Origin of the sequence: Aliiglaciecola sp. SL4 (genome assembly GCF_041538045.1) — a bacterium.
In the GTDB taxonomy this organism is placed as follows: domain Bacteria; phylum Pseudomonadota; class Gammaproteobacteria; order Enterobacterales; family Alteromonadaceae; genus Aliiglaciecola.
Genome location: NZ_JBGOSE010000006.1, coordinates 57,672 through 115,342, shown reverse-complemented (window position 1 = coordinate 115,342; position 57,671 = coordinate 57,672). Strand labels below are relative to the sequence as shown.

Sequence of the window (57,671 nt, the reverse complement as noted above, 5' to 3'; positions counted from 1 at the left end):
AAGAAAAAAGGACTAGATAAGCGTTATTTGGTGAGTAATATTAAAAACTTGCTGAACTTCATAATGATAGTGCTATTGCTCAGCTTTTGGATAGACGAAATTCAAAACTTTGCGCTTTCTATCGCTGCCTTTGCGGTGGCAATTGTGATTGCAACCAGGGAGTTTATTCAATGCATTATTGGCTTCTTTTATGTGATGTCTACTCGCCCGTTTAGAATTGGTGATTGGATTCAAGTGGATGGTTTTGCCGGTGAAGTATCGGCTATAGACTGGGTAAAAACGACTATGTTAGAAGTCGACATTGACCGCTACCAATATTCAGGTAAAACCCTCTATGTTCCGAATAACAGGTTGATCAGTAGCCCCATCAAAAATCTGAATTTTTTGAAACGCTATGTAACCCATCACTTCACTATTACTCGGGATGAAGATATCAATCCATATTTAATCATTGATAATTTGCGCGAAAAAGCTAAACATCAATGTGCAGACTTCTATGATGTCGCCACCCGTTACAATCAAATTATCGAACGACGCCTAGATGTCACCATTCCAGGTCCCGAACCTGTGATAGAAGTGTCTACAAATAATGTGGGACATACCGAAATCCGTTGTACTATTTTTTGTCCTACAGAAAGAGCCATAGAAATAGAACAAAAAATCATGCAAGAGTTTATGCAATTATGGTTTATTGAATTCGATAAACTTCAACATCCCAATAAATAACTGAGAATCTAAATTAACAGCTGGATTCTGGTTGTTCGATTATACTCAACACTTTACTTTGCTTTGCGCATGGGCTCACAATACATGTGGAACTTGGTTAGCACATTTGCAGGGCTATAACTTTTGCTTAACAGGGTAAAAACTGGTGACTAAGCGGGCAATATAGAGGTATAGAAGTAAGCCTCACAGAGCTTGAAAAGTGATATACCACTTATCTTAACCAAATTAATCTGATTATAAGAGCATAAGCAACGTTAACGTTTTCAGCCACGTACACAATAGCGCTAAAAACTAAGGTAGAGGCAGAATGTCAGAGCAAATTTCCGATTTAATCCACGAAGCAGTCAATCTCGATGATGAATCTGACAGCGAGTCGTTGCATAGTAAAATAGCCGTTCAGGACGAAGCCGATATAGCGCTGTTGTTAGAGTCTTTACCTCTAGAACAACGTTTAAGTGCATGGCATGCATTACCTCGCCATAAACAACTCGATGTTTTGGTAGAAATGCGTGGCGATCCACGAGAAACCTTGCTAGCAGCCACACCAGATGAAGAACTAGAAGCCCTATTTACGGATGTTGATGCGGAAAGCTTACTAGAATTATCAGACTCTTTACATAGCCGTTTGTTGGATCTTGCCCTAGCGGCCATGGATAAAAAACAACGGCAATTGTACGAAGGTGCAAATCAATATCCTGAGGAACAAATAGGCCACTGGCGCAATTCAGAAAACCTAATTTTACCTTTATCTGCCAAGGTCAGCGATGCAAAACGCTTTTTACGACGGGAAATTCCAGATTACGCAGACTGTATTTATTTAGTTAATAGAGCAGGACAATATTCTGAAGCCGTGAAGCTTTTCAAAATTTACTCGACGCCTGAACACACACATTTAGCAGATATTGCCGAGGATGACATTACCATTTTGAAAGCCAGTGATGATTGCAATAGTGCAGCATTAAACGTTCAACGTTCGGGTTACACGAGCTTACCATTAGTTGATGAAAACTTTCAGTTCTTAGGGCGTGTGGATATTGGTGCCGCTTGTGAATTACTGAATGAATCGTACGAGCGTCAACTGATGGCCAGTGCCGGTATGGATGAAGACGAGGATCTTTTTTCTTCGGTGCAAAAAAGTGCCAAGAACCGTGCGTTATGGTTAGGAATTAATTTACTTACCGCCTTTTTAGCGTCTTGGTTTATTGGTTTATTTGAAGCAACCTTGCAACAAGTTGTGGCCCTTGCGGTCTTAATGCCCGTAGTAGCCAGTATGGGGGGGATTGCTGGGAGTCAAACTTTAACCTTGATTATTCGTGGCTTGGCCCTTAAGCAGGTCAATGCGGCAAATTTAAAAGCGCTTTTAATCAAAGAACTCAAAGTTGGTGGACTAAACGGCATAATTTGGGCCATTGTTATAGCTTCAGTTGCCTCCTATTGGTTTGGCAGCGCTATGTTAGGGTTGGTTATCGGCAGTGCAATTTTAGTCAATATATGTGTGGCAGCTTTGGCTGGCGTGGGCGTTCCCGTGTTATTGGATAAGTTAAAATTAGATCCTGCGTTATCCGGCTCAGTCATTTTAACCACTGTCACTGACATTGTTGGTTTTGTGGCTTTTCTTGGTTTAGGTGCGCTCTTTTTACTCTGATAACTTAGACGTCTTTTATTTTGTCACGAATTTTGCTTATGCATAGTGTTGAGAATAGCTAAAACAATAGTTTAGTTATTAGGTCTGAATTAGTTGGATAATTTATTTAGTGTTTAAAGAATTAAAAAATCCTTGGTTATTGAGCTTGTTCCTTACTATTAGTAGTGGGCAGGCTTTAGGAATTGACGTGGCATTAGAGGGTGTCGATGATGGCGCTCTAGAAACTAATATTACTGCTCATCTTAGTACCCTCTCGGCTCCAGCCGATTGTAGTTTATCGATAGATGAAAAAATTACTATTGAGAATAAAGTCACCGAAGCTAGTCAGGCATTCGGTTACTATAACGTGTCAATTGACTCTATTGGTTTCGATTCCCCTGAGAAATGCAGCTCACTTGAACTTACCATCACATCAGGTCCACAAGTAAAAATTACTCAACTGGATGTCATAGTTACCGGCGAAGGTAAAGATGACGAAGGGTTTAAATCGATAATTAACTCACTTCCGCTTAAAAAAGGGGAGCCACTAATTCATAACAAATATAAATCCGCCAAATCCAAATTTAACTCTGCCGCTTTAAATCGAGGCTTTTTTGATAGTAAATTTACAACCAGTGAAATAAAGGTTGATGTGGAGTCTAGTACTGCCGAAATACGTCTCGAATATCAGACAGGTCCTCGTTATCAGTTTGGTAAGTTAAAAATTCCACAGGACCAAAGAGCTTCGGAACTCATTATGCAGGTTTTGCCATTTAAAGTAGGTGAACCTTATTTGGCATCTAAGTTAGGCGAATTTAATCAAAGTTTGGGACAAACTGATTACTTTAGGCAAGTAGTTGCCCGCCCGCTATTGGAAGAAGCGGAACAAAATCAGGTTCCCATCGAAGTGGTTGCGGTAAGTCGACCAAGAGATATTTTCGATGTGGGCTTAGGAGGAGCTACCGATACTGGACCTAGGGTTACCCTCGGCTGGGAACGACCTTGGGTGAATAGCCGTGGTCACAGTATGAGTGCTGATATCTATGTGTCAGAACCCAAACAAACCGCTAGTGTTAGATACAAAATTCCAATTGAAGATCCGTTGAACAACTACGTTACCGCACAGTTTGGCTTAAAATCCATATATGATAATGATACGAACAGTGACACCATCTCTTTAGCCTTGCAGCGACACTGGACCGGTGAAGATAACGAGTGGAACAAAATCGCTTTCGTTCGCTTAGAACAATCACGCTTCCAACAAGCTGAAACTCCAGAGCAAACCACTACCCTGCTGATTCCCGGATTTACACTTTCCCGTCATCGCAGTAGAGGAGGTTTAGATGTTAATTGGGGTGATATGCAGCAACTCACCATAGAAACGGCAAGTGATGCGGTTATTTCTGATATCAACTTAGCCAGAGTTACTTTCCAAACTAAGTGGTTACGCAGTATTGGAGATCATCGATTTTTGGCACGTGCAGAGGTGGGCGCTCTTTCTACCAGTGACTTTGCTCAAGTGCCATCCGATTTACGTTACTTTACTGGTGGCGACCAAAGCGTCAGAGGGTTTGCATACCAATCATTAGCGCCTAGCCAAATTGATGAAGATGGAGAAGAAGGTGAGCTTTTAGGGGCGCGATACTTGAATGTTGCAAGTTTAGAATACAGTTACCCTGTGGCAGATGATTGGCGAGCGTCAATATTCACTGATGTCGGTGGAGCGAGTAATGAACCTTTGCAAGAGTTAGCTTATAGCGTGGGGATTGGAGCGAGTTGGATGTCACCAGTTGGACCCATACGAGTGTACCTCGCCAGTGGTCATGGTGATTACGGCAATTCAGTACGATTGCATTTAGCAATGGGGCCAGCTTTATGATGTGGTTAAAACGCACAGGGAAATGGACAGCATTTATACTGTTGTTTTTATTGGCTTTGCTAGGTTTTCTTTTCACTCCATGGGGAACTTCAGCGATCATTGCCATCGCTAACAACTCAGTTGAGGGCCTTAGAATTGAGCATAAATCGGGTGGTTTATTGGGTACCCTTGAATTACCCAAAATCGAGTATAAATCAGAAACTATTGATGTTGACCTAGGCAATTTCAAAACCAACATTGATTGGTCTTGCAGTATGCTAATACAAGTCTGCCTAAGTGATATTTCCTTGGCTAACGCCACCGTTTTCGTGGCAGAAACTGAGTCTACCGACAATCAAGAAAGTGTTGAGAAAGTTACTTTACCGGTGGCCGTGATTGCGCCGAACATCCAACTCAACAACCTATTGGTAGAGATTGAAAACGTCGCCATCCTTTCTTGGCAGTCATTATTCGCCAACCTAAATATGCACGATGTCTTAACTATAGAATCATTAGAAATTAATCAACCGAAAATCCTTTTAGCAAATCCTGAACCGTCAGTTGCAAAACAACCAACCCCAATAGATATTGCACAAATATCTAGTTGGCAATATCACCCCATTGAATTGCCGCCATTGAAGATCCCCATTGATTTGGATGCTAAAAACATAAATATTAGCAACGCCCTTGTGCTGCAAAATGAGCAGGAACTCTTTGCATTTAAGCGTTTAGTAACAGCAATTCGTATCGACGATAGCAGCCTTGCAGTTAATAACTTTGAGTTGCAACACGAACTAGTCGACCTGCAAGTCGATCTAACCCTAAGTCAAGATTATGTTTTAGCCCTTTCAAGTATTCTTAAGACAACGACTAATCATCAAAATCAACTAACTGTGGAAGCCACAGCTGATGGAGACTTAAACGCGTTAGAGTTTTACACTCAGGCGACGGGCGATATCAATGGCACAGCCAAAGGTTCGGCCACATTAAATTCATCAAAATTACCCGTAGATGTAGAAATTGACTGGCAACCTTTAACTCTGCCGTTAGAACAGCCTATCCAAATATCGTCAGGCAATCTTAGCTTAAAGGGTGATTTAGAAAACTACCAATTTGACCTACTAACTAGCTTGTCGGCAAGCAATATTCCTGAAACTCAGGTACAAATTGAGGCAAATGGTAACAATCAAAAAATTCAACTTAACAAGGGACAAATTAAGACTCTTGGTGGAAATATAAATAGCACCGCAGAGATTATTCTAACCGACCAAGCTCGCTGGCAAGGCAATACACAAGTTGAACAAATCCAACCGTCATTGTTCTGGGCGGATTTAGAGGGAAATATTAACGCCACCTTAAAACACAATGGGGTGTATGGCCCAAAAACCCTGCAAGCAAATGTCCAACAACTGAGCGCCGATGGTGATTGGCTAGGTTACCCTCTTGAAGCCAACGGCCAGGCTTTTTATGATAAAAGTACGGGGCTCGAGATCCCAAACTTAGTGCTGTCTAATGGTGACAACAGACTATCCATCAACGGAAAGTTGGATACTCAGAATGCACTGGAAGCCGTCATAAGCCTTAACGGTCAAGAGTTAACTCAGCTCTATCCAGACTTACAAGGAAACACTGAACTAAACGCATTGGTTTCTGGAACTTTGACTGAGCCAGCGATTGATTATCAACTTTCAGCCTCTCAACTTAAGTTCCAAACAATCTCACTACGCAGCTTAGTTTCTAACGGACAGGTTAAGTGGGACAAGAACAAACAATTTGATATCCGCACAGACCTTGAGCAATTAGTGATTAATCAACAATTAATTAATAATATTCAAATAGAGCTCAGTGGTGATGGAAAGCGACATGAGTTGATAACGTTGGTGGATAGCCAAGCCTTTAAAATAAACTCCAGAATCGAAGGACAACTTGAACAAACTAAGTGGACAGGTTTATGGGTAGAAGGCAACTTCACCAGTCAATGGGGGGCTTATTCTATAGAGCAACAAAAGCCGCAACTAATAGCTGACTGGCAAAATCAACACTATCAGATAGATGCGCACTGCTGGAATGATCAGCAAGCTGAGTTATGTGTTAATCAAGCCAGCTTCAAAGAACAAGTCGCGCAATTCGACGTGCATGGTAATCAACTTGAGTTATTACAAGTGGTGAGTCAATTCGTACCCCAGTTACAGAATATATCCACCGATACCCAGTTTTATTTTACCGCTAAAGGTAAGTGGGTAGTTAATACCTTACCCGTTGCAACTATTGCAGGACACTTTTCACCAAGCAATATTACTATTAAGGGTCTAAAAAAACCCATAGAGATGCAAATGTTAGCCTTTGATATGTCTATAGATGGTGAACAACTGGTATCCCATTTCGATTTTCAAACCCAAGCCTCAGGTGCTATTGGTGTAGACTTAACCATGAACGAACTTGAACAGAAGCGTAGTTTGCAAGGGAAGGTAAAATTAACCCAAATTTTAGCTAAGCCATACCAAGAACTAATCCCACAATTGACTGAATTATCAGGCTCAGTTAACGGAGATTTAGCCCTTTCTGGTGATTTAGAAACACCACTTTTAAATGGTAAGTTGCAACTCAAAAACTTCAATTTCACGGGAGAACAAATTCCTGGACGAGTGTCAGACTGGAACCAAGATATAGAATTTGGCGGTCAAAGTGCCAAACTAAATGGAGATTTCAAATTTGGTAACGGCAAAGGAAGTAGTTCGGGGTCTCTGGATTGGTCAGAACAGCTTATTGGTGACTTTAACCTGAAGGGCGATACTTTTGAATTGGAATATCGCGATATAGTCAGAACCCGATTTTCACCAAACTTACAAATAGATATGACTCAGGATGCGATTAATGTATCTGGTAACGCCGATGTATTTTATGCTCGCATTAAAGTCAAAGATCTACCGGAAAATGCTCAATCCCCTTCTGAGGACACTGTAATCCTCAACGCGCCAATTGAGGAAAAAACCGCGACTCGTGACCTAAATATGGTGTTCAGTGTCAATATTGATCCGCAAAAAAGTGATGATGTAAAACTAGACGCATTTGGTTTAGAAACCGACCTTCGTGGCGCTATAGAATTAAAACAGTCAAACCAGAAACTGACAGGCAACGGCAGCCTCAGTTTAATCAATGGTACTTATCAAGCTTATGGGCAAGATTTAGTGATTCAGAAAGGCAATATTATTTTCTCTGGCCCCTTAGATAACCCTCGCTTGGACATAAGGGCTATTCGTGACGAAACTAAAACCGAGGATAACGTAATTGCAGGTATTAAGGTGACAGGTGCTGCCGAGCAACCTTCAGTAGAAATATTCTCCGAACCAACGCTGATACAAAGCGAAGCCTTATCTTATTTATTAATGGGTCGCAGTTTAGGCAGTGAAAGCCAAGCTTCTAATGACCAAGTGCTTGCCGCTGCTCTGCTTAGCCAAGGGCTTACAGGAAGTGAAAATAAAGTAGATCAATTAGGCCGGAAATTAGGTATCGAAGATTTAGCCTTAGGCGCAAATAGCGGTGATGATGGTACACAAATTTCTTTATCTGGAAATATAGCGCCTGGCGTGCAATTAAGGTACGGCGTGAATGTGTTTGATTCGTCAACGGAAGTTGCCTTGCGTTACCAGATATTACCAAAACTATTTCTAGAAGCGACTAGCGGTGTTGAACAAGCTTTGGACATATATTATCAGTTTAGTTTGGAGTCTAACTCCAGCTCTGATAACGATTAACGACAATTCCATAACAGAGATAAATTGTACTCAGAAATTGTTGAATTTCATCCACGATAGTTAGCGCTAAATTCATTTAAATGGCTATTTGAATCAATTTTATGCAAATCAATTAGAACACTAAACAATTTAAAACTAGCTAAACTTGGTATGAACTGGACACTCCTTATTCAGGGGCTTGAATTCCGCCGACTTGTAACAGGGGCGCGGCATCGATATCTTCAGCATTCATCATTAAAGCCATTCTCTCCATAGTCGCAAGCATTTGCGATTGTTCCCATTCTTCCATGGCTTCAAAACGGGCAATAAAATGTTGCTGCAACAAGGTAGGTGAGCCTTTAATTGCCTCTTTGCCTGCTTCTGTGAGATGAATTTCGACTTTACGTTTATCAATCGCAGACCTTTCACGGATCGCAAATCCCCGACTTTCCAACCGATCAAGAATACTGGTTACAGTCGCAGAACTTAAATTTATGCTGTTTGCTATGTCCTTCACCATAACCCCATCGCTGTAAGAAATGTGCTGTAAGACAATAAGTTGCGGTGCGGTTAAGCCAGTTTCTTTACTCAATTTCTTTGAATACAAGTCAATTGCGCGGATGACTTTACGCAGAGAAACTAAAAGGGATTCGTATTTTTTCATGATGCTATTTAATCAATAATTTGCATTGAACTCTACCAAATAAAGGAAATAGCGCAATAAAAAAGCGTTTTAATATAATTAATCATAATTATTTATAAGAGAAAAGATGAATAATAATTCAAGTTATCTGAATATAAATTCACATACCAGTGGTTAGGGTAAATAGCTATCCATCATGATCATTGTTTTAACAAATGCCACCACTTGCTTATACCCCCCGTCGTTGCTTATTTGAGCAAAAAAAGGGATAATATAGTTCGTACACTAATTAATTCAATACAATTAATTAGCTTGAATCAAATTTATTAAAAATAACTAAGCAGGAAAAATGAATACGTTTAATTGGAAACGAATCGTAATTAAAGTGGGAAGCGCACTTATTGCACCTAAAAATCAAGGATGCAGTTCACACTTTCTATTGGGAATCGCACAATTTATTGTTAAATGTCGTGCTAAAGGAATTGAAGTAGTTTTGGTTTCGTCTGGTTCAGTGGCTGCAGGACGCCACCTTTTTAAATGTGAAACTGAGAACATTGCTATCAAAAAAGCAATGGCTGCAGCGGGACAAACCGAAATGATGGCGACATGGGACCGTTTGTTCGACTTTCCGTCTGCACAGATCCTCTTGACCCATGGTGACCTAAGAGATAGGGAACGCTATGTGAGCATTCGTGAAACTATTTTCACCTTACTCGAAAATGGCATTATCCCTATCATTAATGAGAATGATACCGTAACAACCGACAACTTGCGTGTAGGTGATAATGACAACCTAGCGGCTATGGTAGCAGGAGCAGCTGACGCAGATTCGCTGATCATCTGTTCCGACATCGATGGTCTATACGACAAAAACCCGCATACCCACGATGATGCCAAGCTTTTATCTTGGGTTTCAGTGATTGATGAAAGCATTTATAAAATGGCTGGTGGAGCCACCAGCGCGACCGGTACAGGCGGAATGCGGACTAAGATTGAAGCGGCTGAAAAAGCGGTTTCCCATGGCATTGATACCTTTATCGTCAATGGGTTTACCGAAATAACCTTTAACATGCTGCTGGAAGGCAAAAACCCTGGCACTCACTTCCAACCTTATGAAACCCCCATGAAAGAACACGAGCATTGGATGAAACATACGTCCAAAGAGCAAGGTGTGGTAGTGGTAGACAATGATGTGGATATTTCAGCCTTAGATAACGAAGAGTCTTTGACAAGTGATGAAATTCTCGAAATCAAAGGCAGCTTTTCAGTTGGCGATACTGTGCTTGTACGTAAAGACGACGGCACTCGATTAGCAAAAGCACGCTCAAACTACAGCAGTTGTCTTTTGACATTTATTGCTGAGCAGACCGATCAAGATTTTGCCAACGAATTTCAGCGTCAGACTGGGCCGATAATATCGGAGAAAAATATAGCACTATTGGAGAAACAATGAGTTTAATTAGAGACCTATCTCTACAGGCTGCCAAAGCAGCCAGAACACTAGCGGTATTAGATACCGACAAGAAAGACCGTGTATTACGAGACATGGCTAAAGCCCTGAGAAATGGCGAGCAACATATATTGAAAGCAAATAAAGTGGATTTAGATAATGCTAAACAAGCACAATTATCTGATGCCATGATGGACCGACTCACTTTGAATACTCAGCGAGTAGAAGATATGGCTGTGGGAATTGAAACCATAGTCGATCTAGCCGACCCTGTGGGTATCCAACGTGAATTGGGACAACGCCCCAACGGATTAGAAATTAGTAAAATGCGGGTCCCTCTTGGGGTAGTTTGCATGATTTATGAAGCACGCCCTAATGTTACAGCTGACGCTGGGGCCTTATGCTTTAAATCAGGAAACGCGGTAATTTTACGTGGTGGTAAAGAAGCGCTTGCTTCGAGTAAAGCGATTTCAGAAATTCTACAAAATGTATTGATCGAGCATGGTTTACCCCCTGAGCTTATTACTGTTGTACCTAACCCTGATCGAAAGTTGATGCAGGAATTATTAGAGCAGCGTGACTTTATTGATGTAGTGATCCCTCGCGGCGGAGAAGGCTTAATCAATTATGTTACCGAAAATAGTAAGATACCTGTCATTCAGCATTTTAAAGGGGTGTGTCATCTCTATTTTGACGCCGATGCTGATTTTGAAACAGCAATTCAATTGTTGATTAACGGCAAAACTCAGCGCACTGGCGTATGTAATGCAATTGAAGGGCTGGTTATTCACAAAGACATAGCCGAACAAATATTGCCCATCGTCAGCGATGTGTTACTTCGTCACTCAGTGACAATCAACGCTTGTGAACGCTCTGCCAAGCACATTGCACGTTGCAATGTCATTCAAGATGAAGACTTCGGTGAAGAGTATTTAGATTTGGAAATTGCGATCAAAACAGTCGACAGCATGGACGAAGCTCTAGATCACATTGCAAAATTCGGTAGTAACCATACTGAGGTAATTTGTACTCAAAACGAAGTATCTGCTAAACGTTTCCAGCGCAGTGTTGATGCCTCTGTAGTAATGGTTAACGCCTCTTCGCGCTTCTCCGACGGCAGTCAATTAGGCTTAGGTGCCGAGATAGGTATAGCAACCACAAAATTACATGCCTATGGACCCATGGGGTTAGAGTCATTAACCACCGAAAAATACTTAGTGAATGGCAACGGCCAAATACGCGCTTAGGTAATATGCCCAGAAAGTGTTGTGCCCTTTGATCAGTGCGCAATATAATAAACACTTCAGTAGATGCGAAAGCGAGCAATCGCTTTCGCATTTTTTTGTGACCTTTCTCAGTTAGACACCTTGAGATCACATCCTTCAAAAACTGTCTTGATTAACATAAGACAACAACCACCAGCCAGATAAACAGCTTGTAGCAGTGACAAAGGTTCCCCATGCCCAATCCTTCAGGGTGATACCTAACGGCCATCCCTCCAAGATTGCGTAATTCGTTAAATTATAGGCACCATAAGCCGCTAAGCCTAAAACAGCGCCGTCTAAAAACACCTGCCACCACTGTGCATCTATATTTTTCAGCACCACCAAATACACTGCCGCAGCACAATACAACAAATAGAAGGTTACCCAAGGAGTCATAGGGTAAGACTCTCGCAACATCCCCTGCATGGCCTCAAGATAACTATTTTTAGCAACTACCCCCAGCCAGATACCATCCAAAATAAGGTAACAGACCGCAACTCCCCCATAAGCAATGAAAAATGACTTCACTTTTTACTCCCTGTGGTTGTTTAAATTTAAACATCAGGTATTTATACCCCTCAAGTCTGAAAAAGATACATTTGCGCTGTAATAATTTCCGTCACCAAGGCTGATGGCTTACCTTTTGAAAACCTCTAAGAAACAGTTAATCATTATTTTTCAATAACTTAAATTAACTGATACGTTATGGCATTAAGTTCGCAATACCCTACTTAGTAATGACCATTTTAATCAAATAACATTTGTTAGGGAGAATCCAATGGAAATTTTTGAAGCAATTCGTAGAGATCATGAAAAGCAACGTCTTCTGATGAAGATATTAGTCGAAACCTCAGGAGATACTGAGAGTCGTCGAGATTTTTATGCCGAACTAAAACAAGCGCTTATAGATCATGCTATCGCCGAAGAACGTTATTTTTACTCGCCGTTGATGAAGTCTGATCAAACTATTGAACAATCAAGACATGCTATTGCTGAGCACCATGAAATTGATGAGTTACTTGAAAAGCTGGATGAGACTGAAATGACATCACCTGCTTGGTTAGCAACCATGAAAAAGCTTAAACATTTAGTCGAACACCACTTAGCAGAGGAAGAACAAGAGTTTTTCCAACAAGCAGGCAAAGTATTATCGGCTTCTCAAAAAGATAACCTTGCTGACAAGTATCAAGGTGAAATGGAGAAAGCCCACTAAATTAATTGTTCCTCTCCCCTTACTTAGGGTCCTGTTGCTCTGATTGAATTCTAGAGCAAGCCATCGTTCTCATCACTACCGAGAGCGGTGGTTTTTTTTATTAGATAGATTGTTTACCCCCTTGCTACTAACCAAATTAAATTATCACTGGATGAAGATTTCAAAACCTAGAAAAGCTACAGCATAGATTCCACCGAAACTTTAAAGCCAGCTACGAGTAATGTTGATTATTTATGGAAAACTTTACTTTTATGCTTTTAAATGGCGGTAAATAATGAAAAGATCCCTCCACTTAATTCATCAGAGCAGCAACTTCTATGGCACGTTTAAATCAAAGGATAGTGAATTTTGTTTGTCTTATCAGTCTATTTAGTAGTCAACTCACTATGGCCCAAGTCATTAGTGATTCGGAGTTGGAAGTTAAACCGGCTGAGACCGAGGAAACCATCACTGAAAAGCGCGATGCCTCTGATGATCTAGCATTAAAAATCCCTTTCGCAATAACCCAGTACAAAACCAATTATATTTTGCCAATTTCTTATGTAAAAGACCCTAATACTATTGGTGTGACAGAACTGGATTCTGAGAACGTCGATAATCTAGAAGCAAAATATCAAATCAGTGTGAAACTGCCGATCCATATAAATGAAGATAACCTATCAGGGATATACGCGGGTTTCAGTGTCACCTCATTTTGGCAAGTATACAATGACGAAGCATCAAAGCCATTTCGAGAAACCAACTACGAACCAGAGATTTTCTATTTTTGGAAAACTCAGTATCGTTTTCTAGGTATAAAATTCGACCAAGTTCACTTAGGTTTAAATCATAATTCCAATGGACAAAGTGGTTTAAAATCTAGAAGTTGGAACCGCCTATATGCTTCTGCTTTGTTTAGCGATAAAGATTCAGTTTACTATTTAAAAGCTTGGTATCGAATTCCAGAAGATGAAAAGGAAACCATCAACAGCCCTGAAGGCGATGACAATCCAGATATTACTGATTATTTAGGCCACTTTGAAATAGGTTATGGTAAGAAAGTCGGCAATTTCAATTTTCTTACTTTATTAAGAAACAATTTAAAATCAGATAATAAAGGCAGTATTGAGTTGAATATCACCTATCCTTTAAATAAACGATACGATGTGGTTTTCCAATATTTTAACGGATACGGCGATTCTTTGATTGATTACAATCGTCACCAACAGCGATACGGAATAGGGATTCAGCTCAAATATTTATAATAAATATTCTTATTTCTAGGAAACACTTTAAAAATAAAATGTAAAAACTACGAAAGGGTCTGTATTTATTGCGCCGTCAATCGAAAACCGACAATTGTAAATAAAGTTTTTCATATAATTCAATAAGATAAAAGCCAGTAAGGTTGGCACGCAGTTCGCTTTACTTTGTCGAGTAGATTCAGTTTTCGATATAGGTGAAGTATGTTTATTATAAAATACTATGGGCTGGGTGGTTTACTTTCTTTAGCACTTGCTTTGCTAGTGGATAGTTTGTTGCTTAAAGCACTGTTTATCTGGGTTGGTTTTTCACTGGTCTTAGTTGCCTTTGCCTACGCTCTTCAATCACCTAAAATTTTCAGAAAAAAAATTGATGGGTCTATCCCCTTTTACGTGAAGTGGGTTTTTATCCCGTTCTTTTTTGGTGTGCAATTGTACAACGCTTGGGCGCGCAAAAAAGATAGTGTTCCACCCATCCAGAAAATTCGCGAAAACCTTTTTTTAGCTTGCCGTCTTTTCCCTTCAGACATGCCAGAGTTGAATCACTTAAATGTTAAAGCCGTACTCGATGTTACTGCAGAGTTTGACGGGCTAGATGTGTCAGCACAGGGTGAAAATATGGATTATTTAAATGTCCCGGTATTAGATCACCAAAGCCCCTCTAAAGAAGATCTTTTGCAAGCCATCAGTTGGTTAGACAACCATATAAAAGCCGGCAAAGGTGCGGTAGTGCATTGTGCATTAGGTAGGGGCCGCTCTGTATTAGTGATGGCTGCCTATTTACTAAGTAAAAACCCTGAGCTAAGGGTGGAAGAGGCTATTCAAGAGATTAACCAAACACGCTCTACTGCTCGTTTGAATAAACATCAACTCAAAAAATTAAAAGATCTGCACAGCCAAGGGGTATTCACACAAAAGAACCGACTTGCGATTGTGGCAAACCCTGTTGCTGGCGGCGGTAAATGGCAAGACAGCAAAGAAGAAATTATTCAACGCTTATCTCCTCACTACGATCTTGAAATATACCAAACCACACCAGATCAAGATGGCAAAGAAATGGCACAAAAAGCCATTAAACAAGGAGCTAAGTATATAGTGGCTTGTGGCGGTGATGGCACTTTGACAGAGGTGGCTTCGCAAATTGTTAATACAGATCTTACCTTAGGTATAATGCCGATGGGGACAGCGAATGCTCTTGGTCATGCCTTGTATGGGCCAGCATCTAAAGTATCCCCCGTGAGCGTCGCATGTAATGCTATTGTTGAGGGTAGTGAAAAGTTAATTGATACAGCTACATGTAACGATGAACTTGTTCTATTAGTCGTTGGTATCGGTTTCGAACAAAAGATGATTGAAAAAGCCGATCGTGATGAAAAGAACAATAGTGGTCAACTAGCCTATATTGGTGCTTTGTACGATGCCATAGAAGTCAACAATTCGGCTAACTTGAGCATTCAAATAGACGATAATGATCCCCAATCCATTCATACTGGTAGCTTAGTTATCGCCAATGCAGCACCAGCTACAACGGTGTTAGCTCAAGGTGGCGGTCTACCCGATTTTACTGATGGGTTATTAGATGTTACTTGGCTCACTAAGACTTCAACAGCCAGGGAAAATTACCTCAAACTTGCCCAACTGGCATTGCGAACCCTAATTGATAGTGACGATAACGACAATATCCATCATCTTACAGCCAAGAAAATAACGGTTAACGGCGAAGGAAAGCTGAAGTATGTTGTGGATGGGGAGAACCGTGAAGCAGATAGTATTCAGGTTACTCAACAACCCCAGTCATTAAAAGTTTTCACTCATCTGGATAATTAGAACTTATCAGCGAAGTAAGCACTACCACGTCACTTTTTTGTATCGATAACCGGTACGCAATGTTGCTGTAACATTGTTAAACCTACAAGTTGTTCTAGAATTACTATGTAAATTTTACTCTCCATTCAAGCTCGTCAAGTTTGAAAAATTCAAAAAAGCAATATTATTCAACACCTTACTCTATGGCACGAATGCTGAATGTTAAATATGGTTGCATAGTGTTTTACAAAAAATTGCTATATAGGGTGCTAGCAGCAAGGCACTTCGAAACCGAAACAAGCTCATTAAGGAGTTGAAAATGTCAGTTAATAGTAATGCTCAAGAAGATCAACAGGAAAGTAATCGCACACTCCTCAAAGCTGTCATCCAAATGTGTCGCTTAGGCGGCGATTTTTATAACCTTATAGGTCAAAATATTAAGCACTATGCTGTTAAGCAAGTATGCTTCGATACCGCTAAAAGTTACTTCAAGCAAATCCCTGAGCTTGTGAAAATTGGTGAAGAACACTACAACTTGCCTGAACAAGAAACCATGACCTCCACCTCCATCGAAGATTATTATCAGAATGTTTTAAGTAAACAGGTCGGTTTGAGTCCCTCAGATTTGGTTCAGCATCTCATTGAAGTTGAAGAACAACATTTAGGCCAATTAAATGATGCAGTTAGCGCCACCAGCGAACTCGAAGTAAAAGCAGCCATTGCCAATGTAGTCGCTCAAATCGTAGTGACCTATCAAAAGCTGACAGAATTAACATCTGCAATTTCAGATAAAGAAACATCGTAGACGTACAGGTAATCAACATGGAACTAATAGAGATTGATAAATTTTGGACCTTAATTCACGACAAATTAGAGGGATGGCTCGAATCAGGAGTTAAACATTTACCTAATTTTGTCGTCGCCATTCTTCTTGCCATTTTATTCGGCATTATTGCTAAATTCGTGGGAAGAGGTGTCCGTAATGTATTGCGCAGAACCTTAGAGTCGAAACAAATCGCAGACCTGCTGGCATCGATTATTAAAGCGATGGTGTTAGTAGCTGGGCTGTTTATAGCCCTAGACTTCCTGGGTTTGACTGGCACAGTCACCTCATTATTAGCAGGTGCAGGCATCGTCGGTTTAGCCTTAGGGTTTGCCTTTCAAGATATGGCAGAAAATCTTATTGCAGGGATTGCTATGGGTATTCGTAAACCGTTTCAAATTGGTGATGTAATCGAAGCAGACAAAGTATTCGGAACGGTACAAACCATCAATCTGAGAAATACCCTAGTAGAAACTTTCTTTGGTCAAATTGAAGTCATTCCAAACAAAATACTTTTCCGAAATATTCTAACTAACTATTCATCTACTGGACGACGACGGATAGAGGTACCTGTAGGGATATCCTATGGAGATGACCCTGAACAAGCCGCCGAAAAACTAGTAGAGGTAATTAATCAGTGTGAGTTTGTGATTAATAAGGAAGAAACTGCTGTCTTTGCAGAGGGCTTTGGCGCTAGCAGTGTAGATTTATTAGTTTGGTTTTGGATTAAATACCCCGGCCAAACGGGGTTTATGCAAGCCAGACACGAAGCCATTGTGAAGATTAAAAAAGCCTTAGAAGAAGCAGATATCCTGATCCCTTTCCCCATCAGAACACTCGATTTTGGTGCCAAAGGCGGTGAGAAACTGAATACAATGCTAAGCAGTAAGCATAACAATGATAAAGGTGAAAACTCTGCTAACGACTCGGAGTCAACTCCCCAATCGGAACAAGGTTCCAATAACGAGCCGAATTAATAACCTCGGTTCCTAAAGTTTCACGGACTCAAAAAGCATATTGAGTCCGTGCAACCTTTTGATAATAACCTACGGAAATCCAGCTAAGTAGTATGCTGGATTTCTAACTCTGCTGTACCTCATAAAAACCTTTTACAACACAATCCAACTAGCAGATACAATACCGTCTGATGCTCATCCAAAAATCCGTATTCTTTGCAGAAAAACCCTCTAAATTAACAATCTAACCCTTAAACTGAATATTTGAACGATGGTTATATGCTTCACTTTGAAGAATCAACATGACCATAAAACAGACTATAGATATCAGTTAGAAATGAAAAGTATTGAGAGTAGTAACTCATGAATAGGATGTTAGTTTCCCATGACAGTTAAAATGAAAAATCGCTCACTAGAAGAGATCATCCTTTTAGCGATTACCGGTTCAGCAACTTTAATATTATTTCCTTTTTTTATTTTAACCTTCTTAGGCGATGACAAAGCTCACATCCTAGTGGACTTTATTGCAGTCAGTGGAATTTTCATCACATTTCTTGGGGTTTGGTTTACCAGGAAGATTAAATTATTTAGTGGTTTATTTGCCATTGTTGCTCAAGTAACCATCATACTGGCCATTTATTTTAAAGGCGCCGCCTTAATTTACTGGGTTTTTCCTATCATCATAGCCAGTTTCTACTTGCTACCCACTGTAATTGCAGGCTTATTCAACGCTGTTTTAATTATTATTGTTTGCTTGATGACTTACGAGCAATTTGACAGTTTCACCCTACCTCGTATTATCGCTGCCTTTCTCGTCACCAATGCTTTTTCGTTAATATTTTCAGTTTTTATGCAAAATAAAAATCGACAGTTAATGGCAAAAGGTAAAATTAACCACTTGCACACTAAAATTCTCGAGTTAATCGTAAAGTCTAATGAACTCTCCAAGGTGCTACCTGCTATTACTCAAGCCATAGAAAACGAAATCCCAGAAGCCATGTGCGGAATTTTATTAATCGATAAAAAAGGCGAAAGCTTATCCTTAGGGGCAGCCCCAAAGCTTCCCGAATTTTATAATAAAGGTGTAGATGGCTCACCTATAGGCCCTGGAATGGGGCCCTGCAGCGAAGCCGCTTATACGGGAAAAAGAGTCATCGTGTCTGATATTGCGGCACAGGCTAATTCGATTGCATGGGCAAAATTGGCGCAGAAAGCGGGGTTAGCAACCTGTTGGTCCGAGCCAATCATTGGCAATCAAGGGAATGTACTTGGCACTTTTTGCATTTACTACAATAAAGTGACCACCCTAAAAAATTCCGAATTTAAGCTCATTAAACAATTTGTAAACCTTGCTCGTATCGCAATAGAACGACAAAGAGCAGATCAAATTATATGGCAACAAGCCCATTATGACAGTTTAACAAATCTACCAAATCGTAACCTATTGCATGAACACTTAGCTAACTCCATCGCTAATGCCCAACGAGATTCTAAACAACTTGCGATTGCAATGTTGGACCTAGATAACTTTAAGGGTGTAAACGACACTTTAGGTCATGAGGCTGGCGATACTGTGCTAGTTGAATGTGCCAAACGAATAACAAGCTGTATTCGAAATAACGACATTGCTGCGCGCTTAGGTGGAGACGAATTTATTGTGGTGTTTATCGGCACCACTTTGCCTGAAGATGTTAAACATGTCGCTAAAAAGCTCTCAGAGACACTAGCGCAACCATACAAACTCGCAGGCAAAGATGTTTTTTGTACTGCCAGTATCGGAATTGCCTTGTTTCCAAAGGATGCCCAAAGTATTGATGCTTTATTCAGAAATGCTGATCAAGCAATGTATACCGCGAAAACCAAAGGACGCAATGCAATTCACTACTTCGTTGATGAAAGTGATCTGAACAACGACTGAGTTTAAAGTCGTATTACCACTGAACAAGCCCTAAACTTTCCCGAAGTTTTAATATATGTTCAGGAGCACCTTCTCGATCGAAGCTGTCGTGCCAACGCCAATAGTTGGTATGGGTAAATAATCGCGGGTAACGATTAGGGTAAGCGGCTTCGACATCAATATCTAAAATAGGTGAATCAGGTTGTTCTTCAGACACCATATCTTTTGATATTTGAGGGTTTGCAAAAGCTCTACTTACTGGACCCGATATCAGGTCTCCAAAGAAAATATTAAAGGGTTTTGAGTAGATATTTGTCCATCGCACTAAACTAAAAACCGCACCATGATGCAAAAACTTATCATCTCCAGTTTGGTAATAGTAATGTTCATTCTCCTTCACAGGTGGCGATGTAGGATATTCACGGTCTAGTTTTCTATCTACAAAGTCCATTTTATTATCAAACAATAAAAAATCTGCATACGTTAGAGGACTACCTAAGGTAACTAGATCCGACACTAGCCATTGCGACGTTGCGCTATTTTCGCCGCGTGCTTCGCCATCACGCTTTAACTGTTCAAATAATTTAAGTTGAAGTTTACGATACTCATCAACGTTAGGAAGATGATCCATATTTTCCATTTCATGAATTAATTTTAACGCCCCCTCAGACAGGGGTAACGACTCCCCAGCGGCATTTTTGAACTTATTTTTACGAGCCCAATATTGAATTAACACATCATAGGCAATGATCGAACCTAAACTATGACCAACAAGAACAATGCGGTCATACTTCCCAGTTTGGGCGATACTTTCCAGTAATTTAACGCCGCCATCTCGAATCTCTTTTCTGACTTTGATATTAGATGGCGTAGCCGTGATGTACCTAGCCACATCACCGAGATAGCTGACGATTTTTGCAACTGCAATACTTAAAATAACAAGTAAAACAGGGCTAATATACAGTTCATAGATCTTATGTAGACTCGCACCTCCTTGGCCTTTATCTGTAGGTTCGAAAAAGTTAATAGAAACTAAAATTACTAATATGGTAAAGATTAACCCCCACAATAAATAAATCATCGGCTTTAAAGCGGAAGGATAATCACTAGGTTTACGTCTTAACATTGAGAAAACCCACCCCCGCAAATGCTCCAAAGTGGTACCAACAGTGTGATGCGCCCAGTAATATTCGTAAAAGTCGACTCGAGACGTGGTTTCTTTTGAGGAACTATTTTTAATAGTGGCGTAATCAGTAGTAAGACGACGGTGCTCAAAAGAACCGGATACTTCACTGGGCTTATTCCAAAAGCGAGTATTATCTAAATTGGTATCTTTTACCCAAACCGATTTAACAAACTCTCTTACCGTTTCCATTGGCCTCTGTTCACCAATACCGTGAACTAGGACCACCGCTTGTTTTTTTGTTTTCGCCATCAAGATTCCCTCCCTTTAATTAGATTAGTATAAACTTTAAGCTATTTTTCGCTAATGAATATTTCAAATGATTAACACAAACAGGTTGCTCAAGTTTAATGTAAATAACCGATGACACTAAATAGGCAAAGGGTAGCGTCTATAAACTAGTAATAAAAGGGCAAAATTGCTAACGCACCCCCTTTAGTTACATATTATGGTTTGCTATGGGATAATATTTATTGGTGGCTCCTGAACCTCATCTAATGTCGCTTAAATGATAGTGAACTCAAATTAAACCCAACAAAACTTTAGTGATTTTGACGCCTTTTTAAAAAGATAATCCATTGATAAATTCCAATTCTCAAATCAAAAAAATATGGCACTTGCATGGCCTCTCGCATTTAACGCCTTGCTAGTTCAGTCCATGTTGATGATTGATACATTGTTAGTTGCACCTTTAGGTGAACTGTCAGTCGCCGCCATGGGCATTGCCACCACTATTGTTGCTTTTGTATTGGGAATTGAAATTGCAATTGGCAACGGTATACAGCTTCTGGTTGGTCGCGCATTTGGTACAAAGAGCCAAGCTGAACTTGCTATCGCCTATTGGTCAGGATTAGTCATAAATATCTCTACTGCTTTAATTTTTATGCTCGTTTTAACCGTTTTTAGTTCGCAACTCGTTGCCGGTATCACCGATAACCCCGAACTCGCAAAATTAACCGAATCATATATTTCAATTATTAAGTACATCGTATTGCTCACCGCATACACCCAAGTAAGCACGGCATTTTGTAATGGCATAGGAAATACTACGGTGCCGTTTAAAGGGTTTATGATTGAACTGCCGGTGAATGCACTATTGAGTTACATCCTCATCAATGGTGTAGCTGACTACCCAGGAATGGGACTAGAAGGGGCTGCTTGGGGAAGTCTGATTTCAGTACTTTTAAGAGCTGTATTTTTATTCTTTGCCCTTAAATTAAATAAGAAAGTGGACATCACTTATCCGGTAAATAGACCACTAATCACAGAAATACGGCCGCAATTCGCGGAGATATTTCCCATCGCAGCTAACTTTTTTGTTCTTTTTGTTGGCGCAACCGTCTACCAATTATTATTTGCACAATTGGATCTATACGCGTTTGTAGCCATTACTTTAATCTTTCCTTGGGTACGTGCTGGCACCCAATTTCCAAACGCTTGGGCTCAAGCTTCTGCAATCAGCATCAGTCAGGCATTGGGGCAAATAGAGAAACAAGACCTGAAATTGTTTATCGCTAAATGCATTAAAATCGGCATGATCATATCAATTGTAATCGCCCTAATATTTTTGATATTGAGCCAGAATATTCAGTATATTTACCCAGATATCGAGAATGAAGTGCAAATGGCTTTATTGCTCATAGCTCCGTTGTACATGATTCTACCGATAATCAGAGCCTACAATACTGTGACAGGAAATATTCTACGAGCTTTAGGAAATAGTAATCTAGTATTAAAAATTCACCTTATCACCCAGTGGGCGATTTCGCTGCCAATATGCGCACTTTTAATTCTACATTTCGAGGTTTCAGTGTTTTGGGCATTTGCAATGATACCCATAGAAGAACTTCTTAAAGTGCTTCCGTTTTACCGTTACAAGCAATTTTATATAAAGCGTTTAATTGCCCAATAAAAAAAGCGCCAGAGGCGCTTTTTTTAGTAATACCCAATGATGTTATTTACCAATAGTAAGGTTAGAAACAACATTTTTCACATCATCAGTATTCTCAGCAATAGTAACTGCTAACTCACGCTCAGCGTTTGAATCAAGCTCTCCGGTGAGGGTTACAATACCGTCTTCAACTTCAACTTCGATATCGGTACCGCTAACTTCTGACTCAAACAATAGGCGTGTTTTCACTACCGATTCTACTTTAGAATCTTTTAAAGATTGCATAATTTGCGCTGTGTCAGAATCTTCTTCATCAGTGATAACTGTTAGCTGGTTATCAACGTCATCTACACCGTCAAGGGATAGCATAAGTTCTTCGGCTAGGGCTTTGTCTACGTCGGTATTAACTTTACCAGTTAAGACAATAACACCATCTTTAACGTCAGTATTAATGTCGAAAGAATCTAGATTGCCGTTGAACAGTAAAGTAGTTTCAGCTTTACCATCAATCCATGCATCTTTTGCTTTATCTGACCATTCGTTTTCTGCGTTAGCACTCATTGAAGCAGTTGTTAAAGCAGCAGCTATAATTAGTGAACAAGTAGTACGTTTCATATCAGTCTCTCCTTTTTGTTTAGACAATCCTATTAATGCCAATTCGATGCCAACGCGTAAACGTCTGATTATTATGGTTATTTTAAATAATTTAATATTAAACTCGATAAAAATCATGTAGTTTTGAAATACTCAAATGTAATTTCTACAGCATTAAAGAAAGTAAGTTTGAGAGTGTTAATAGCATTGGGAATTGCGGCGTTTAGTTTAAGGAACATTTTTTTTGGGATTGAATAACCTTGAAACCGTGCAGTCGGTAAGGGTTGAGGCATCTAACTATTGCCAGTCAATTTAAAGTGAATATCACTGAAGATGATTGGACTGTCGGTCTGAATGACTCAACAAACCAAGATTTCACTACTCAGTTTGGCTTAAGACTGAAATGATGTAGTTTTAAGTAAGTTCTTAACTTTGAGCACACTTTTAGTGAAATCTTCTGAGTCTTGCTCGGTATATTGAACATGTTCTTTTCCTTGCTCAATTGCCACTAATTGACGCAGGATAACCGAATGAATATCAGGCTTATCTGTTGCCGAAGCGATGCGGTATAAACTCTCGACTAATCGGATACTTACCGCCACAGAACTTACAGAATACTGGCGAATCTGATCAAACGCAGAATTAGCTACCCCCTCAAAATCGTAAGGATTGCGACGTAATCTCAAAATACCATCTTGACCGTAGTATTCCCCTGAATGCAATTCTTGTTTTGATATATTGCAAAGCACTACACATAACTTATCAACGCAAGTAATCGCCGTATAGGGATCATTAACTCCAGGAGACAGAGCACGCACGGCGATTTCTACCATTTGATGTATGGCATACTCGGGATCTTGAATCGGCGTTCGATTACTGCCGATGACACAACTTTGATTTACAAGGCTAGATAATTCATCTTGGATAGGTTTTAAACTTTTCAAAGTCGCTAGTTCAGCTCCTTCATTTATCAAATGACCAGGTCGCCATTTAAACTCAATAAAAAGATCATATTTGCTGGCAATTTCCAGCAATTTGTCATTACTCAACAGCTGTAAATAACCACTTTGGTCGGCGAATATTGGCAAAGTATAAGAAAAAGTTTTCCGCGCCTCTTTGCCTAATTTAGGTGTTGTCTCAGCACAGAATAAAGGTTCAAGGGAATGGTTAATTTCGTCACAAAGCTCGTTAATAACGTTATCAGCTTGAATTGAGCGTGAAACATGATGAATAAAATAAATAAGGACAAAAACACTAAATAATGTCGCCAACAAACACCAAATAATAGCCAAACCCATTATGATGTCCTGATTTGAATCTAAGCTCATGGAATAAATTAGCACCACACAGTAGGAAAATATCGATATAAAGGTTCCCAATACCACTTGAGTCCCTCTATCGTCCATAAAATTACGAATCAAGCGCGGACCGAATTGCGACGAGGCTAAGGTTAAGGTAACAATTGTTATAGAAAAGGCGATACTGGTAACCGTTATCATTGAAGCGGCGATGGTGTTGAGCAATGAAAGCAAGGTGCTTTGCTCAGTTTCATATAAAAAGGGAAGCCAATCTAACTTTCCCCAGGCTTGAGCATGATCAATCCAGACCATTAACCAAGCTGAAAAAATGGACGTTATAACCATCAATAGTGGAACGAACCAGAAACTAGTTTTTATTGAATCGAAAAGCTTGTCTAGACTGGCTAGATTTTTCATTAATAGTTCCTTTTATCAAACCTATTCCACTGAACTGTCAAAGCGTCAGCCTTGCCTTTAAACTGCAAGGAAGGCTCTTACGTCAGTTTACTTTTTCGAATTTTTTTTGGCAAAAAGCAGCATACTAATAACTAGTATAATCATAAATAAACCAAAAGAAGCTAAGAACGTATAAATTGGGCTTCCACCAGCAAGTCCAGTTGATGTTACAAAAAAACCAACACTAATTACTAAAGCGATAATTATTAATTTGAAGTCCATAAGTCACCTCGTTTAAAAATACAAAAGGGCTCTAAGAGCCCTTTTAGTTTGCTTGGATGTTATTAATCTTGACTAGATTAACAGTCTTGATCTTCAGCTTTTACGCCTTCTTTCACATCTTCACAAGCATCCTCAAGGGCGTTACCTGCATCGGTAACCATTTCATCAACACTTTCACCAGCGTCCTCAGCAGGACCTTGCTCACATGCAGCTAGAGCAAATACTGAACCAGCAACTAATAGTATTTGAAGGGTATGTTTAAAATTTTTCATGTGTTTCTCCGTTACTTTAATATTGTTATAAATCTAAAATAAGTGGTGTTAGCAAAGTTCGCTAGACTTTCGGACCTTTGCCACGTAGTGCATTCGCTATTAGTGAAATCACAAGTAAAACTACGAATACAAAAAAGATAATTTTCGCGATTCCGGCTGCGGTACCAGCTATTCCACCAAAACCAAATACAGCTGCGATAATTGCAATAACTAAAAATGTTAGTGCCCAGCTCAACATAATATTCTCCTTTTGTTTGTGTTCGATATTTGTAATGCGTTTTACATGCCAACAAAAAGAATAAACATAAGATATTGATATATATAAAAATATTATAGGTGCGGATGATTTAAGTAAATTCCCTTTCGGGGTTTATTTGCAAAAAGTACACTAGCGCTAGAAACTTTTTCACATTTGTTATGTGATGAATCGGTACTTAGTTGGGTTTAACTAAAATTGGTAAAGAGGAATGTCTGATAACGCTGAAATTTGGAAAAGAGGTGAGTAGATATAAACCAAGCACAATTAACTTTAACTATGCTTGGCCACGCATTTTTATTATTCGATGCCATTAATGTTCACTATAGGATAGTGAGCTAGGTAGGACATTAACGAATAGCTACCTTGCCAGTATTTGTGCTGCTTGTTTGGCAAAATAAGTTAAAATACCGTTTGCCCCTGCCCGTTTAAATGCCAGTAAGGATTCCATGATAACTGCTTCTTCATTTAGCCAACCGTTATCAAATGCCGCTTTATGCATGGCATACTCACCACTGACTTGATAGGCAAAGGTTGGTACTTGAAAGGTATCTTTGCAGCGTCGAACGATATCTAAGTAAGGCATACCAGGTTTAACCATAACCATATCTGCACCTTCTTTTAGATCAAGGCCAATCTCATGTAAAGCTTCGTCAGAATTAGCAGGATCCATTTGGTAACTATGCTTATTTCCGCCTTTTATATTACCGGCAGAACCGACGGCATCACGAAACGGACCATAGTAATTAGATGCATATTTTGCTGAATAAGCCATGATGCAGGTATTGATGTAGCCATGCTTCTCTAACGCTTGACGAATAATACCAATACGTCCATCCATCATATCAGAAGGAGCAACTATATCTGCTCCTGCTTCAGCGTGGGATAATGCTTGCTTAACCAGTACTTCACAGGTTTCATCATTGAGCACATACCCAGATTCATCAAGTAAACCGTCTTGCCCATGAGAAGTAAATGGGTCAAGTGCCACATCCGTCAACACTGCAATATCTGGGGCATTGTGCTTAATTGCTCTTACCGCTCGCTGCGCTAAGCCTTGTGGATTAAATGCTTCACTCGCACATTCCGACTTTATGTCTAGGGGCGTTACCGGAAAAATAGCAATGGCTGGTATGCCAAGCTCGACTAACTCTTTAGCTTCTTCTACCAATAAGTCTATTGATAAACGCTCAACACCAGGCATAGAAGGAACCGGCACTCGTTGCTGTGTTCCCTCGACAACAAACATAGGATAAATGAGATCCTTCACTGATAAGGTATTCTCTGCCATCAACTCACGGGTAAATTCGTGTTTGCGCATTCTTCTCATACGATTAGCAGGAAACTTTTGTTCGAACATAAAAATCTCTACCTCTTCAATTTTTCAACTTTGTAAATTTCAAACAATATCACGGGGGTGTAAATGTATACTTCTCACCCTATTTCGGCCATCACGCTTGGCTTGATATAAGGCTTTATCCGCACTTTCTAGTAGGCTTTTTTCATCATCTACTCCGCTTACAACAGTAGAAGCAACTCCAGCACTAATAGTCACTTTAAGTTGTAGACCATCAACTTCAGTGACCGCATTTTCAATGATTTCTCTGAGCTTCTCCCCTAAAGATCTAGCACCATCGAAATCGGTATTGGGCAGAATAAGGGCAAACTCTTCGCCACCGTAACGGCAAGCATCATCGGTGGTACGTTTTAAGTTCTGCTTTAGCATTTTTGCCACATGTTTAATGACTTCGTCACCAGCAACATGTCCATAAGTATCATTAATATTCTTAAAATGATCGATGTCTAACATAATTAAAGACAAATCTGAGCGTTCACGTCGGCATCGACGAGCTTCGGCCTGGAATTTTTTGTCAAAATGTTTGCGATTGCGGATCCCTGTAAGGCTATCAGTTCGTGTTTGCTGCTCTAATTCATTATTTGTTTCGGATAATTCTCGTAGAGCAATTTCCAACTCAAGAGTTCGCTCTTGCACGCTGTATTCTAAACTCTCTTGTGCTTCTTCTTTCAACTTGAGGGCTTTTTCTTGGGCTTCTCTAGCCATACGCTCTTCAAGTAAAGCAAGCTCTTGATTTTGATACTGGTCATCGCGCTGAATGGTATATGAGATGACTAAAACAAAGGCCAACATAAAAGTTTCAATAGCCGCGCCTAGCATCACAAAATATTGTGCGGGTATATTGATATCGAGTAAGTTCGAACTTTCTAGTCCAGCTAAAAAGCCCGCCACAATTAAAACTGACCATGCGAGTAGATATAAACGAGCAAGTTTGACACCACGCCACATTAGCAATAAAGACACAATAAAAACCAATAGGGATGAAAAACACAAGGCCAATAGGAAATACATAATGTAGTAGTAATAGGGAACAATCAGACTGGCAAGTACCGACAACGATAACCACCAAATGGCGTATTTTAATAATCTGTCTAGATTTTGACTATGTTTATACACTTCAAGTAATTGTCGGGTACAAACACACGCAAACAAAATAGTGAGAGTAGCAAAAATACCGACACTGCGGCTTTGTAACCATACCCAATCAGGCCAAAGGTATTTAAAACCAACACCATGCATAGTCGCTAAGGTTAAAGCCAAAAACACCACATAAAAACTATAACTTAAGAAGCTTGGGTTTCTGGTGGAAACGTAGAAGAATAAATTACTAAGGGCCATCGCAACCATAAAGCCAAAAAATAAGCCTAAAAGTAAATTTTGCTCACCAGAATAAATTAAATATTGTTTTTCATCCCACACTCGCAAGGGGACTTTCAGTGTGCCAGTGGTTTCTACTTTAACAATTACTGATATTCTTTGCTCTGATTCGGGAATTGGGAAGAGTAACTTTTCACTTTCTATCTGACGAGTGTTGAACGGGTAACTGTCCCCTTCATGGTATTCGGAAATTAACTTACCACTACTAAAAAACCAAATATCCACCTTATCGAGCATGACATAGTCAACTTCTAGAATTTTATGGGCATCACTTAAATTATTCGGCAAGAAAAATTTAAACCAATAAGGATTTTTACTCATGCCATAAGCTAAAACTTCTGACGTTTCTTCGCTCCATTGGGAGTTCTGATAATTGCGTAATTGTTCTATGCTGAGGGAGTTAGTGGTGTCTTCGAGATAAAGCGTACCTCTATTTATTTCTAACAAATAGTCGTTGGCAGAGCCAAGTTTTGCAATCGCAAAAATACTGATTAATCCCAGCAGAATAACTAATCCAATATACCAAGTCTTATGGATGCTCTGCTGGTTATTATTAGTTTTCAAAATTTGCGCCTACTGCAAATAAATTCATAGTATTTTGCCAACAGCTTTGCTGCAAGTCTTGAAGTTCTTGATTGCGCAAATTCGCAATATATTCAGCAATATGAGGAATATTTGCTGGTTGATTATTGCGGGACTTGGTTTTTAGGGTTTTGGGAAATAAATAAGGAGAATCCGTTTCTAGTAACATTCTATCTGATGGTAACTCCAATACGGCTTCTCTTAGGGATTCACCGCGCTTAGGATCACAAACCCAACCGGTCACGCCAATGTAAAAACCCAACTCCAAGTAGGCTTCCATTTCCTTTAGATTGCCCGTAAAACAATGAACCACCGCTCCAGCTAACTTAGAAGAATAGGTTTTTAATAGCGCGAATTGCTCAGAGAAAGCGTCTCGTTCATGCAAATAAACAGGTAACTGCAATTCACAAGCTAATTCTAGTTGCTGCTCAAATATCCGCAATTGAGTGGCTGGGGGGGAAAAGTTACGATTGAAATCAAGCCCACATTCACCTATAGCAACAACCTTTTGATTATTTGCCAAATGACTTAATTGCTGAATAAAATCAGGTGTAGCATCTTTTGCGTGATGGGGATGTATGCCTGCAGTGGAGAATAACGTTTGCGGAAATTGCTGCGCAATCGAAAGCGCATCCTGACTTTGTTGAACCTCAGTTCCAATAAGTAGCATACCCATTACATCTGCGTTTAGGGCATGCTCAATGACATCTGGCAAGAGCAAGCGCTTGTCAGGTAAATTTATCCCAATATCAAACCAATGTGCCAAACCACTATTCCTTACCCAGAATAAACATACCAATTTTTTATCGGTTTATTATACAGCTGTTAAATAGTAAGCAGTATTGAGGGAGCTGACTACAAGTTTAAATAGCCACCTACTTCATACTGAGATTAATTAATACGCTTCACTCGAATTCGGCGATTTTGGTCGTCTCTTCCTAAATGATAAGAACCTAATGCCCCTCGCTCTATGTAGATAACATCATTGGCTTTTACTTTAAAGTTAGTGGCCTCTTGTTCACGCCAGAGGTGACCATTGTCCAATTTGAAGATAGCGCGTTTCATACCATCTCGGGTGACACTAACCACAGTTGCATAAATTTTATCATCAGTGTTTTCCGGTAATTTCGCTTGTCTGCCAAATTCCGCATTACGCTGGGTTTGATTTGCATTGTCAGGGTTAGCATTCTGCGGTGCCGAAGGTCTGTTAGCGGGCAAAGGGGCGGGAACTTGCATCAAATCCTGCACTCCACCATAACTGTTCAATTGATTAACAATTTTGTCATAACAAACTAAACGTTTCAGACTATTTTGAACTTGCCCACAATTTTTAAGCGCGTCACCAATGGTTTCAGCTTGAACAGATATGCTGGTTGCGTAAACACTAATTGATAGCACTAAGGTGATTAATTTTTTCATGATACTTCCCGGTTATTTTTTTCTTCTTCTTTTTCAACTTCGTCGTCATCATCTGCATTTGGTGTGTACAAGGCTCCAATGATTATTCCAATTTCAAATAATATCCACATAGGAACGGCTAACAATGATTGAGAAATAATATCTGGGGGAGTCAATAACATACCCACCACAAACACACCAACGATCACATAAGGCCGTTTTGCTCTTAATGAGGCTGCATCAGTAATCCCGACCCAACACATTAAGATTACGGCAATAGGAATTTCAAACGCCAGACCAAATGCGAAAAACAGTTTTAAAACAAAAGTAAGATAGCTACTAATATCAGTGGTAAATGCGACACCGCTAATTTCAATGCCCGCAAAAAAGGCGAATATAACGGGAAAAACTACAAAATAGGCAAACGCTATCCCAGCGTAAAAAAGCAAGGTACTTGATAATAGTAAGGGGGCGATTAACTTTTTCTCATTGCGGTATAAACCTGGTGCGATAAAACCCCAAACTTGATAAAGCACAAAAGGTATAGCAAGAAAGAATGACAACACTAAGGTTAATTTAAAAGGCGCAAAAAATGGTGCGCCTACGTCAGTAGCAATCATTTGAGAATTGTTAGGCATTGCGTTTAACAATGGCGTTGCCAACAAATGATATAAATCTTGGGCAAAAAAGGCCAAAGGTACAAATATCACCAATATACTTAAAACCGCCTTTAATAAGCGGCTACGCAATTCGATTAAATGAGAAATAAAACTATTTGGATCAGACATTTAAGGTTTATCTTTATCATAAGGCTTATTGACAGATTCTGCGGATGCTTTTAATTCATCAACCGTTTTTTGCAGGTCAGGAGACAAATTTTCTAGCCCCTGCTGTTCTGCTTTTTTTAGGTTTTCATGCAACTCATGAACCCGCAGTTGCTCTTCCACTTCCTGCTTAAATCCCGACGCCATTGAGCGCACGCTGCGAAATGTTTTTGCCACACTCCGCATAGCGCCTGGTAGACGTTCAGGGCCAAGCACTAACAGCGCAAGGATACCCACGACCAGTATTTCTAAGAATCCGATATCAAACATAAGCTAGTTTTTCTTTTCAACTATTCAGTTTTCTGATGTTGCTTTTCAGCTTCATTCTGTTGCTGGACATTTTGCTCTTTGGATTCAATTTTCTCTTCAGTGTTTTTTGCCGAGTCATCTTCAAAGTCAGCATCTTTATCGGATACCGCTTTCTTAAACCCTTTTACTGCGGAGCCTAAATCACCACCTAAAGAACGTAACTTTTTGGTTCCGAACAACAGTAAAACGATAACCAAAACAATCAACAATTGCGCCCAACCAATATTACCCATTTGAAAACTCCTATAAATTTAGTAAGGCTATTATACGTAGCTAAATTGAAACGTCACTGGATTTGATACATAGATAAAAAAAGAGCATGATTTATAGACCCTATTTGGAGCAGTAAGTTTGCCTAATTTTAGAATTGTTGCATTATTTTTTCTAACTTTGCATTTTAGTAAAACCGTGTCAGCCCAAGAGGAACAAGCTGTGTGGCTTGACTCTATGCATAAAAATATTTCTGAGTCTGTTTTAGATACCGCTCAATGGTTTGACAACTTTTTTGCCAATGAAAACCTCCAAGAAGATCAAAAAGCACTTGGAGAAGTCCGCCTGCGCCTTGGAATTGAACCCAGATCAAGAAGTTTAGAAGAATTTGAAGCGCGTTTGAAGGTAAGAGTTAAGCTTCCAAATCTAAAAAACCGGGTCGATTTGATCCTGACCGACTTTGATGAAGACCAAGACGATAAAATTGGGAGTAGTAGAAACAGTCAATTTAGTCGGGAAGACAGTATCAATTTGGCATTACGTTATAAAGTATCCCCCGACAGTGGCCTATCTCATAGAATTGGCTTCGGTCGTAGGTTTCAATATTACGCCAAATCAAGATACCGAGATGCATTAAGCTTAAGCAACTCATTGGAGATGCGCTACGACGCTTCAGTTTACTATTATAACAGAGACAAATTTGGTACATCCCTAAGCCTGACCTTCGACTACGACTACTCTAAACACTTGTTACTGAGGTATCACAACCGCTTTGAATATAGAGACAGAAGCAACGATTGGTTATGGCAGCATAGTTGGCAAGGGTTTAAACAAATTGATGATACAAGTGCTGTCATCTATGGTTATTATATTGAAGGGATAACGCAACCAAACTACCGTCTTGAAGAACATTTAGTCAGTGTGAAATTACGTAAACAAACCAAAAGAAATTGGTTATTCTACGAAGTTGAACCTTTCATTTTATGGCGTCGCGATGAGCATTTTTCCGCATCCTATGGTCTTGCTTTGCGTATTGAAGGATATTTTGGCGAGCGCTGAACACAATTTATGCATCAATGTGGCTATTAGTGCTTTTCAGCCGTAGCAAATCTTAGCAGTCATATTGTCATCAATAAAAAAGGAGGATATATGGGATTGTTAGTAGATGGAAAATGGGTTGATAAGTGGTATGACACAGAATCAAGTGGAGGAAAGTTTGAAAGACAAGCCTCCAAGTTTAGAGCACAAATATCGACTCAACCCGACGCAAAATACACGCCTGAATCAGGACGTTACCATTTATACGTTGCTCTTGCGTGTCCTTGGGCACACCGAGCCCTTATTTTCAGGAAGTTAAAAGATTTAGAATCACATATCGATGTTTCCGTTGTCGCTCCGGATATGTTGGAAAATGGTTGGGAGTTTTCTGAGTTTCCAGATGCCACTGGAGACAAGCTATTCAATTTCGATTTTATGCATCAAGTCTATACGAAGGCTCAGAAGGATATTACTAGTCGTGTAACCATTCCTGTGCTGTGGGATAAAAAGACCAACTCCATTGTAAATAACGAATCTGCTGAAATCATACGAATTTTCAACTCTCAGTTTAATTCGCTTACCAATAATCATACAGATTACTACCCTCAGGATTTGCGCGAAGAGATTGATGAAATAAATGATCGTGTCTACAACAACATAAACAATGGGGTGTATAAAGCGGGTTTTGCAACGAATCAAATGGCCTACGAGGACGCAGTGATCCCTTTGTTTGAAACCCTAGATTGGCTGGAACAAAGACTCACTAAACAACGCTATTTGGTAGGTCAGCAAATTACCGAAGCAGATTGGCGGTTGTTTACTACCCTAATAAGATTCGATGCCGTTTACGTGGGGCATTTTAAATGCAATATCCGCCGTATAGCTGACTACCCGCATCTATCTGGTTATTTGCGAGAGCTATATCAGTACCCTAAAGTGGCTGACACCGTCAATTTTGTGCATATTAAACGACACTACTATTTTAGCCATACCCAATACAATCCGACGCAGATTATCCCCGCCGGACCAGTGATGGACTTATGGGAACCCCATAATCGCCATTTATTGCTTTAAATCCCGGTAATAATCCCCCAGTACAAGTAAATTAACTCGTACTGGGGATAAGGCTGAAAGTGCCGCGAATATGGCTCTAACAAACCATCATTGGCGCGCAGCAGTAATTACAATGCTAACAACTATAAAGTCACTACCACTCTTCCGCGAACATTGCCTTTAAGCAACTCCTCTGCGGTGGTTACCACCTCACTCAAGGTAATATTATTCGCAATATCATCTAGAGTTGAGGGTTCAAGCAGCTCGCCTAGACGTTGCCAAGCTTCAATACGATCTGCTAGAGGACGCATTACACTATCAATCCCCGCTAGAGTAATACCCCGAAGGATAAAAGGCGCTACTGAAGCTGGGAAGTCCATTCCTTGAGCTAAACCACAGGCTGCGACTGTTCCACCGTATTTAAGACCCGCGCAAATATTTGCCAATGTGTGGCTTCCCACTGAATCAACGGCTCCTGCCCACTGTTCTTTGCCAAGGGGACGACCGGCCTCAGATAGTGTTGCACGGTCAATGATCTCGCTGGCACCCAGCTTTTTCAAATATTCAGCTTGTTCTGGACGACCTGTTGATGCAACAACCTGATAACCTAATTTAGCTAATAGGCTAATGGAAAAACTTCCCACACCGCCGTTAGCACCGGTTACCAAGACTGCACCTTTGTCTGGTGTGACACCATTTTTTTCAAGAGCAATAACACACAGCATGGCAGTATAACCAGCAGTACCTATGGCCATAGCTTGGCTTTCGGTAAAGGCTTCAGGCAAAGGTATTAGCCACTCACTTTTGAGACGGGCTTTTTGCGCTAATCCTCCACAGTGAACTTCACCCACACCAAAACCATTGAGCAAGACTTTATCGCCCACTTTGAATTTGTCAGTTTCCGAATGCTCAACGATACCGGCTAAATCAATTCCTGGTACCATGGGAAATTTTCTAACAACTGGGCTCTTGCCAGTGATAGCTAAACCATCTTTGTAGTTTAAGGTGCTGTGAGTCACTTTAATAGTCACATCACCCTCTGGCAGAATGCTGTCATCCAACTCTTTTAATTCAACGTGATAGCCGTTGTCGTCTTTGTTAATTAATATACCTTGAAACATATTTCCTCCGAATATAGACCGGTCGTCTATAAATAGTTAAAATAAAACCAAACTACTATCTTGGTAATCCTTCGATAAATTGTGATAAAAAGTGGTCTAGGGGTTGAGCGTCTTGAACCAATCTAGCACGACTCACTGCACCTTCCCATCCTAGCCAAAAGAACTCAGCTAAAAGCGCACAGTTTGCACTTTGTGAAATTAACTTGTGCTGTTGCGCCTCACGTAAACAAGCTTCGATTCGAGCTTGCCAAGCCATAAAGATTTCGAGTAACAAGCCTCGATAACTTTCTGGTAGCACATCCACTTCTTGCCCTAGATTGCCAACCAAACAACCTCGCTTAAACTGATGTTTTTGCATGCCCGCTTTAGCATCTGCAACAAAATGACAAATTCGTTGAATAGGCTCGAAGTCAGTATTAAGCAGATGAGCGTCTAACTTGTTAGCAAAATAACTGGCGTAACTTTCTATTACTGCACGGCCAAACGCCTCTTTACTGGCAAAATAATGATAAAAAGAACCTTTAGGCACACCCACTTTTTTGAGTATTTTATCAATACCAGAAGCGAAGAATCCTTGTTCGGTTAAAAGTTCTAAACCACTGCGGATAAGCTCTGCCCGTGTATCCTGATTATCACGAGCGACTTTTGGTGGCCTACCCCGCCTAGGTTTTTGTAGTTTTATTGTGTTCATGGGGATATAATAGACCGATCGTCTAGTAAAATGCAAATTAAATATAACATGAACCCGAAATGACTAAAATTGTGGATTGATTTTATAACAAGCTTTATGGGCGTTTTGATGTTTTGTTTTGCGTTTGCGAATACCCTTAGGGCAAAGAGATATTAGTGTCTAAACCACGCATACAACCATGCTCCCACACCACCTCCGGTTAAAACAATACTGGGGATATAACTGCTAACGTAAAGAGGAAAAATAGCCGCCAGAATCAGTAAAGTGGAGCCAGTAAGAACATAGAACAGGTTTTTCTGCGCTCTACGTTGTTGCAATTGTTGCTGTTCAAAGTGCTTTTGTTGGAGCGCCGGCAACTGCTTGACTTGTTTCAAACTATCATAGATTAAGTCGGGAATTTCAGGCAGCTTTTCTGACCAGAAAGGTAAATTCGCATTGATTTTTTTCAGCATCGCCACAACGCCAATCTGCTCTTTCATCCACTGCTCCAAAAACGGCTTTGCGGTCTGCCATAGATCTAACTGGGGATAAAGCATGCGCCCAAGCCCCTCCACATAGAGTAAGGTTTTTTGCAACAGAACCAATTGAGGCTGCACCACCATATTAAAACGTCTGGCGGTATTAAATAGCTGCAATAACACATTGCTGAAGGAAATCTCCGCCAATGGCTTTTGGAAAATGGGCTCACAAACGGTACGAATAGAGACCTCAAAGGCTTCAATATCAGTATCAGCAGGTACCCAGCCAGAGTCCACGTGCAATTCCGCGACTTTGCGATAATCGCGATTGAAAAAAGCAATAAAGTTCTCTGCTAAATAACGCTTATCATCTCTATTTAAAGTGCCCACAATACCAAAATCTATGGCGATATATTGAGGGTTGTCTGGATGCATTTTTGACACAAAAATATTGCCTGGATGCATGTCGGCATGGAAAAAGCTATCCCGAAATACTTGGGTAAAGAAAACTTCTACGCCCCGTTCAGCGAGCAGTTTCATATTGGTATTTTGTGCTTCTAACGCTTGGATATTGGAAATTGGAATGCCATAGATACGCTCCATAACCATCACGTTGGTAGAGCAATAGTCACTGTATATTTCTGGAATATAAAGTGATTCAGCGCCTTCAAAGTTGCGTTTTAACTGGATCCCATTGGCCGCTTCTCTGGCTAAATCAAGTTCTTCAACAATGGTTTTTCGATACTCATCAACCACTTCAACAGGTCTAAGTCGTTTACCATCAGGTAATAACTTCTGCACTGCAAATGCCAAGGACTGCATCAATTCAATATCAGCATAAATTGTCCCAGCAATATCTGGGCGAATCACCTTAACAATAACTTCTTTTTGATTACTTTTTAATACGGCACTGTGAACCTGCGCAATAGACGCAGAGGCCAATGGCGTGATTTCAAATGTGGCAAACAGCTCGTCCAATTCAGTGATATTTAAGGCCTGCTTGATAATATCAACGGCTACTTCACTGTCGAAAGGCTCGACTTTATCCTGCAAGATTGCCAATTCATCGGCAATATCTGCAGGCAATAAATCTCTGCGAGTAGACAGCATTTGACCAAATTTAATAAAAACGGGGCCCAAAGTTTGTAAGGCTAGTCTGATTCTCTCCCCTACGGATTTATCAGGATGTTGATTGCGTAACCAAAACTGACAAGCCCGGCCCAATTTGGCATACCAGGGCAGCCAATGGTCAGGAATTAGCTCATCCAGGCCATGTTGCAATAACACTTTATTAATTTTGTATAGGCGAAGGGTACGCATTGATTTAACTGCTCTGCTTGTTGGATGAGGTGCGAGATTGACTTTCTAACCGACTTATCTTTGCATCAAGACGATCTGTGGCACTGCGCAGTTCATCTACCTGATCACAAAAATCGACGACTAAAATCGGCGGCGCGACAATACGTTTTTCTTCAATGGCCGCATCCGCTAAAGTGACAGCTAAACGATTCGCCTGTGTTTTCACATTATGGATGAGCTTTTTGCCTAACCTGAAAGTGTTATGGGCAAGCATATCCCCAGTGTATTTCGATAGCTGTTCTTCCCAATCAATATCTAATTCAGTGATTAGCTGACTAAACTGTTGAGCAATGGCTACATCACCTTCAAGCACAAGTTCACCACTTTGAATTAAACGGGTGATCTGGCTGGTGTCTTTTAGTTTCTGTAATGTAGACAAGGATAACGCCAAATGACAATCACTTTGCAGGGCTTCATCAGGCATCACCACCAACACATCTACTTGATCAGAAAAACTAAACTTTAAAGTCCAGGGTAACTCATGGATATCAACGCTGAGCTGTTTCCCCGCGAGCTTTTTCAGGGCCAAAGCTGAACTGGCATCAAGTTTTAGTAATTGATTAATAATACCTTCAATACCAGATGACACGAGTTGGGCTGCTGGCATTAAAATTTGAATCCTCTATGCAGCGCAACTATGCCCCCAGTCAAATTGTGATAGGTGGTTTGTTCAAAGCCCACAGACTCCATCATACCTTTCAAGGTTTCTTGATCTGGATGCATTCTGATTGACTCAGCCAAGTATTGATAACTCTCACTATCATTAGCCACCAATTTCCCCATTTTAGGCAGTAAATGGAAGGAATATAAATCATAGGCTTTACTTAACATGTCACTTTGTGGTTTAGAAAACTCTAACACTAATAGCCGACCACCAGGCTTTAGAACACGATACATTGACCCTAAGGCTTTATCTTTATCGGTGACATTACGCAGTCCAAAAGCAATGGTAATGACGTCAAAATAATTATCTGGAAAAGGCAACATTTCAGCATTGGCTTGAACATAGTCCAAATTGCCAACCACACCTTTGTTACGCAGCTTGTCGCGGCCGACTTTTAACATGGCATTGTTGATATCGGCTAATACGACCTGACCGTTTTGACCTACAATTTTAGAAAACTTAGCAGCTAAATCACCTGTGCCACCAGCTAAATCTAAGACCTTATGCCCAGCGCGTACTCCACTGCAATCAATAGTGAAGCGTTTCCATAAGCGATGGATCCCCATGGACATCATGTCGTTCATAATGTCATATTTTGCAGCGACCGAATGGAAAACATCCGCCACCATAGAGGCTTTGTCAGTCTTATCAACTTGTTTAAAACCAAAGTGAGTTTGGGAATCGTCTTCTTGAGTACCTATTGAATCCTGCGGAGAGGGAGATAGGTTCGAATTATCTGCGTCCTTGGTTTTAATTTCAGACTCGGGTACTTGGCTATTGCTCATGGTATTTCCTTTTAAACTAATCTCATCAGTTTACCGAAAATCTTCAAGCATGACTATTAAAGCTGACGTTAGAATCAGTATTCAACTTGAACGTGATTGTCCCCAACACTATACGAAATAATTTGACTGATTTCCTGCATTGACAGATTGCTTTGTTGATGAAAATCATTAAATGCTTGTTGTATGGCGGTTAAGCTGCGTTTAGATGTTGCTGAACCGCTTATTAGGTCTCGCTGAGTGAAATAAGCCACCACATCTTGGCTAAGGATAAAAGTATCTTTGCCTATAGCCCGTAATGCGTAGGGGCCCGTATTCCCACCTAAACGAGCACCATGCTTTTTGAGGTACGCCCACAAACCAATAATATCGTGATTTGGCCACTGGGCTACAAAGTCAGCAAAACTGCCCTTTTCTTGTTGAACGGCTTGGATCATCAATGCATTTTCGCGAATCGTTTTCACTTTGTTGTAGTTACGAATGATACTCGGATCTTGTGCTTTTTTTTCAAGCATTTCGTCTGGCATTAAAATCACTTTTTCAATTTCAAAATTGAAAAAAGCCTGCTCGAACTTAGGCCACTTATTACGTACCACTCGCCACACAAAACCCGATTGAAAAACCTTTTTACTGAACTCCGCTAAAAAACGATCATCACCAATCTCTTTAAGCTTGTTAGGAGGCAGTGGCTTTGACAACAAAAGGGCTAAATTTTTAGGACCACCTTTACGCTCACAAGCGCGCTGATACAAGTGCTCAAAGGTCTCTAAAGTTGCCAAAGTTATTTACCTTAATTTCAATTGGTTAAGCGGCAATGCCCGAGTGACGTAATAATGCATCAACCTCTGGTTCTCTTCCGCGAAACGCCACAAATAACGCCATAGGCTCTTTGCTTCCGCCCATTTCCAGTACATTATGCAAAAAGTCTGAGCCCACTTGAGGATTGAAAATGCCTTCTTCTTCAAAACGACTAAAGGCATCTGAACTGAGCACTTCAGCCCATTTGTAACTGTAATAACCAGCGGCGTATCCACCCGCGAAAATATGCCCAAAACTATTTTGAAAGCGATTGAACTCTGGCGCTTTGAGTACCGACACTTTTTCGCGGACTTTCTCAATAAAGCCTTGTACGTTAACCGGATTTTCTTGTTGATATTGCTCATGTAAGGTGAAGTCGAACAAACTAAATTCCAACTGACGCATCATCTGCATGGCGGATTGGAAATTACGGGCTGCTAACATTTTATCTAGCAAATCTTTAGGCAGAGCTTCGCCTGTTTCATAATGGCCAGAGATAAACGCTAACGCTTCAGGTTGCCAGCACCAATTTTCTAAAAATTGACTCGGTAATTCCACCGCGTCCCAAGGCACCCCATTGATACCGGAAACACCGGCCACATCCACCTTAGTCAACATATGGTGAATACCGTGACCAAATTCATGGAACAGGGTTATCACTTCATCATGGGTAAACAACGCAGGTTTGTCGCCCACAGGTCCATTAAAGTTACAGGTAAGATAGGCCACTGGATACTGTAATTGTCCGTCCACTTGGGTTCTGCGAACCTGACACTCATCCATCCAAGCGCCGCCGCGTTTGCGAGGTCGCGCATACAGATCTAAATAGAAACTGCCACGCAGTTCACCGTTACTATCAACAATATCGTAGTATTTTACGTCTTTGTGCCACACATCAACATTTTCACGCTGCACAATATCTAATTTGTATAAACGGTTAACCACTTCAAAAAGCCCAGAAAGCACCTGCTTTTCTGGAAAGTAAGGGCGCAACTGTTCATCTGAAATGGAATATTCTTGTTGTTTTAGTTTTTCACTGTAATAGGCCAAATCCCATGCCTTCAGTTCGCTCATTTGATGCTGAGATTTTGCGAACTCGGTGACGTCCTGCAAATCTTCTTGGGCTTGGGGTTTTGAGCGTTTTGCCAAGTCTTCTAAAAATCCAGTTACCTGCGCAGTAGACTCCGCCATTTTAGTAGCTAAGGAACGTTCAGCGTAGTTTTTGAAACCCATAAGGTTAGCCAGCTCATGACGTAGGGCTAAGGTTTCTTCAATTATCTTAGTATTATCGAACTCCCCTCCATTGGGACCTAATTCTGAGGCACGGGTGGTGTAGGTGCGATACATTTCTTCACGTAAAGAACGATTGTCTGCGTAAGTCATAACTGGTAAATAACTGGGAATATCTAAAGTAAACAACCAGCCATCTAATTCTTTGCTTTGGGCCAACTGCTGCGCCGCATCTAAGGCGGAGTCAGGCAACCCTGCTAACTCAGACTTGTCGGTAATATGCTTTTGCCATGCTAAGGTGGCATCCATTACGTTATTACTGAATGTAGAGGATAAATCCGAAAGTCGGCTTTTAATTTCACCGTATCGCTGCTTTTTACTGTCTTCCAAAGCAACACCTGACAAGGTGAAGTCACGGATACCGTTGTCGATGACTTTTTGCTGGGCTTCCGTCAGCGTTGCGAATTCTGCAGATTGTTTGATTTGAATATAAGCATCATAAAGGCCTTTATGTTGACCCACCCAAGTGCCATAAGCAGACAATAGTGGCAAACATGCATCATGGGCTTCACGCAGTTCATCATTGCTCACAACAGAGTTCATATGTGAAACTGGTGACCAAAGCTTACTTAAAAGATCATCGATTTCGTCAATTGGTTGAATGACATTCTGCCAACTAACGGTCTCTTGCTCTAACACCCTATTAATAGTGTTTTTACAGTTTGTAATCGCTTCTTCGATTGAGTCTTTAATTTCAGCCGTTTTAATTTGCGTAAATAGTGGCAAAGACGTTATATCTGATTGAGAATGATGAGCGGCGACTTGATTCATAACTGTATCCAATAATATTTTAAGGGCTGGAACTGTGTAGGTGAGGCCTCATAACGGCAATTACAAGAGATAGACAAAGTTTTTTATTCCCTTCATGAACTTTTTGTTTGAAATTTGTATCCACAGGCTTTGTACTTTTTGTTCATCTACAATAACCTTATGAAAACAATTAACTCCAGGATAAAACATGGCAGATTTTGATTATATATGTATCGGCGGAGGCAGTGGTGGTATTGCTTCAGCTAACCGCGCAGCAAGATATGGCAAGAAAGTAGCAATAATTGAAGCAACTGCCGTTGGCGGTACTTGCGTTAATGTGGGTTGTGTCCCTAAAAAAGTGATGTGGTTTGGTGCGCATGTGGCTGAGGCCATTAACTTATACGCACCAGATTACGGATTTGATGTCACCATCAATAAGTTTGATTGGAAAACCTTAGTCGCCAGTAGAGAAGCTTATATAAAACGCATCCACGGTAGTTATAGCAGCGGTTTTGAAAAAAATGGCGTGACCTTAATTTCAGGCTTTGCCACTTTTGTCGACAAAAATACCGTTGAAGTGAATGGCAAGCAATATACAGCAGACCACATTCTAATTGCTACCGGAGGTCGTCCAACCATACCTAACATTCCTGGAGCTGAATTTGGCATTGATTCGAACGGCTTTTTTGAATTAAACGAACAGCCTAAACGCGCGGTTGTGATTGGCGCAGGGTATATTGCCGTCGAACTTGCTGGAGTTATGCATGCTTTGGGGACAAAAACTGATTTAGCCGTGCGTAAACATGCTCCTTTGCGTAATTTTGATAGCATGTTATCAGAAACCTTAGTGGAGCTAATGGCCCAAGATGGCCCTACACTGCACACCCATGCAACCCCCACTCAAGTGCTCAAAAATGCCGATGGTTCATTAACCATTGAATTTGAAAACGGTACAAAAATTGATACCGATTGTGTTGTTTGGGCCATCGGGCGTGAACCTGCTAATGATAAAATTGGCGTTGAAAACACCGGTGTTCAACTTACCGACCGTGGCTACATTAAAGTCGACAAATTCCAAAACACCAACGTAGATGGCATTTATGCTGTAGGTGATAACATTGGTTATGTTGAACTCACTCCGGTTGCAGTGAAATCGGGACGTTTATTGTCTGAACGCTTATTCAATGGGCAAACCAATGCGCAGATGGATTACTCGTTGATCCCTACCGTGGTATTCAGTCACCCGCCAATTGGCACTATAGGTTTGAGTGAAGACGAAGCGAAAAAAGAATATGGCGAAGACAATATCAAGGTTTATACCTCTGGGTTTGCCGCAATGTACACCGCCGTCACTAAACATCGTCAAATGACACGCATGAAATTAGTCTGTGCAGGTGAGGAAGAAAAAGTCGTTGGCCTACATGGCATAGGGGCTGGCATGGATGAAATACTGCAAGGATTTGGCGTAGCCATGAAAATGGGGGCCACTAAAGCAGATTTTGATGCCTGTGTTGCTATTCACCCCACTTCTGGCGAAGAATACGTCACTATGTAATTCGTCCAGTTTAGCAGTTTAAGATCTTACTCAACTGCTAGCTTTGGCACACACTTTAACCAAAGTTAGCAGTTCTTTCTGAAACTATTACCCTAAATAGTAACAATCGAAACTAGCCACTCTCTTTTAAATGCGTTTTTATAGCATCAATGAGAATCTCATATTCCTGCTCCATCTTAGGCAACAAACTATCCATAGCCGTAAAATTTCCTTTTAGGGCTTCAAGCTCTATATTGCCGAATATTTGATGTAGCTTCATGGCTCCAAGATCACCGCTCACCCCTTTTAGGGAATGACTTAATTTAGTTGTTTCTTCTGCATTGCCATGTTCAACGCATTCTCGCAGGTTTTGAATTTTTGCAATTGAGCTTTCTAGGAAGATTTTGCATATTTTATTCAGCAAAGTTTGATTATTCATTAACCGAGTTAGTGCACCACCTTTATCCCAGGTTTCACAGTTAGAGGACGTTGATTCTACAAGGGATCTATTCTCTTCGCCGCTATCGATGACATTTACAATTGGTTTAAACACCGATAGCACCCAACTGGTAAGTTTACTTATTAACTTTTCAGCGGAAATAGGCTTAGTCACGTAATCATTCATACCTGCATCTAAACACTTTTGCCTTTCACCTAGCATGGCATTTGCTGTCATAGCGATAATCGGTATTTGTCGATACGCTTCTCCGGCTTCACCGTTTCGAATTTGAGCCGTTGCTTCGTAGCCATTCATGATAGGCATTTGACAATCCATTAGCACACAGTGAATGACTTTCCCATTGATACCTGAAGCTTGCAGTTTTTCTATTGCTTCTTGGCCATTAGCAGCACGGACAATTTCAACGGTAGTCGGCTTTAAAATACCGACAGCAACTTCGACATTTATTTCATTATCATCGACGACCAACACTCTAGCACCGGTCAATTTGCTATCTGAATAGACATCTAGATTTAACATCTTATTTCTTTGCTGCTCTCCACGGCCGCCTAATTGCTGGTGTTTCTTATCCATGTACTTTAATAAAAATTCAGAAACAGAAACGGGTTTGGATAGGTAAATAGGCTTCAAACGCTTAAACATCGTTTTGGCATCAGCGGTGTTAAACAACATAAGCACTTTTTCAGTATGATGACTTTGTTCTTTAATAGCTTCCCAACGATGTTCAAGTAATTGCGCTCTAGGATCAACTTGGTCAACAATTAAGATATCTGGTAACTCTTCGGGTAATTCAGCCTTAGATTCTAAGTAACTATTAAGTTCATTATCTGGTAGGACTGTTGCGCCTAATTTATCCACTAAGTTACACAAAGTTTGATGCAGTTGGGGGTTTTCTACCAATATTGAAACACGCTTACCACTGAGATGCTTTTCTGGCGCTTTATATGTCACTTTGGCATTAGGAATTTGCACTGTGAAGGAAAAAGTACTTCCTTTTCCCTTTTCTGATTCGAAAGTTACTTGCCCATTAAGCAAATGACTCAACTGTTTGCAGATTGATAACCCTAAGCCTGTTCCGCCATATTTTGAAGCTATTGCGCTATCTTCCTGAGAAAATGCGCTAAATAAGCGCTTCTTATTTTCTTCGGCAATGCCAATCCCGGTATCAGATACTGAACAATGTAGAATACAGAGAGCGCCTTCAACCTGTTCCGACTTAGCTTTTACGAGTATATGTCCTTGGGTAGTAAACTTAATTGCATTGTTTAAAATATTGGTAAGAATTTGAGCGTAACGATGGGGATCACTCACAATTGATTCGCACTCTATATCAATACTATCAAGTATAAACTCAAGCCCTTTCTCTTGGGCTTTAACAGCCATACTTCCGCATAAACTTTCAATTAATTTACTCGGATTAAACGCTTTAAAATCGAGGTCTAATTTTCCTGCCTCTATTTTTGATAAATCTAAAATATCGTTGATCAGCACCGCAAGAGAATTCACACTGACTTCTGTCATTTCAAGGTACTGCAATTGCTGCTCACTAAGGGGCTCTTTTTTGATAAGGTTTAATGTGCCAATAATGCCATTCAAAGGAGTCCGCATTTCATGACTTATATTAGAAATAAATGCGCTTTTAACATTGCTCGCTTTTTCCAATTGTTGAGTCCGCTGAGCAACTTTGATCTCTAGTTCAGCATGGGCTTTGCGAATTTTTTCGTCGACTTTTCGTAAGCTAGTAACATCCCGAATAATCACCGCAACACCACTAAACCCGAAACCCTCTTTTAGAATGACAGATAATGATACTAATAATTTAATATTGTCATCATGCCGCAAACTCGTTTCCAATGGTTTTTGAACCATACCTGAGGCTAACTTGTTTATGAGTTCAACAAAATTCAAATTTGAGAATAATGATAGCTGATCAATAGATTGACCTTGTACTCTTGCAAAATCTAACCCGAATAAGGTCTTCGCCGCGCGGTTCCAGCTCGATATTCGACCGTCCACCGTTAAGCCAAAAATAGCATCTTCTGAGCCATTAACAATTGCATCCGATTCCGCACGAGCTTCAGCTAACTCTTGACTCTTATTTAACCCGCGTTGGAAAGCAGCCAAAACAACAGCCAGAACAACAAGTACAATGAAGAGAATAGTGTAAACATTAGTGCGTCTATCCATCGCCAAAGCATTAACCACCGACTCTGGAGTCAAAATATGAGACACCAAAAAGCCGTCTTTAAAATCACCACTAACAATCACTTTTTTGGCAGAGGAGTAAAAGCTACCGTTGCTGAAATACTGTAAGGAAGAAACATCGGTTTCACTGTCTAAATCTAATTTTTCATTATAAAAACTATCCCAAGTTGCGTTTGGATTCAGATCTTTGCTGTACATCAACTCTTGGTCTGGGTGAGCCAGAAAAAAGCCGTTACTGTCGGTCAATGCTAGCTGGTTAGGTTGGTCAACAAGGGCCTGTATCGAATAGAGTAATTCACTAGCATTGATATTCAGAATTAAAAAACCCAAACGCTCCATTTGATTATTAAAAAGTGGTATTGATAACCTAAGCATTGGACGATAAGGAAATTCGATTCTGCCAAACTCCCGATTCAATGAGATTTCCGAGAGATAAATTTGCCCCGCGGATAACTTGATGCTCTGCTCATAATAGTCTCTATCGCCTTTTTGTTGTAAATAAGCATTGCTAACAACCTTTATCCCGCCGCCGGTCCGTTCAACTCGCACCAATTCTTTGCCCTCCTTATCGATACCGATAACACGCATTTGTTCGTACTCTGAGTTATTTTCAACAAAAGCGACAAATATTGTTTCTAATCTTTGTTTCCACTGTTCATACGTCGATTCATCAAACTGACTATCTTGGCCAATAGTATTCGCAACCCCCTTAATAGGTGGTGTACCAAACAAGAAGCGTAAGTCGTTGCGATATTTAGACAAAGATTGTTGAATTTGGGTATCAATTCGAATATTTGTTAGACGTTGGTTTTCTTCAACCGAACGTAAGACTTTGTTATTGATTTGACTTTCAAAAATAACAATAGCAATTGCGATAATTGCTATAAACAGAAAAAAAGTAGGTAAGAACAAGTTTTTCTTATCATGCCAAAGCTTTCGTTTGGACGCGCTGGATTTAGATGGCATCAATCACTCCATTGAAAAACTGCTATTCAATATCTAAATTATAGAATGAACAAAAATTAAGCGAATTTAAAATTTACAACTCAAAATATTCACTAACTTTTTAAACTTTAGTTGTTTAGCGAAAACTAAGCAATTTAATAGACGAATTGATTACGACCTTTTTGTTTGGCTAAATAAAGAGATTTATCGGCAATTCGGATAATTTCGTTGGCTTTAGAACATTCCTCGTAAGTGCTGGAGCTATATATACCTATACTTAAACTCACTACACCAAAGGGTGAAGATTCGTGTGGAATCTTCAAATCTGCGACTTTTTGCAAGATTGTTTCAGCTATATGTTGCGCGCCAAAGTTATCTGTATCAGGCAAAAGACACAAAAACTCCTCTCCGCCGTACCGGAATGTCATATCGATTGGTCTATGCAAAACATCTTTTAATACTTTGCTCACTGCTATCAGACATTGGTCTCCGTTGATATGTCCATAACTATCGTTAAAACGTTTAAACCAATCAATATCTAGCATAAGCAAGGACAATGGCGACTTAGTCCGGTTAGACTGGAGAATAGACTTAGTCAGCACTTCGTCAAGCAAATGTCTGTTATATAATCCAGTCAGACCATCAGTAAATGACAACGTTCTTAAAAAATCAGACTGCATCTTTAATGTTAAATGCGCTTTCACACGGTTTAAAAGAGTAATTCCATTGACTGGTTTGCTAACAAAGTCGACTCCCCCCGCTTCCCAACATTTATTTTCATCATTTTGACTTTTAACTGAAGTAATGAAAATCACCGGAACATGTTGAAGGTTCTGATTACGTTTAATTGCACGACATGTTTCCAGCCCCGATATACCGGGCATCATCACATCTAATAAAATTAAATCTGGCGTTTGCTCTCGACAAAACGCTAAAGCGTCCTCGCCAGAATGCACAACTTTTATTCGATATAGATTTGATAACAAGTCAGCGATAACCATTGCATTAATCGGTTCGTCATCGACAATTAAAACGAGTCCTTCTTGCAAGGTACCTTGCTGAACATAATGTTTCCCAATCAACTACTTTTACCTTTTGAGTTACTAAATTAATGCGATTTTTGTGTGTATTAACAGGTGAATTTTATAGCCCATAAAAATCAAAACAACACTTCTGAGAGTGTTTCCATACATCACCTCTGAGCGAATGAGTTAACGCACATCATCATGATTTTACTGTAAAGGATTTTGACCGCAAAAGAATATCAAAAATCAGCTAAGAATCCTTTGATTTTTGATAATTTATAAGCTGTTTTTTATCTTTTACCGGAAGCTTTTATTAACACTTGGTAAGATTACTCAAAATGGCAAATAAATTGTTCCTTCCAAAGGGAGCACTCACATCAGGCATTGTGGCGAAAATAGAACGATGAACCTGAATTTATATCACTAAAAAGCGAATCAAAGTCGTAGTTTTGTGATAAAAATTTTTAATGGGTAAAACAAAGGCGAAGTAGCACTGTTAACGGTTTTACTATTCTACCATCTTTAACAAAGGTTAAAAAACAGACCAACGTAAAATTAATGGGCAAATGAGTTACCCAAGCTTCGGTGATTGTTAATTAATCAAACTGGGGGAAACATAACAAAATTTGGTAAAAAATTTCTAATATCGTCTGTGAAGCGGTTGCATCGGGTTTAAAATTCCTCTAAGTTTTAGCATCCTGGTCTGCGCTCTCAATCAATCGATAGTAGATCAATAATTCGATTGTTCTGTCAGCAGTAGGAGTACATGTTTGAGATGATTACGTCTGAGTATCTGGTGGACAGAATTGCCTCTGGCGAAACTCGAGCAGAACAGCAATTGGTTGATAAATATTGGAAGAGTCTTTTTTTTATTTTGAAAAAGCAATCTGATGATGTTGAGTTGGCCAATGATATCTCCCAAGATACTTTTCTTATTGTTATCGATAACATTCGCAACGGTAAAATCGAAAATCGTTCGTCCATAGGCGCTTATATTCGTCAGACTGGAATTAACTTGTTGATTGCTCACTTCCGCAAAGAGTCTCGCCGGAAAACCGAAGCTTCTGACGTCATCGACGTTGAATACCCTGACACCTCACAATCCTTAGTCAATTCCCTACATTCTGAAAAACTAGTACAAATTGTGCGACAGGTAATTAAAGAATTACCCGCTCCACGAGACCGAGATATTTTGTATCGATATTTCGTATACGGGCAAACTAAAAAAGTAATTTGCGACGAGTTCGATTTGAGTCCCGAACACTTTGACAGGGTATTATTTAGAGCGCGCACTAGGTTGAAGCATGTTGTTCAACATAAATTAGATATCGATTTAGACAAAAACAATTTGATCTCATTATTAGCTCTTGGTCTAGCACTTCAGTTTTCAGTTTCTGAGCACACTCCTGCACTTGACACATCTGCACTTGAACCTTCATTCCTTAATCCACCTTCTATTAATAATTTATTTCTCACGAAGGTGAGAGAAATTGTAAGCCCACAACACTTAATCATTAAGACCAACAAGGAAGATTAATTCGGCCAGTTGGCAACTAAACAAATTTAAGTTGTTGGCTAGAGAAAATAAGAGGTGTTAATGAAACCAATGGATCGGGATTATATTGAAAGTAACGATATTACTAATCGTTATATGCAAGGCAAACTTTGTGCTGAAGAGTGTGAAGAATTTGAAGTTTATTTAATGGAGAACTCTGAAATTGTCGAGCAATTGGAGCTCGACTCAATATTGATTAAAGCACTACCTTTTATCCATGAAGCACCAATAGTAAAAACCACTTTTTGGCAATCTTTGTATCAAACTCCGGTGCGAGCAAGTTTAACAACCTTTTGTAGTTGTCTTTTTGTGTTTTCGCTAATGTTTAATTTTAACCTTTTTTCCTCGTCCGAAAATACACTTAGTTCGCCATCAATGATTTACGTATCTTCAGTAAGAGGCAACACGACGAGTGTTGATGCCAGCTTTTCTCTTGATGAGATATCCTCATCGGTTTCTTTAGTCCTGCAAGACGAGTTTGATATCAAGCAGGCATATCAAGTCGAGATATATGCAAATACAGACTCCGAACCTTTATACACCGGCACTTATACCCCCAATACCGAAAGAGAAGTGGTTATTTCTCTGTATAAAGAAATGTTGCAGCCTGGTTTGATGGAAATTAAATACACCCTTGATAAATCAAAAAGCGAAGATAAAAAAGTACTGGTAGTAGTAGTAAGAGATTAATTATGTTGGACTTTAGTTTCACCCACAAACTTAAAAAAATGTGGAACAACAATTATTTAAGTGACCCGGTTTTACTGCAAATTGCAGAAAAGCTAATGGAAAATAACAATACGGTACCTTCAAGTAATTTAGATGCAGGAATGACCTATTTTGGCCAAATGATCGCACATGACATTGCTCCTCATACCACAGCTCCTGAACACCCAGTGAGAACTATCAGTAATGAACTTTTGCTAGATAGCCTTTATGGGCACAATCATAGAATTGTAAACGACAGGTTTGAAATGCGTCCTATTCAGTGGCAAGGCGTCAAAGGTTTCGACGTTGCACGAGACGAAAATGGGAGAGCGTTAATTCCAGATCACCGTAATGATATAAACGATATTGTTTGCCAGTTGCACTGTTTTTGGCAGAATTTTCACAATCAACTCATTGAAGCACCTTATCATTTTGATTTTGAAAATGCGAAGTGCCACACCATTCTCAGCTTCCAATTCGTAACCATAGAATATTTTTTAAAAAACCTGTTAGAACCGCACATTTTCGATGTGTATTTCAATCAACAGCAAAAACCTAAGTTGCCATTCAAACCTGAACAGCGTTTAGACTACTTTCACAATAGTGCATTTCGTTTTGGTCACAGTATGGTAAGAAATAGTTACGCTTTGAGGCGCTTTCATCCTGAAGTGCCATTAACGTCACTATTTACGTCTTCGCAAAATATAAAAGACAAACATGTGATTCAATGGCACCGATTCTTCGGTGATAATCAAAAAGCCAATAAGATTGACCTATCTTTATCCGATGCAATGTCTAGAATTCGTTTTCCCTCAGACAATTCAGAAATGATTCGCATAATCTTTAAAAATCTATTGGCTGGGCTCAATAAGCAGATCCCCTCTGGGTATAACCTCGTCAAAAAAATCAATTCAGATACTAAACTCAATGAAGTATTTCAACTTAGTCCTGTTAGCCAACTTCCTAAGGAATTCGAAGGTATAGAAGAGCTAAATATTCAGAATTTGCCACTTTGGACATACGTACTGCATGAAGCCGCAACCACTCAAAATGGAGAAAGGCTAGGAAAACTAGGAAGTATTCTTATTGCGGATGTTCTTCATGACGCCATCAATACCGAAGCATTATCCATATTCAAAAATGGCACTTACGATAAAAGCCACGCCTTGAATGTATTAAGTGAAGTAAAAGATAAGTTGCTCGATGAACACAACAATGTAGACTTGCAAAAACTTTTTACTGTGAACTGAGGAAACTGTATGCCTGAACAAATCATACGAGAGATCAAAGCGTTAGGAATAGAGGCTGTTGATCAAACCGAGACTACTAAATCATTAGAACAAATGGTTTCGCAAATTAGTCCGTGGTTTTTTGTTCCTCAACGAAGATACTTTATTGAGATCAGTAAAAAGAAAATAGGTGATTTACTTTACGTGCAGGAAACCGCTGTAAATCAAGATGGTTCAACTGCAAACGAATGGCCTGAGCTATTCAGGCTTGCTTCAGATAATACTGTCTTTGTTCTCAATGAAGATAAAACGCAACTCGTCAATATCAATGATGGCATCTCAACTATTCTGTTCGACGATTTAGAGGGTTGGCATATAACAGAATGGACCAACTACCTACCTGCAGATAACAACCCTGATAGTGAAATTGTTGCTCATGTAACTTGGCAAGATAAACATGGAAATATGGCCAAATCTAAGCACAGTTGGATAGTATACATCCTCGATTAACTTCAAATTATCCTAGGCAGTGTCATTTGTTAAAGATGACGCTTGTTTTAAGTTTCTTATCGCAAACATAGTTTATAGGTTACAATGCTTCAATCATTGTTATTTTAAGACGTGTTTTGTTGAGTATGTTCCGTTATCTGCCGTACTGTCTAATGTTGTTCTGTGCCAGTTTTGTTTGCAGTGCAATGGAGTCAACAAGCTCAACCTCAATCCAAGTTGGTCCCTATACACTGCTCAAATTGAGCAATGCTAATCAATCCCTAGAAATCGAAATTTTCGCCAACAATCAATCCATTCAAAGCGAAAAATTAAATAGCCTAGATAGTCAGTATTTTTCCCTAATTCAGTTACCGCAAAACAATACTGAATCCTATTCACTCAGAGTGATTGTAAACTATGAAAAAGATACTCCAAGCATAGAGTTAATAACATTAGATAAGGAGCAGTTCTCTGCTCACCAAAACGCCATGGCGCTTATCAATAAGCCATTAGTTGGCGAAAATAGTAAACCCTATACATTGGTTTCTAGCATAACCAATTCGAGCTTGGAAGCCGACTTCTCTAATTGGGCTATGTATCGTCTTTTAAACAGCGCTAATAAAGCTAAACATGGCGAGCTTAGTTTTTTAGTTAATTTAAATTTAAATACGTTTAGAGCCGAAGATATTGTTGGACAGTGCAAGGCTTGGACTTCGTACACAAACCCAAACCAGAAATTAAGTACTCCCGTAGAAGCTCAGTTTGCTGCACAATTAGCAGCTACGCTTTATGTTTACTCGAAACACAAAGGTACAATTGTTGATGCCCCAAGTAGCCTTTTAAACAAAGCCAAATTTTTGCACAACTGTGGAAGCTTGTTTGCAGATATCCCCATCACTCAACAAGCAAGTATAGACCTTGATGTATATGCTAAAAACCTATATGAACGCGTTCTGCAAACGCTAACAAAGAGCCCTAGTTGGTTGACGGCTGATATTCTTTATCACTTATGGTTTTATTATAATTTTGAAAACAAACACGAATTAGCCTTAGAAACCGTTAAAAACGCCATTGTTAAAGCAGAGGGTAGACCGCAATACCACTTTTTAATGACAGAGTTTTATAGCAATGCCTTTTTGTCATCTTATCGTGAAGGCGCATTTGCTCAAGCCCATAATTATTTAAATAGAGGTCTAAACATAAGTGCCGATTCAAACGCAGCAGATATTGCCCCATTATTATTCAGCAAAGGCTTTTTACTTTATCAAACTGGTGAATTTACCACAGGTTCAAGTTATTTTACCGATACCATAAAACAAGTACAAAGCACCTCAACAGATCAACAATGGGAACTTGCTAGCTGTTTAAGCTCAGGTCCTCAAGACTTGATGATCGCCAGGGCGGCGGTAATGATAGGAGCGACAAGCCGAGAACAAGGTAATTTTGAAGCAGCAAATCAATGGCTTCAGTGTGCTGAGCACTTATTTGATAATGAGCACGACTATTATCAAATAGTATTGCAGGTAGAGCTTGCAAAAACCGCCATAAAACAGAAACAGTTTAGCCAGGCCAAAATACACTTAGATAAGGTGTTCAAGGATCCACGAACCCTCGACACGACCCAAATTGATGCCAAAATTCTGCAGTTTAAAATAGATAATGTACATTTAGGCAAACCGAGTAACCGTGAAGAGCTGGATAAATTAGCCGCTCTGCTAGGTTATAAAAGTTTTTATAACGACAATGTTAGTGAAGTAGACGCCAGTACTTATCCAATTAAGCAGATTGAAGTATTTACCCTATTGGTGCAAATCAGTCAGCAAGAAAAATCGTTTAAATGGATTGATGTTTTCGCAGACAAAGCCATGTCATTAATAGAAAAAAGTCGCTTGACCGTAGCCAACCCTCAAGCTTGGGATGCTGCAAGGTTTAGCTTTATCAACACCTACATTAGCTCCTTACTCGACACTAAACGTTTTAAAGCTCAGCCAAATGAGCATTATCGGAAATTATTTGAAGTTCTGGAAAAGTTTTACTCAGTAGATCCAAAACAAGAGAAAAACCTATTTTCCATCGATGAAGTGACTAAAGATAACGAAGACCAAATTCAACTTTTTTATAATATCTGGTTAGCAGAAGAAAAGCGAATGTTGTTGACCGATTCAGCTAACGAGAAATTACGCTTTTATGAAGCAAGAGATGACTATTTTGCGCAAGTACTAAACCAACAAAACAATCACGCCGAAATTTCCCATATTGCTTTAGATACATTTCAACAATTATTGCCCTCGGATCAGATGTTGGTTAGATATTTTTCTGATGGGCAGACAATGTATTCACTTTTTATCACCCGAGATAGCATTTCTGTACAAGAAATCGCTAAAATGACGGTTCTCGCAAAAATGGTAGATAATTATGTGACCGGCACAGCAGCTTCGAGTCGACCTTGGCTAAACGCTGATTTTCAAGATATTGCTTTATTACCAATAGATATCATTGAACAACAACAGATAGATAAAATTTTAATTATTCCAGATGAAAGTCTACACAAAATGCCATTTTCTATGTGGAACACGAATACTCAAGGTGGACGCTATAAACCGTTAGTCGAAACCTCGCAATCTGTATTTATCACCTCTGCCACTTCATATTTCGAACAGTTACATGCTTCTGACTCTGAAGAATTTGAAATATCTATTTTTGCCAATCCAGATTTTAGTGGCCCTGAGAGTCAAGCCCTAGGTGCCTCTTTATCTCAACGACTATCGTTAGCATCTCTTCCTGGAACACTTAAAGAAGCTGAGTTTGTCGCTAATTTGTTTTCTGAACATCATATAAATAGAGGCTTTGCAGAAAATGCCACTAGCCAATTTTTGATGTCAAATAAAGTACGAAACTCCAAAATATTACACATTGGAACCCATGGATATTTCGACAAGAAGTCACCTGATATTGTTGGTGTTCTAACAGCAGGAGAAACGGTTTCAGGTAATATCACACCCGGATTTCTGAGTTTGAGCCAACTATTAAGCAAGCCAGTATCCGCCGACTTAGTGTTTGTCAGTGGTTGCGAAACCATGGTTGGTAAGAATTATAAAGGATCTGGAATGCGTAGTATTACTAGAGGTTTTTTAGCTCAAGGGGCGAAGACCGTGGTAGGTACAATTTGGGCAATTCAAGATAGGCCAACTTCTGAATTCGTTAAGCAATTTTACGTCAATTTGGTGGAATCAAACGGAGATGCGCCTAAGGCACTGCAATTAACCCAGTATCAATTCCACGCTTCAGGTAAATATAGGCATCCTAAATACTGGGCGGGATTCGTCCTAACCTCATCAAATCAGGGTGATAGTCAAATTTTCAACCCCGCACTGGCGAATAATTCACTGCAAGACTAATGGGTATGATTTTTACCTAAAAAGATTCCATAATATCTAAATTCCGACTAATCTATATAAACGATGTGCCCGAGGCACTCCCTTTGTGATTGATTAGTTTGGCTGGATTTTTATGAATGAACGGTTTTTATTCGCTGAAGATTTACCTGAAGAAGCAGACACCCTTGATAACAAATGGAAGATTCTAGTTATTGATGATGAGCCCGAAATTCACAACATCACCAGAATAGTTTTGAGCGACCTGATCTTTGATAACGGAGGATTAAGCATACACAGCGCATATTCTGCAAAGGAAGCAAAACAACTAATTTTAAACAGTTCTGAGGACTTTGCAGTAGCCATTGTCGATGTGGTAATGGAAACCGTCCATGCGGGTTTAGACTTTGTTAAATGGGTCAGAGAAGATTTAGGTAATCACAAAATTCGTCTATTTTTACGCACTGGGCAACCCGGAGAAGCACCAGAAGAAAGCGTGATACGTGACTACGACATTAACGATTATAAAAATAAGACCGAATTAACGGCCCTTAAGTTAAAAACCTCTGTCTACTCTGCATTACGTAGTTATAGAGATATATTGACCATCGAAAAGCATAGGGTTGGTTTAGAAAAAATTATTGCAGCCTCTTCAGAATTTATCGAATGTGAAACTCTTCCCCAATTTGGTTCCGCAATTTTAAAGCAAGTCGCCGTCGTATTAGGGATTAATGAAGAAACGGTTATTTGTTGCGCAGTAGCGAAAGACGCAAGTAATCATTTCAGCGATGTGCATATACTTGCTATGAACCAACCTCAAAACACAAGGTTACCGTTAAATAAAAAAACTGAAGGGCGAATCAAACGCGCCTTAGCGCTCAAACAATCCATTTACGAAGAAGATTATTTTATTGGTTATTTTACCACTAAACACAATATTGAAAATGTACTTTATGTAGCCCAGAGCCATCAGCTAGAACCCATGCAACATCGCTTGTTAGAGTTTTTTGCGAACAATATCGCTGTGGTTTATGAAAATTTGAAACTGCGTGATGTGATCAAAGAGTCACAAAAAGAGCTGTCCTACATTATTGGTGAAGCCGTTGAAATGCGCAGTAAAGAAACTGGCAGCCACGTCAAACGCGTTGCACAAACCAGTTACATGCTTGCAAAACTATACGGATTAGATGAATTTACATCGGAAATGATCAAGCTAGCATCGCCCCTTCACGATGTAGGAAAAGTAGGTATTCCTGATTATGTGTTGAACAAACCCGACAAACTAGATAACGATGAATGGCAAGTAATGCAAACACATGCCCAAATCGGTTATGAAATGTTAACCAGAACGGATAATCCCATTTTGCAGTTAGGCGCAACTATCGCCAGACAACACCATGAGAAGTGGGATGGTACTGGTTATCCTCAAGGTTTAAAAGGGGAAGAAATAAACATCGCCGGTCGTATATCAGCACTTATGGATGTGTATGATGCCTTAGGGAGCAAACGTTGTTATAAAAATCCGTGGGATAATCAACAAATAGTCGATTTTATAAGTGAGCAAAAGGGCAAAGCTTTTGAACCTAAGTTAGTTGAATTGTTGTTAGCCAATTTAAGTGAATTTAGTCAAGTAAGAGAACATTTTCCTGATCAAACTTAGCACTTCTTTTACATTGGCTAACATCGATCAGTAAACATAAAAAACGCATTAAAAAATGCGTTTTTTTAGCTTAATTCAGACTCAATGTTTATAAGATAAAGCGACTTAAATCTTCATTATCCACGAACTTATCTAGATGGTCATTGACGTATTTAGCGTCTACCAACACGGATTCGTTTTCCATTTCAGATGCATCAAACGAAATATCTTCCATTAGACGCTCCATGACAGTGTGCAAGCGTCGCGCACCAATGTTCTCGGTACGTTCATTCACCTGCCAAGCTGCTTCAGCAATGCGTCGGATGCCATCTTCAGTGAAACTTACCGTTACACCTTCAGTTGCCAAAAGGGCGCTATACTGTTCAGTTAATGAAGCATTGGGTTCTGTTAATATGCGAACAAAATCTTCAACACTCAACGCTGAAAGCTCAACACGAATAGGTAAACGACCTTGTAATTCAGGGATTAGGTCTGACGGTTTGCTCATCTGGAAAGCACCCGATGCAACAAACAAGATATGGTCGGTCTTAATCATCCCATGCTTAGTTGAAACGGTTGAACCTTCAACTAAAGGTAATAAATCCCGTTGTACACCTTCACGAGAAACATCCGCACTACCTGTGCCTTCACGTTTACAAATCTTATCTATTTCATCAATAAAGACTATGCCGTTTTGCTCAGCATTAAATAACGCTTTTTCTTTTAACTCTTCTTGGTTAACTAATCGCGCAGCTTCTTCTTCCACTAAAAGTTTAAAAGCTTCTTTAATTTTTAGTTTCTTTTTCTTTTTTTGCGAACCGGATAGGTTTTGAAACATACCTTGAAGCTGGTTAGTCATTTCTTCCATACCTGGAGGTGCCATAATTTCAACACCGACCTGAGGTAAGGCAACGTCAATTTCGATTTCTTTGTCATCTAATTGACCTTCACGTAATTTCTTACGGAAAGTTTGACGAGTCCCTTTATCTTCAACTTTTTCTTTTTCGCCCCAGGCATTTTCTGGTGGCGGTAAAAGTGC

46 protein-coding genes (2 of these 46 cut by a window edge) are annotated in these 57,671 nt (G+C 39.8%); 22 read left to right on the top strand and 24 right to left on the bottom strand.

All coding sequences use genetic code 11. From position 1 onward, the window contains the following. From AB6T38_RS10705 to AB6T38_RS10690, 4 genes are all read left to right on the top strand, one after another. Positions 1-726: the 3' portion of a mechanosensitive ion channel family protein gene (locus AB6T38_RS10705; RefSeq protein WP_372547313.1), read on the top strand. It extends 105 nt beyond the left edge of the window; only the last 726 of its 831 coding nucleotides appear in the window; the start codon falls outside the window, past its left edge; it ends in the stop codon at positions 724-726. Positions 727-1,033: 307 nt separating this feature from the next. Continuing rightward, positions 1,034-2,371, top strand: coding sequence for a magnesium transporter (locus AB6T38_RS10700; RefSeq protein WP_372547312.1), 1,338 nt, complete (start codon positions 1,034-1,036; stop codon positions 2,369-2,371). Positions 2,372-2,480: 109 nt separating this feature from the next. Continuing rightward, on the top strand, positions 2,481-4,229 hold the full coding sequence (locus AB6T38_RS10695; protein WP_372547311.1) for an autotransporter assembly complex family protein: 1,749 nt from the start codon (positions 2,481-2,483) through the stop codon (positions 4,227-4,229). Then, the gene (locus AB6T38_RS10690) at positions 4,226-7,963 is read left to right on the top strand and encodes a translocation/assembly module TamB domain-containing protein (protein ID WP_372547310.1); all 3,738 of its coding nucleotides are present in this window, start codon (positions 4,226-4,228) and stop codon (positions 7,961-7,963) included. Before AB6T38_RS10695 ends, AB6T38_RS10690 begins: the two co-directional genes overlap by 4 nt. 166 nt (positions 7,964-8,129) lie before the next feature. Here the strand turns inward: AB6T38_RS10690 and AB6T38_RS10685 are convergent, their stop codons facing one another. Next, positions 8,130-8,606, bottom strand: coding sequence for a MarR family winged helix-turn-helix transcriptional regulator (locus tag AB6T38_RS10685; RefSeq protein ID WP_372547309.1), 477 nt, complete (start codon positions 8,604-8,606; stop codon positions 8,130-8,132). A 328-nt stretch (positions 8,607-8,934) separates the two neighbouring features. On the opposite strand from AB6T38_RS10685, the gene proB reads away from it, so the two are divergent. Further along, complete coding sequence (proB, locus tag AB6T38_RS10680) at positions 8,935-10,038, top strand: glutamate 5-kinase (RefSeq protein ID WP_372547308.1); 1,104 nt, start codon at positions 8,935-8,937, stop codon at positions 10,036-10,038. Next, positions 10,035-11,282, top strand: a complete 1,248-nt coding sequence (locus tag AB6T38_RS10675; protein WP_372547307.1) for a glutamate-5-semialdehyde dehydrogenase — start codon at positions 10,035-10,037, stop codon at positions 11,280-11,282. The genes proB and AB6T38_RS10675 overlap by 4 nt, the downstream gene beginning before the upstream one ends. 135 nt (positions 11,283-11,417) lie before the next feature. Here the strand turns inward: AB6T38_RS10675 and AB6T38_RS10670 are convergent, their stop codons facing one another. After that, on the bottom strand, positions 11,418-11,828 hold the full coding sequence (locus AB6T38_RS10670) for a DUF2177 family protein (protein ID WP_372547306.1): 411 nt from the start codon (positions 11,826-11,828) through the stop codon (positions 11,418-11,420). A gap of 250 nt (positions 11,829-12,078) precedes the next feature. On the opposite strand from AB6T38_RS10670, the gene AB6T38_RS10665 reads away from it, so the two are divergent. The 6 genes from AB6T38_RS10665 to AB6T38_RS10640 all read left to right on the top strand — a co-directional run bounded on the left by AB6T38_RS10665 (position 12,079) and on the right by AB6T38_RS10640 (position 19,257). Continuing rightward, on the top strand, positions 12,079-12,513 hold the full coding sequence (locus tag AB6T38_RS10665; protein ID WP_372547305.1) for a hemerythrin domain-containing protein: 435 nt from the start codon (positions 12,079-12,081) through the stop codon (positions 12,511-12,513). Between the two features lie 317 nt (positions 12,514-12,830). Then, complete coding sequence (locus tag AB6T38_RS10660; protein WP_372547304.1) at positions 12,831-13,757, top strand: phospholipase A; 927 nt, start codon at positions 12,831-12,833, stop codon at positions 13,755-13,757. Between the two features lie 201 nt (positions 13,758-13,958). Then, positions 13,959-15,581 carry a diacylglycerol kinase family protein gene (locus tag AB6T38_RS10655; protein ID WP_372547303.1) on the top strand — a complete coding sequence of 541 codons (1,623 nt, stop codon included), beginning with the start codon at positions 13,959-13,961 and terminating at the stop codon, positions 15,579-15,581. A gap of 298 nt (positions 15,582-15,879) precedes the next feature. Beyond that, positions 15,880-16,365, top strand: coding sequence for a hypothetical protein (locus AB6T38_RS10650; protein WP_372547302.1), 486 nt, complete (start codon positions 15,880-15,882; stop codon positions 16,363-16,365). Between the two features lie 17 nt (positions 16,366-16,382). Further along, entirely contained in the window at positions 16,383-17,360 is a 978-nt protein-coding gene (locus tag AB6T38_RS10645; protein ID WP_372547301.1) for a mechanosensitive ion channel family protein, read from the top strand. 364 nt (positions 17,361-17,724) lie between these two features. Then, positions 17,725-19,257 (top strand): diguanylate cyclase domain-containing protein, encoded by a 1,533-nt coding sequence (locus AB6T38_RS10640; RefSeq protein WP_372547300.1) that lies wholly within the window; start codon positions 17,725-17,727, stop codon positions 19,255-19,257. Positions 19,258-19,270: 13 nt separating this feature from the next. On the opposite strand, the gene AB6T38_RS10635 is transcribed toward AB6T38_RS10640, so the two are convergent. Continuing rightward, on the bottom strand, positions 19,271-20,671 hold the full coding sequence (locus tag AB6T38_RS10635) for a hypothetical protein (protein WP_372547299.1): 1,401 nt from the start codon (positions 20,669-20,671) through the stop codon (positions 19,271-19,273). A gap of 358 nt (positions 20,672-21,029) precedes the next feature. On the opposite strand from AB6T38_RS10635, the gene AB6T38_RS10630 reads away from it, so the two are divergent. Next, positions 21,030-22,331: an MATE family efflux transporter gene (locus tag AB6T38_RS10630; RefSeq protein WP_372547298.1), complete on the top strand. Its 1,302-nt coding sequence runs from the start codon at positions 21,030-21,032 to the stop codon at positions 22,329-22,331. Positions 22,332-22,373: 42 nt separating this feature from the next. Here the strand turns inward: AB6T38_RS10630 and AB6T38_RS10625 are convergent, their stop codons facing one another. The 11 genes from AB6T38_RS10625 to tatA form a co-directional block, all read right to left on the bottom strand. Next, a complete protein-coding gene (locus AB6T38_RS10625) occupies positions 22,374-22,925 on the bottom strand; it encodes a BON domain-containing protein (RefSeq protein WP_372547297.1) in 552 nt (183 codons plus the stop codon). A gap of 371 nt (positions 22,926-23,296) precedes the next feature. After that, positions 23,297-24,619, bottom strand: coding sequence for a DUF2254 domain-containing protein (locus AB6T38_RS10620; RefSeq protein ID WP_372547296.1), 1,323 nt, complete (start codon positions 24,617-24,619; stop codon positions 23,297-23,299). Between the two features lie 338 nt (positions 24,620-24,957). After that, positions 24,958-25,152 (bottom strand): hypothetical protein, encoded by a 195-nt coding sequence (locus tag AB6T38_RS10615; protein WP_348491266.1) that lies wholly within the window; start codon positions 25,150-25,152, stop codon positions 24,958-24,960. 61 nt (positions 25,153-25,213) lie between these two features. Beyond that, on the bottom strand, positions 25,214-25,390 hold the full coding sequence (locus tag AB6T38_RS10610) for a DUF1328 domain-containing protein (protein ID WP_303471529.1): 177 nt from the start codon (positions 25,388-25,390) through the stop codon (positions 25,214-25,216). A gap of 379 nt (positions 25,391-25,769) precedes the next feature. After that, entirely contained in the window at positions 25,770-26,768 is a 999-nt protein-coding gene (gene hemB, locus AB6T38_RS10605) for a porphobilinogen synthase (RefSeq protein ID WP_372547295.1), read from the bottom strand. 39 nt (positions 26,769-26,807) lie between these two features. Next, positions 26,808-28,706 (bottom strand): diguanylate cyclase, encoded by a 1,899-nt coding sequence (locus AB6T38_RS10600; RefSeq protein WP_372547294.1) that lies wholly within the window; start codon positions 28,704-28,706, stop codon positions 26,808-26,810. Then, complete coding sequence (locus tag AB6T38_RS10595) at positions 28,696-29,490, bottom strand: TatD family hydrolase (protein ID WP_372547293.1); 795 nt, start codon at positions 29,488-29,490, stop codon at positions 28,696-28,698. Before AB6T38_RS10595 ends, AB6T38_RS10600 begins: the two co-directional genes overlap by 11 nt. A 125-nt stretch (positions 29,491-29,615) precedes the next feature. Further along, a complete protein-coding gene (locus tag AB6T38_RS10590; protein ID WP_372547292.1) occupies positions 29,616-30,143 on the bottom strand; it encodes a hypothetical protein in 528 nt (175 codons plus the stop codon). Further along, positions 30,140-30,910 (bottom strand): twin-arginine translocase subunit TatC, encoded by a 771-nt coding sequence (gene tatC / locus AB6T38_RS10585; RefSeq protein WP_372547291.1) that lies wholly within the window; start codon positions 30,908-30,910, stop codon positions 30,140-30,142. Before tatC ends, AB6T38_RS10590 begins: the two co-directional genes overlap by 4 nt. Continuing rightward, entirely contained in the window at positions 30,911-31,216 is a 306-nt protein-coding gene (tatB, locus tag AB6T38_RS10580; protein ID WP_348491260.1) for a Sec-independent protein translocase protein TatB, read from the bottom strand. Between the two features lie 20 nt (positions 31,217-31,236). Next, positions 31,237-31,488, bottom strand: a complete 252-nt coding sequence (gene tatA, locus AB6T38_RS10575) for a twin-arginine translocase TatA/TatE family subunit (protein ID WP_372547290.1) — start codon at positions 31,486-31,488, stop codon at positions 31,237-31,239. Between the two features lie 118 nt (positions 31,489-31,606). On the opposite strand from tatA, the gene AB6T38_RS10570 reads away from it, so the two are divergent. Together AB6T38_RS10570 and AB6T38_RS10565 are read left to right on the top strand one after the other, a co-directional pair. After that, a complete protein-coding gene (locus AB6T38_RS10570) occupies positions 31,607-32,524 on the top strand; it encodes a hypothetical protein (RefSeq protein ID WP_372547289.1) in 918 nt (305 codons plus the stop codon). A 90-nt stretch (positions 32,525-32,614) separates the two neighbouring features. Then, positions 32,615-33,577, top strand: coding sequence for a glutathione S-transferase family protein (locus AB6T38_RS10565; protein WP_372547288.1), 963 nt, complete (start codon positions 32,615-32,617; stop codon positions 33,575-33,577). Positions 33,578-33,699: 122 nt separating this feature from the next. Here the strand turns inward: AB6T38_RS10565 and AB6T38_RS10560 are convergent, their stop codons facing one another. The 7 genes from AB6T38_RS10560 to prlC form a co-directional block, all read right to left on the bottom strand. After that, positions 33,700-34,677, bottom strand: a complete 978-nt coding sequence (locus tag AB6T38_RS10560) for an MDR family oxidoreductase (RefSeq protein ID WP_372547287.1) — start codon at positions 34,675-34,677, stop codon at positions 33,700-33,702. A 55-nt stretch (positions 34,678-34,732) separates the two neighbouring features. Continuing rightward, positions 34,733-35,368, bottom strand: a complete 636-nt coding sequence (locus AB6T38_RS10555) for a TetR/AcrR family transcriptional regulator (RefSeq protein ID WP_372547286.1) — start codon at positions 35,366-35,368, stop codon at positions 34,733-34,735. Positions 35,369-35,520: 152 nt separating this feature from the next. After that, positions 35,521-37,146 carry a ubiquinone biosynthesis regulatory protein kinase UbiB gene (gene ubiB, locus AB6T38_RS10550; protein WP_372547285.1) on the bottom strand — a complete coding sequence of 542 codons (1,626 nt, stop codon included), beginning with the start codon at positions 37,144-37,146 and terminating at the stop codon, positions 35,521-35,523. Positions 37,147-37,150: 4 nt separating this feature from the next. Beyond that, positions 37,151-37,792 (bottom strand): SCP2 domain-containing protein, encoded by a 642-nt coding sequence (locus tag AB6T38_RS10545; protein WP_372547284.1) that lies wholly within the window; start codon positions 37,790-37,792, stop codon positions 37,151-37,153. After that, entirely contained in the window at positions 37,792-38,634 is an 843-nt protein-coding gene (ubiE, locus tag AB6T38_RS10540) for a bifunctional demethylmenaquinone methyltransferase/2-methoxy-6-polyprenyl-1,4-benzoquinol methylase UbiE (RefSeq protein ID WP_372547283.1), read from the bottom strand. The genes AB6T38_RS10545 and ubiE overlap by 1 nt, the downstream gene beginning before the upstream one ends. Positions 38,635-38,708: 74 nt before the next feature. Then, a complete protein-coding gene (locus AB6T38_RS10535; protein WP_372547282.1) occupies positions 38,709-39,410 on the bottom strand; it encodes a DNA-3-methyladenine glycosylase I in 702 nt (233 codons plus the stop codon). A 25-nt stretch (positions 39,411-39,435) separates the two neighbouring features. Next, complete coding sequence (prlC, locus tag AB6T38_RS10530; RefSeq protein ID WP_372547281.1) at positions 39,436-41,490, bottom strand: oligopeptidase A; 2,055 nt, start codon at positions 41,488-41,490, stop codon at positions 39,436-39,438. A 187-nt stretch (positions 41,491-41,677) separates the two neighbouring features. Here prlC and gorA point away from each other — a divergent pair, with 187 nt between their 5' ends. Next, positions 41,678-43,024: a glutathione-disulfide reductase gene (gene gorA, locus AB6T38_RS10525; protein ID WP_372547280.1), complete on the top strand. Its 1,347-nt coding sequence runs from the start codon at positions 41,678-41,680 to the stop codon at positions 43,022-43,024. 112 nt (positions 43,025-43,136) lie between these two features. Here gorA and AB6T38_RS10520 read toward each other — a convergent pair whose 3' ends face one another. Both AB6T38_RS10520 and AB6T38_RS10515 read right to left on the bottom strand, forming a co-directional pair. Continuing rightward, positions 43,137-46,634, bottom strand: coding sequence for an ATP-binding protein (locus AB6T38_RS10520; RefSeq protein WP_372547279.1), 3,498 nt, complete (start codon positions 46,632-46,634; stop codon positions 43,137-43,139). Positions 46,635-46,768: 134 nt separating this feature from the next. Next, entirely contained in the window at positions 46,769-47,695 is a 927-nt protein-coding gene (locus AB6T38_RS10515) for a diguanylate cyclase domain-containing protein (RefSeq protein WP_372547278.1), read from the bottom strand. A 709-nt stretch (positions 47,696-48,404) separates the two neighbouring features. Between AB6T38_RS10515 and AB6T38_RS10510 the strand changes: the two genes are divergently transcribed. The 6 genes from AB6T38_RS10510 to AB6T38_RS10485 all read left to right on the top strand — a co-directional run bounded on the left by AB6T38_RS10510 (position 48,405) and on the right by AB6T38_RS10485 (position 56,653). After that, complete coding sequence (locus AB6T38_RS10510) at positions 48,405-49,175, top strand: RNA polymerase sigma factor (RefSeq protein WP_372547277.1); 771 nt, start codon at positions 48,405-48,407, stop codon at positions 49,173-49,175. A 60-nt stretch (positions 49,176-49,235) separates the two neighbouring features. Next, positions 49,236-49,883 carry a hypothetical protein gene (locus tag AB6T38_RS10505; protein ID WP_372547276.1) on the top strand — a complete coding sequence of 216 codons (648 nt, stop codon included), beginning with the start codon at positions 49,236-49,238 and terminating at the stop codon, positions 49,881-49,883. Between the two features lie 2 nt (positions 49,884-49,885). Next, positions 49,886-51,151, top strand: a complete 1,266-nt coding sequence (locus AB6T38_RS10500; RefSeq protein WP_372547275.1) for a peroxidase family protein — start codon at positions 49,886-49,888, stop codon at positions 51,149-51,151. A gap of 9 nt (positions 51,152-51,160) precedes the next feature. Continuing rightward, on the top strand, positions 51,161-51,640 hold the full coding sequence (locus AB6T38_RS10495; RefSeq protein WP_372547274.1) for a hypothetical protein: 480 nt from the start codon (positions 51,161-51,163) through the stop codon (positions 51,638-51,640). Positions 51,641-51,825: 185 nt separating this feature from the next. Next, on the top strand, positions 51,826-55,017 hold the full coding sequence (locus AB6T38_RS10490) for a CHAT domain-containing protein (protein ID WP_372547273.1): 3,192 nt from the start codon (positions 51,826-51,828) through the stop codon (positions 55,015-55,017). 112 nt (positions 55,018-55,129) lie between these two features. Then, entirely contained in the window at positions 55,130-56,653 is a 1,524-nt protein-coding gene (locus AB6T38_RS10485) for a DUF3369 domain-containing protein (RefSeq protein WP_372547272.1), read from the top strand. Between the two features lie 88 nt (positions 56,654-56,741). Here the strand turns inward: AB6T38_RS10485 and hslU are convergent, their stop codons facing one another. Beyond that, positions 56,742-57,671: the 3' portion of an HslU--HslV peptidase ATPase subunit gene (gene hslU, locus AB6T38_RS10480; RefSeq protein ID WP_348491240.1), read on the bottom strand. It continues 399 nt past the right edge of the window; 930 of the gene's 1,329 nt are visible here — the last part of the coding sequence; the start codon falls outside the window, past its right edge; its stop codon occupies positions 56,742-56,744.

Coding starts and splice junctions, on each gene's coding strand:
- AB6T38_RS10700 (WP_372547312.1), top strand. CDS start 1,034: ATGTCAGAGCAAATTTCCGATTTAATCCACGAAGCAGTCAATCTCGAT.
- AB6T38_RS10690 (WP_372547310.1), top strand. CDS start 4,226: ATGATGTGGTTAAAACGCACAGGGAAATGGACAGCATTTATACTGTTG.
- AB6T38_RS10685 (WP_372547309.1), bottom strand. CDS start 8,606: ATGAAAAAATACGAATCCCTTTTAGTTTCTCTGCGTAAAGTCATCCGC.
- proB (WP_372547308.1), top strand. CDS start 8,935: ATGAATACGTTTAATTGGAAACGAATCGTAATTAAAGTGGGAAGCGCA.
- AB6T38_RS10675 (WP_372547307.1), top strand. CDS start 10,035: ATGAGTTTAATTAGAGACCTATCTCTACAGGCTGCCAAAGCAGCCAGA.
- AB6T38_RS10665 (WP_372547305.1), top strand. CDS start 12,079: ATGGAAATTTTTGAAGCAATTCGTAGAGATCATGAAAAGCAACGTCTT.
- AB6T38_RS10660 (WP_372547304.1), top strand. CDS start 12,831: ATGGCACGTTTAAATCAAAGGATAGTGAATTTTGTTTGTCTTATCAGT.
- AB6T38_RS10655 (WP_372547303.1), top strand. CDS start 13,959: ATGTTTATTATAAAATACTATGGGCTGGGTGGTTTACTTTCTTTAGCA.
- AB6T38_RS10650 (WP_372547302.1), top strand. CDS start 15,880: ATGTCAGTTAATAGTAATGCTCAAGAAGATCAACAGGAAAGTAATCGC.
- AB6T38_RS10645 (WP_372547301.1), top strand. CDS start 16,383: ATGGAACTAATAGAGATTGATAAATTTTGGACCTTAATTCACGACAAA.
- AB6T38_RS10640 (WP_372547300.1), top strand. CDS start 17,725: ATGACAGTTAAAATGAAAAATCGCTCACTAGAAGAGATCATCCTTTTA.
- AB6T38_RS10635 (WP_372547299.1), bottom strand. CDS start 20,671: ATGGCGAAAACAAAAAAACAAGCGGTGGTCCTAGTTCACGGTATTGGT.
- AB6T38_RS10630 (WP_372547298.1), top strand. CDS start 21,030: ATGGCACTTGCATGGCCTCTCGCATTTAACGCCTTGCTAGTTCAGTCC.
- AB6T38_RS10625 (WP_372547297.1), bottom strand. CDS start 22,925: ATGAAACGTACTACTTGTTCACTAATTATAGCTGCTGCTTTAACAACT.
- AB6T38_RS10620 (WP_372547296.1), bottom strand. CDS start 24,619: ATGAAAAATCTAGCCAGTCTAGACAAGCTTTTCGATTCAATAAAAACT.
- AB6T38_RS10615 (WP_348491266.1), bottom strand. CDS start 25,152: ATGAAAAATTTTAAACATACCCTTCAAATACTATTAGTTGCTGGTTCA.
- AB6T38_RS10610 (WP_303471529.1), bottom strand. CDS start 25,390: ATGTTGAGCTGGGCACTAACATTTTTAGTTATTGCAATTATCGCAGCT.
- hemB (WP_372547295.1), bottom strand. CDS start 26,768: ATGTTCGAACAAAAGTTTCCTGCTAATCGTATGAGAAGAATGCGCAAA.
- AB6T38_RS10590 (WP_372547292.1), bottom strand. CDS start 30,143: ATGAAAAAATTAATCACCTTAGTGCTATCAATTAGTGTTTACGCAACC.
- tatC (WP_372547291.1), bottom strand. CDS start 30,910: ATGTCTGATCCAAATAGTTTTATTTCTCATTTAATCGAATTGCGTAGC.
- tatB (WP_348491260.1), bottom strand. CDS start 31,216: ATGTTTGATATCGGATTCTTAGAAATACTGGTCGTGGGTATCCTTGCG.
- tatA (WP_372547290.1), bottom strand. CDS start 31,488: ATGGGTAATATTGGTTGGGCGCAATTGTTGATTGTTTTGGTTATCGTT.
- AB6T38_RS10565 (WP_372547288.1), top strand. CDS start 32,615: ATGGGATTGTTAGTAGATGGAAAATGGGTTGATAAGTGGTATGACACA.
- AB6T38_RS10560 (WP_372547287.1), bottom strand. CDS start 34,677: ATGTTTCAAGGTATATTAATTAACAAAGACGACAACGGCTATCACGTT.
- AB6T38_RS10555 (WP_372547286.1), bottom strand. CDS start 35,368: ATGAACACAATAAAACTACAAAAACCTAGGCGGGGTAGGCCACCAAAA.
- ubiB (WP_372547285.1), bottom strand. CDS start 37,146: ATGCGTACCCTTCGCCTATACAAAATTAATAAAGTGTTATTGCAACAT.
- AB6T38_RS10545 (WP_372547284.1), bottom strand. CDS start 37,792: ATGCCAGCAGCCCAACTCGTGTCATCTGGTATTGAAGGTATTATTAAT.
- ubiE (WP_372547283.1), bottom strand. CDS start 38,634: ATGAGCAATAGCCAAGTACCCGAGTCTGAAATTAAAACCAAGGACGCA.
- prlC (WP_372547281.1), bottom strand. CDS start 41,490: ATGAATCAAGTCGCCGCTCATCATTCTCAATCAGATATAACGTCTTTG.
- gorA (WP_372547280.1), top strand. CDS start 41,678: ATGGCAGATTTTGATTATATATGTATCGGCGGAGGCAGTGGTGGTATT.
- AB6T38_RS10520 (WP_372547279.1), bottom strand. CDS start 46,634: ATGCCATCTAAATCCAGCGCGTCCAAACGAAAGCTTTGGCATGATAAG.
- AB6T38_RS10510 (WP_372547277.1), top strand. CDS start 48,405: ATGTTTGAGATGATTACGTCTGAGTATCTGGTGGACAGAATTGCCTCT.
- AB6T38_RS10505 (WP_372547276.1), top strand. CDS start 49,236: ATGAAACCAATGGATCGGGATTATATTGAAAGTAACGATATTACTAAT.
- AB6T38_RS10500 (WP_372547275.1), top strand. CDS start 49,886: ATGTTGGACTTTAGTTTCACCCACAAACTTAAAAAAATGTGGAACAAC.
- AB6T38_RS10495 (WP_372547274.1), top strand. CDS start 51,161: ATGCCTGAACAAATCATACGAGAGATCAAAGCGTTAGGAATAGAGGCT.
- AB6T38_RS10490 (WP_372547273.1), top strand. CDS start 51,826: ATGGAGTCAACAAGCTCAACCTCAATCCAAGTTGGTCCCTATACACTG.
- AB6T38_RS10485 (WP_372547272.1), top strand. CDS start 55,130: ATGAATGAACGGTTTTTATTCGCTGAAGATTTACCTGAAGAAGCAGAC.